The organism is Streptomyces sp. NPDC015242 (assembly GCF_043079125.1).
Lineage (GTDB): Bacteria > Actinomycetota > Actinomycetes > Streptomycetales > Streptomycetaceae > Streptomyces.
Genome location: NZ_JBIBUF010000007.1, coordinates 1 through 57,671, shown reverse-complemented (window position 1 = coordinate 57,671; position 57,671 = coordinate 1). Strand labels below are relative to the sequence as shown.

Sequence of the window (57,671 nt, the reverse complement as noted above, 5' to 3'; positions counted from 1 at the left end):
CGTGCGCCGGGCCACCGCGTCCCAGCCGAACTCGCCGACCGCGCGCTCCCGCCCGGCCTCACCCATCCTCCGGGCGGCCTGCGGATCGCCGAGCACGGCGTCCATGGCCCGGGCGAGCCCCGCCTCGAAGCCGTCGCCGGCCGGGACGAGCAGGCCGGTCCTGCCGTCGTCCACCACCTCCGGGATGCCGCCCACCGCCGAGGCCACCACGGGCGTGCCGCAGGCCATCGCCTCCAGATTCACGATGCCCAGCGGCTCGTACACCGACGGGCAGACGAACAGCGCGGCGTGCGTGAGGAGCTGGATGACCTCCGGGCGCGGCAGCATCCTCGGGATCCAGTGCACGCCGTCGCGGACCTCGCTCAGCTCCGCGAACAGCTCCCGGAACTCCCGGTCGATCTCCGGCGTGTCCGGGGCGCCCGCGCACAGCACCACCTGCGCGGCCGGGTCGATGTCCCGCACCGCGCGCAGCAGGTGCGGCACGCCCTTCTGGCGGGTGATGCGGCCGACGAACAGCACGTAGGGGCGCGAGCGGTCGATGCCGATCCGGTCCAGGGCGTCCGTGCCGTGGTCGGGCCGGTACAGGCTCGTGTCGATGCCGTTGTGCACGACGTGGACCTTCTCCGGGTCCAGCGCCGGGTAGCAGCCGAGGATGTCCTCGCGCATCGCCCCCGAGACGGCGATCACCGCGTCGGCGGACTCGATCGCGGTGCGCTCGGCCCAGCTGGACAGCTCGTAGCCGCCGCCGAGCTGCTCGGCCTTCCAGGGGCGCAGCGGCTCCAGGGAGTGCGCGGTCATCACGTGCGGGATGCCGTACAGCAGCTTGGCGAGGTGGCCGCCGAGGTTGGCGTACCAGGTGTGGGAGTGGACCAGCTCGCGGCCCTCCAGGGCGGCGGTCATCGCCAGGTCGACGGAGAACGTGCGCAGCGCGTCGTTGGCGCCGTCGAGCGCGGACCACGGGCGGTGGCGCAGCACGCCGTCGGCGCGGCCCTCGCCCCAGCAGTGCACGTCCAGGTCGACCAGGGGTCTGAGCTCCCGGGCCAGGAACTCCACGTGGACGCCGGCACCGCCGTACACGTCCGGCGGGTACTCCCGGGTCAGCAGTCCGACGCGCACCCGCAACTCCCTGCTCTCAACGGCCGTTCCCTTTCATGGTCACCCAGATGGGGCGCGTGGGGAAGAGCGGGGCGCCCTCGGGAAACAACAGTCGCCGCAGACGCCCCCGCCGGGCACCCGGTAGTACAGGCAGCAGCTGCGCCGCCGGAAGGCCGTGCCGGTGAGGGTGCCGGCGCCGCTGAGCTGCGGATGGGCGAGGAGGCGCGCGGCCAGGGAGCGGGCCCTGGCGGCGGCGCCGGGGCGGCCGTGGCGGCGGGCCCAGCGGTCCAGTTCCCGGGCGGCGCCCGCCAGCGCCGAGGCGGAGTTGCCCCGCAACAGGCCCGGTGCGAGGCGGTGGTGGACGCGCAGGGCCGACGCCAGCGGGACCAGGTGCCCGTCCAGGACGACCTCCGCGAGGTGCTCCGGCTCCGCGGGCAGCGGCCGCACGCCGGACAGCCAGAGGTCGTCGGGGGCACTGCCGTCGGGGTCCCAGCGCAGACGGCGGGCGTCCAGGTCGGGCAGGCTGCCGTACAGCACGGCGCAGCCGAGGGCGACCGACCACAGCCGGGCCGCGAGTGCCTGGTGCGCCACGGACGCGGCCACACGCGGCTCCGGGACGCCCAGGGCCCGGGCGACCTTGCGCACACGGAAAATCAGCGGATTTCCCCCTTCGTCCGCTGCCGCCTCCGCGTAGGCCTGTGCGAGAGTGGGAAGAGGCCCGGCCGCCGCGGGGTCCGTGCGCAGCACGAAGAAGCCGCCGAGCGGGCGGAGCGCCGCGAGGCCGGGGTCGAGGTCCACGAGGACCAGTAGTACCAAGGCCCTTAGGGGACGCGCCGGGGTGGCCCCCGACTCGAGCCGCCCACCCTGGGGATGACGAGGCTCCCCTCGTACTCCATCGGCAGTAGGACCCAATGAGTGCTCAGGGACGACGACGGGAAGACCCGGACACGGCAGGGTGTTTGTCATGAAGGCAGACCGATCGCCGCGCCGGGCCGAGCGCCCCCGCCAGACGCAGAGGAGCAGCCGATGAGCGCCCTCGCTCTGTCCGTCCTGCTCTCCCTCGTCTCCGCGGTCGCCTACGCGGGCGGGGCCATCGTGCAGGAGCGGGTGGCGGAGTCCTCGCCCGGCGAGGAGTACGCGCCGCTGCGCCGGCCCGGCTGGTGGGCCGCGGTCGCGCTCAACGGCCTGGGCGGTCTGCTGCACGTGGTGGCGCTGGCCTACGGCCCGCTGAGCCTGGTGCAGCCGCTGGGCGCGCTGACCATCGTGGTGGCGCTGCCCATGGCCGCGCTGTTCGTCGGCCGCCGGGCCGGTGCCACGGCCTGGCGCGGCGCCATCATGGCCACGGTGGGTCTCGCCGGACTGCTGTCCCTGGTCGCCGCGGCCGAAGCGCAGTCGCTGACCGGTGCCGAGCGGGTGGCCGTCGCCCTGGTCACCGCGGGTGCCGTCGTCGTGCTGATGATCGCCGCGCGGGCCGCGCACCGGCACCCGGCGGTGCGCAGCATGCTGCTGGCGACCGCCTCCGGTATCGCGTTCGGCATGTCCTCGGTGTTCACCAAGACGGTCGCCGTCGACTGGACCGGCGGCGTGTCCGCGGCCGACCTGCCCTCCCTGGCCGTGATCGGCGTCCTGGCCACGGCCGGCATGCTGCTGTCGCAGGCCGCCTACCGGGGCGCCGGGCTCACGGCGCCGCTGGCGACGCTGACGGTGGTGAACCCGGTCGTGGCGGCGGCGGTCGGCATCACGATGTTCGGTGAGACGTTCCGCTACGGCACCGCCGGCACCGTGCTCGCCCTGGGCTGTGGCGTGGTGGCGGCCGGCGGTCTGATCCTGCTGACCACCGAGCGGCTCGCGCAGGACCGGCCCGAGAGCGAGCGGGGCGCGCTGGGCAGCACCGGTACGGGACCGGTCCCGGTGGACACCGCGGGTCTCGGCCTCGGCCTCGGTACGGCGGTGCGCCCGGGCCTGCCGGAGCCGGTGGAGGGCGTGCGCGTCCCGGAGCCGGTGGACGGCGTGCTCGTGCCGGAACTCGTGGACGGTGCGCTCGTGCCGGACGTGCTCGTGCCGGACGTGCTCGTGCCGGACGTGCTCGTGCCGGACGTGCTCGTGCCGGCGGCGCGTGTCCTCCCGGACGGGCCGTACGAGAGCGGGGTGCCGTCGGTGCCCGACCACGACACCGACGGCGAACGCCCGCTCTCCTACCTGCCCTTCTACAACCTCCCGTACGTGCCGCTGCCGGCGCTGGACCGGCACCGGGTACGGATCAGATCCTGACGCCGCCGGCCCTCAGGTACGCCACTGGGTCGACGTCCGAGCCGAAACCGGGCCCCGTCCGCACCTCGAAGTGCAGATGCGGGCCCGAGCTGTTGCCGGTGGAGCCGGAACGGCCGATGCGCTGGCCGGCGCTCACCGTCTGCCCGTCCCGTACGGAGATCGCCGACAGGTGGGCGTACTGGCTGTAGCGGCCGTCGTCGTGGCGGACGACGACCTGGTAGCCGAAGGAGCCGCCCCACCCGGCGCTGACCACCCGGCCCGCGGCGACGGACTTCACGGACGTGCCGGTCGGCACGGGGAAGTCGATGCCGGTGTGGTAGCCCTTCGACCAGGACGAACCGGCCTTGCGGTAGGGCGTTCCGAGGGAGGCGCTGACAGGGGCGACCAGGCCCTGCCGGGTGGCCGTGGACCGGGCGGCCCGCTCCTTTCCGGCCTCCTGCGAGCGGTCCTTGGCGCGCTCTTTCGTGCGCCCCTCGGCACGCTCCTTCGGGCGGTCGTCGACGCGCTCCTTCGGGCGGTCCGCCGCCGGCTTCCTCGGCGCCGGCTTGTGCGCGGGACGCGTCTTCGTACCGCCCTCGCCACGCAGGGCCAGCCGCTGGCCGGGCACGATGAGGTCGGGGTCGCCCCCTATGGTCGAGCGGTTGGCCGCGTACAGGCCGCGCCAGCCGCCCCGGACCTCGCGGTCGGACGCGATGCCGGAGAGGGTGTCGCCGTGGACCACGGTGTACATCTCGGCGCTGCCCGCGCGGGACTGCGGTGTGGACTGCGGCCGGACCTCCTCGATGGAGGTCTTCTTCTTCGTCTCCCGCTGCTTCGTGCGCTCGGCCGCCGGGCGGATGTCCGGCTCGCCGCCGCCCCGGGTCAGCCCGGCCCGCACCGAGCACACCGGCCAGGCGCCCGGGCCCTGCCCGTCGAGCACCTTCTCGGCGACCGCGATCTGCTGGTCCTTGGTCGCCAGGTCCGCGCGGGACGCGTAGGCCCGGCCGCCGTAGGCCTCCCAGGTGGACTGGGTGAACTGCAGCCCGCCGTAGAAGCCGTTGCCGGTGTTGATGTTCCAGTCGTTGCTCGACTCGCAGGCGGCGACCTTGTTCCACGTGTCCACGTCCGCCGCCTGGGCGGTGCCGGCGCCCAGGAACGGGAGCGCCATGCCCGCGCCGCCCGCGGTGACGGTGAGTGAGGCGCGGTTGATCCTGTTCGGCTGATACCGGCGGTGCCGGCCGCGTACGGCCATCGAAAGCCCCCCTAGACATGCGTCAGGAGGGGCAAAAGTAAGCGCTGCGAACCGGCCAGAACAAGACGCGTATCGGCCGCCCGGGGGTTCAAGTGGCCGGTATGGGGCCCCTGTTGCGCGACGTGCGCCCCGGCGGTGCATCGCGTACGCCACGCGGTGCGCGGGTGCGGCGCGCGCGGGGACGCGTACCTCGGCTGAGTGCGAGAGGGGCTGCCGTGCGTATCGTCCTGCGCGACGCCGTCCGGCCCGCGCGTGCGGCCGAGGTGGCGGCACGCCAGGATGGTCGGCGGGGGTCACGCCGGCGGGTACCCGCCGGCGGCACCGGTACCGAGGTCTTTAGGAGCGAACCGAATGAGCAGTACAGCGCAGATCGGCGTCACGGGACTGGCCGTCATGGGCCGCAACCTCGCCCGTAACTTCGCCCGCAACGGCTACACGGTGGCGGTGCACAACCGGACGCCCTCGCGCACCCACGCGCTGGTCGAGGAGTTCGGCGGCGAGGGGGAGTTCATCGCGTGCGAGAGCGCGAAGGACTTCGTGGCCGCGCTGGAGCGGCCCCGCCGGCTGGTCGTGATGGTGAAGGCCGGTGACCCGACGGACGCGGTGATCCGGGAGTTCGCGCCGCTGCTGGAGCCCGGCGACATGATCATCGACGGTGGCAACGCGCACTTCGCGGACACCCGGCGCCGCGAGCGGGAGCTGCGCGAGCAGGGCATCCACTTCGTCGGCATGGGCGTCTCCGGCGGCGAGGAGGGCGCGCTGAACGGCCCGAGCATCATGCCGGGCGGCCCGAAGGAGTCCTACGACTCGCTCGGCCCGATGCTGGAGAAGATCTCGGCCAAGGCGGCCGACGGCACGCCGTGCGTGTCCCACGTCGGACCGGACGGTGCCGGGCACTTCGTGAAGATGGTGCACAACGGCATCGAGTACGCGGACATGCAGCTCATCGGCGAGGCGTACCAGCTGCTGCGGGACGTCGCCGGCTACTCCCCCGCCGAGATCGCCGACATCTTCCGTACCTGGAACCAGGGCCGCCTCGACTCCTACCTGATCGAGATCACGGCCGAGGTGCTGTCGCACGTGGACGCGGAGACGGGCAAGCCGTTCGTGGACGTCGTGGTCGACCAGGCCGAGCAGAAGGGCACCGGCCGCTGGACCGTGCAGATCGCCCTCGATCTGGGCGTGCCGGTGTCGGGTATCGCCGAGGCGGTGTTCGCGCGGTCGCTGTCGGGTCACGCGGCGCTGCGGGAGGCCTCGCGCGGGCTGGCCGGGCCCACGGCGAAGCCGCTCGGCGAGGCGGAGGCCCGGGCGTTCGCCGACCGGGTGGAGCAGGCGCTGTACGCGTCGAAGATCGTGTCGTACACGCAGGGCTTCCACGAGATCGACGCGGCGCGCGGGGAGTACGGCTGGGACATCGACCTCGGCGCGGTGTCCGCGCTCTGGCGCGGCGGGTGCATCATCCGGGCGGCGTTCCTCGACCGGATCCGCGCGGCCTACGACGCCCGGCCGGACCTGCCGAGCCTGCTGTCGGACGACACGTTCGCGCAGGAGATCGCCGATGCCCAGGACGACTGGCGCGAGGTGCTGGTCGCCGCGACCCGGCAGGGCGTGCCGACGCCCGGTTTCGCGGCGGCGCTCGCCTACTACGACGCGCTGCGCGCGGAGCGGCTGCCGGCGGCGCTGACGCAGGGGCAGCGGGACTTCTTCGGTGCGCACACCTACCGGCGGGTGGACCGCGAGGGGTCGTTCCACACGCTGTGGGGCGGGGACCGCTCGGAGGTCACGGCGTAGCGCTGCGCGCCGGGGGCGCGTGGGGCGGGGCCGGACGCCGGCCGCGTCGAGCGTTCCGAGTGCGGGCCGGCGGGGCCGGTGGACACCTTGCGTGGTGTCCACCGGCCCCGTTCTCCTGCCGTGGTCAGGAGAGCGGCGGTCCGGGCTCGGGGTTCGGTACGGGTTCCGGGCCCGGGGGGATCGGCGACGGATCGGGCGGCTGCGGATTCGGTACGGGGCCGGGCCCGGGCGGCGGGGGCGGGGTCGGGGCCGGCGGCGGCGTGGGCGACGGCGGCGGCGGGGTCGGCTCGGGGCCGGGCGGGGGCTGCGGGTTCGGCACCGGGTCGGGACCCGGCGGCTCGGGGGGTGTGGGATCCGGTCCCGGTGTCGGGGCCGGCGGCACGGGGTCGGGATACGGGTTCGTCATCAGGTCCTCCAGCCAGTGGGACGACTCCGGCTCTGGACTACTCCCCCGCCTACCCGGCACCCGCCTCCGCAGTCACTCCCGGGCGGGACGGAGAGGGGGCCAGGTGGGGGAGGTCCCGGCGTCGTCGGGCGTTCCGGCTCTCCGGCACGCGAAGCCGCCCCGGTGCGGGACCGGGGCGGCTCGAACCCTGGGTGCCGGGCGTGCGGTCGGTCAGAAGCGGCCGGGGTGGGCCCGCAGCCAGTCCTTCGCGGCGTTCAGCAGGGCTTCGCCCGCCGGCGGCGCCTCGTCGGGGTGGCGTTGGGCCCACTTGGCGACGTAGGGGCAGAGCGGAGCGACCGTCCTGCGCTCGCGGGCGGCGAGAGCGTAGAGCTCACGGGCCAGGGAGCCCGCGATGCCCTTGCCCTCGTGGGCCGGTTCGACGACGGTGTGGACGGGCACGAGGGCCTGCTCGGGGCTGTCGAGCACGAAGTACTCGATGTGGCCGAGGACTTCGCCGTCGGCCACGGCCTCCAGACGGCCCGCCTCCCGATCGTCACGGATCTCCCGGTCGTCACGGATCTCCGGGTCGCTCATGGACACGCTCCTCGCTTCCGTCCTCCGTCAGGCCCCGACGGCCTGCGGGCTGCGCTGCTGGTCCGAGCCCGGTACCGGCTCCGACGGATCCGCGCCCAGGGCCACGATCCGGTTGTCGCGGTCCACGTGCACGACCCGCGGCGCGTACTCCCGCGCCTCGGCGTCGGTCATCTGGGCGTAGCTGATGATGATCACGAGGTCGCCGGGGTGGACGAGATGAGCCGCGGCGCCGTTGATCCCGATCACGCCGGAGCCGCGCTCGCCCTCGATGACGTACGTCTCGAGGCGGGCTCCGTTGGTGACGTCCACGATGTGCACGAGTTCGCCGGGCAGCAGGTCGGCGGCGTCGAGCAGATCGGCGTCGATCGTCACGGATCCCACGTAGTGCAGGTCGGCCTGGGTGACGGTGGCTCGGTGGATCTTGGACTTGAACATGGTGCGCAGCATGGTGTGCTCCCGGAGATCGGCTCCCTGCCTGCTTCTGCAGGTCAAGGGCTGTCTCCGGAGACTACTACCACCGCTGCCGCTCGTCATCGGCCGATCCGCCGAACCGGAACTCCGTCGGCCGTGCCGACCGCTTCAGGGGACGCGCCGGCCGGGAACCGGTTCCCGGCCGGCGCGTCGCCGGCCGTGGTGTCAGCCGAGGTGCCGGGCGAAGAACCTCAGCGTGCTCTCCAGCTCGAACGCCGGGATCTCCCCGTGCCCGCCGGGGTTGGCGTGCATCGTCTTCTCGGCCGAGGCGAAGGCGTCGAACAGCGCCAGGCTCTGCGCCCGCGGCACCCGCTCGTCGTCCCACTGCACCAGGAACTCCACGGGGACGGTGATCCGCGTGGCGGCCTCGGCCGAGGCCTGCGCCCCGCCCAGGCCCAGCACCGCCGCGCGGACCCGCGGTTCGGCGGCGACGAACGGAACACCGAGTCCGCATCCCAGGGAGACGCCCCAGTACCCCACCGGGCCGGCACCGACGTGCCCGAGTCGCTGAACCGCGTCCAGGACCGCCCGCCACTCCGGCACGGTCTGCCGGGCCACGAGCGCCTGGAAGTCGGCGATCAGCGGCGCCAGGTCCTCACCGGCTGCCACGCGGGCCTGGTTCTCGGCCACGATCCGCTCGTACTCCTCGACCTTCGGCCGGTCGCCATGGGCGGGGATGTCGGCGGCCACGACCGCGAAACCGCATGCGGTCACGAAACGGCGCGCACGCTCCAGGACGTCGGGGGCCTTTTTGTGCTGACCGCCACCGTGTCCCATCAGGACGAGCGGACGTGTGGCGGCGGCGCCTTCCGGCGTCCACAGCACACCGGGGATCTCGCCGAGGGTGAAGAGCTGTTCGCGGACGCCGCCGGACGACGTCTCTGAGGTGAAGCGCATGCGATTCATGCCTTTCGGGATGCCTCTGCGGGCGCTCCTCAGGCCATGCGAGGGAGGGAGGCCCGACCTGTCACAGCGTTGATCGGTCTCACCTCCTCGGTTCGCAGCGGTGCACGGCGGCAGGACCGTACCACGGAGGACCGCCTGCGGATCGACCGTGCGGCCGCCGGGCCGAGGCGCTGCGCGGGCGGTGACGCCGGGCCGTCGGCCGGCGGTCCTGAGGGGGTAACTGCGGGAAAACCGCCGGTTCACCGGTCACAAGGCGAACAAATTGTGTAGCCATCGTGACTGAAAAGCGTGGGTATCCGTCAGGAACTCGATCAGCCGATCGGACACACCGCCTCCCCCGCCCCTCCCACGAGCCGTCCGGCCGGCGTCCCGGACCGCCCCCCGGACCCCGCACACGGGGCGTACGCGCCCCGCGACGAAGGGTGGACCCTCCCACCGCCGACATGCGCCGTGATCAGCGGCGTGCATGCGGCCGCCACGCCGCTCCGGGAACCCGTCCGGGCCGCCCGCCGCGGGAGCCGGCCGACGCCGGGAGGGTGCGCGAAGCGGCGTCCGGTCCATTCTTCGGCACCATCGCCCCCCGCCCGAACTCAAGCTGCAGAACAGGCCATTCCGCCTGGCTCCACCGTCGTTGACGCGTTTCACGCGAACTGTTAGAACGATCGGCGGAAAACGCGCGCTGCTCCGGCAGCCGCTGACGGGGGTGGGGGCACTTCTTGAGGACACTCGCACGGGGGATTCCGGACTCGAGAGCCGGAAACGAGCACGCCTGACAGGTCATACGTAAGAACGCCGGGATCGTCGACGCATGCCCGCAGGCATGCCGGTACATCACGCCCTGGCGTCTTCCCTATTCGCACACCAGCCGCGGAGTTGGCGCCTTTTCATGCCACCCGCCGGCTTAGCTTGCCCATCTCGGCCTACTGAACGGTGTGGAACGTGAAAGCATATCTGGCCATCCTGCGCATCGGTGACTACCGGTTGCTCTGGTCGGCTCTGGTGCTCAACCTGCTCGGCGACGGTGCCACTTACGCCGCGCTCGCCTGGATCACGGTGGAGGAGGCCGGCGCCGCCGGGCTGGGAATCCTGGGAGTCTGTCTCACGCTCCCGGTGATCGCCGGAGGGGCCGTCGTCGGCCCGCTTCTCGACCGGTTCTCCCGGCGCAAGCTGTTCATCTACGACTCGGTGTTCCGGGGCGTGGTCGTCGCGCTGATCCCGCTCCTCGCCGTCGCGGACTCCCTGCATGCCTGGCACCTGTACGTCGTGGCGCTGGTCTACGGCTTCCTCAAGATCATTCCGCTGGCCGGTACACCCGCCGTGCTGCCCGAACTGGTGCCGGCCGACAAGCTCCAGGCGGCCTCCGGCCTGGAAGCCACCGCCATGGGCGCCGCCAACGTCCTCGGCCCGGCCATCGGCGCGGGTCTGATCACCCTCGTCGGCGCCCCGAACGTCCTGCTCCTGGACGCCGCGACCTACCTGCTCTTCGCCTTCCTGATCAGCAGGATCAAGGCCCCGATGGGCCGTCCCGAGCCGGCGGAGACCACCGGTGACGCACCGCGGCGGCCCGGCTGGGCGCCCGTCTTCCGGCTCATCGTCCGCGACCGGTTCCTGCTGGTGCTGACGCTCTCGTTCGGCGCCTTCAACGTCTCCGCCGGCGCCCTGGTGGTCGCGCTGCCGTGGCTGGCGAAGTTCGAGTTCGACAGCGGGCCCGGGGTCCTCGGCCTCATGCTGGCCGTGATGGCGGCGGGCGAACTCATCGGCTCGCTGGTCTCCGGCGCCGTACAGACCTCCGAGAAGCAGATGCTCCGCATCGGTGTCTTCCAACTGCTGTCCGGCGCCGTCCTGTTCTTCCTCATCCCGACCGCGCTGCCCTGGATCCTGCTCGGGCTGGCGCTCAACGGCATCCTGTCGGCGCCCATGACCGTCCTCGGCGGCGTGGTGCGCATGACGCGGGTGCCCAACGAGATGCGGGGCCGCGCCATGACGCTGATGCGCACGGTGATGGCGGGCGCCCTGCCCGCCGGTTCCGCGCTGGGCGGTTTCCTGCTCACCGACAGCCACTACCACGGGCTGATCGTCTCCGTCGCCGCGCTCGCAGCCGCGCCCGGCATCCTCACCGTCGTCCTCTTCCGCCGCACCCCGTTCAGATTGGGGGTGACCGCGGCCGATGACCAGCAGACCAAGAACGACGCCGTCCCTTCCGGCTCCTGACGCCGGCGAACCCGTCCTGCTCGTCACCGACCACCCGCGCGCCCTCGACAGCGGCACGGCGCCCCTGCGCACCCTCACCGTCGACCTGCCGCCCCTGCCGCGCCACGGCACCGGCGGGGACGAGGAGAGCGCCCTGCTCCTCGCCGCGTACGCCGTACTGCTGCACCGGTACACCGGCCGCCGCAGGCTCCTCGTCGACAGCGACCGCGGAGCCCTGACGCTGACCGTGGACCCGGCCGGACCGGTCGCCGCGCTGCTGGCCGGGTGCGCCGCGCCGCGGCCCGCCGGGCCCCCGGCAGGCGCCCCGGTGCGGTACGCGGACCACACGGCACCCGGCACGCCGACGGGGGCCGGGGCCGCGACGGCGCCCGGCGAGGCGTGCGAGCTGCTCCTGACCCACGAGGGCGACCGGGCCCGCCTCGCGTACCGTTCCTCCCTGTTCGAACCGGCCACGATGGAACGTTTCGCCGAGCACCTGCTGCGCGTACGGGAGTTCCTCGCCCGCCGGCCCGACGCCACCGTCGGCGAGGCGGACCTCCTCTCGGAGGACGAGCTGGCGCTGATTTTCGGCACCCTCAACGACACGGCCGTCGACTGGCCGGACACGGCCACGGTCCACGGACTCTTCGCCGAGCAGGCCCGGCGCGCCCCGGAGGCCACCGCCGTCACCTGGGCCGACGGTCGCATGGACTACCGCGAGCTCGACCGCCGGTCGGCGGAGCTGGCGGCGGAGCTGCGCACCCGCGGGGTGCGCACCGGCGACCGGGTGGGACTGCGCGCGGCACACGGCCCGGAGCTGGTCGTCGCGGCGCTGGGCATCCTCCGCGCCGGAGCGGCCTACGTCGCGCTGGAGCCCGACCACCCGGCCGAGCGCACCGGCTGGCTGCTGGCCGACTCCTCGGTGCGGGTGCTGGTCAGCGGCCCCGGCCTCCCGGCGGCCCCGCCCTTCGACGGCACGGTCCTGACCGTGGACGTCCGGGACCACGAGCACGCCGCCGCGCCCCTCCCGGCCGCCACCCCCGGGCTCCAGGACACCGGGGCAGGGTCACCGGACGGCCCCGCGTCCGCCGGAGACCTGGCGTACATCTGCTACACCTCCGGCACCACGGGCACGCCGAAAGGCGTCCAGGTCACGCACCGCAACGTGGTCCGGCTGGTCAAAGGAACGGCATACGTACCGTTCGGGCCGGACACCAGAATGCTGCCCACCGGTTCGGTCGCCTTCGACGCGAGCACCTTCGAGATATGGGGACCGCTGCTGAATGGCGGAAGTCTCCACATGGCCGATCGGGACGTCATTCTCAACGCCCGGGAATTGGGCCGGGAATTGAGCACGCGGCGGATCACCACCATGTGGCTGACCTCCCCGCTTTTCAACCAGCTGGTGGAACAGGACGCGAAAGCCTTCCGCTCCCTGAGGGAACTCGTCGTCGGCGGTGACGCGCTTTCCTCCCCGCACGTGGCGAAAGCCCTCGACGCGTGCCCGGAACTGACCGTGGTGAACGGGTACGGGCCGACGGAGAACACCACGTTCTCCCTCACCCACCGCGTCACCCGCGACGACCTGGACGGCCGCCGCATTCCCATCGGCCGGCCGATCGCCAACTCCACCGCGTACGTCCTCGACGAGGCGGGCCGCCTGTGCCCCGTGGGCGTGCCGGGTGAACTGTGCCTGGGCGGTGCGGGCGTCACGCTCGGCTACCTGGGCCGGCCGGACCTCACCGCGGAGCGGTTCACCGAGGACCCCTTCGTCCCCGGCGGCCGGATGTACCGGAGCGGCGACCTGGCGCGGCTGCGGCCCGACGGAGTGATCGACTTCCTCGGGCGCCGCGACCACCAGGTCAAGATCCGCGGGTTCCGCATCGAACCCGCCGAGGTCGAGAAGGCCATGCTCGGCCACCCCCGGGTCGCCGAGGCCGTCGTGACGGCACGGCCCCTGCCGGGCCGCGGCGACCTGCGGCTGTGCGGCTACTACGCGGGCCCCCGGCCGCCCGGGCCGGAGGAACTGCGCGACCACCTCGCCCGCACCCTGCCCGGCCACATGGTCCCCACCCACCTGGTGCCCCTGGAGCGGCTGCCGCTCACCCACACCGGCAAGCTGGACCGGGGCCGGCTGCCGGACCCGGACGGCTCACCCCTGCTGGCCGCGACCCCGTACACCGCGCCGGCCGACGAGATCGAGCGCACCCTCGTCGAGCTCGCCGAGGCGGCACTCGGCCTGACCGGCATCGGCACCGGACACGACCTGCGCGACCTGGGCGCCGACTCGCTCACCGCCACCCTGATCGCCGCCGGGGCGCAGGAGCGACTGGGCCGCCACTGCCCGGCCGGCGCGGTCCTGCGCAGCGGTACACCCGCCCGTCTCGCCGCACTGCTGCGGGACTCCACCGCGACCGCCGCGGCACGGATCCCGGCCGCGCCCGACGCCGGCACCTACCCGGTGACCCCGCAGCAGCGGCAGGTCTACCTGGAGCAGATCAAGGACGAGCGGGCCGTGCACTACAACGTGCCCGTCACCCTCGACCTGCCCGCCGGGACCGACCCGGCGCGCCTCGCGGACGCCCTGCGGCGGCTCCCCGAGTACCACGAGGCGCTGCGCACCCGCTTCACCGTCGAGGGCGGCGAGGTCCGCCAGTGCGTCGAGGCCCGCACCGAACCCTCGGTCCGGGTGGTCGACGACCCGCGCGACGCCACCCCGCCCGGCGCGTTCGTCCGCCCCTTCGACCTGGCGCGGGCACCCCTGTGGCGCGCCGAGGTGCACCGGGCGGGCGAGGGCGTCCGGCTGCGGCTGGACCTGCACCACATCATCGTCGACGGCTTCTCCCTGACCCCGCTCCTGGAGGATCTGGCGCTGCTGTACGAGGGCGGCGAACCGACCCCGCCCGCCCGCCGGTACCGGGACTACGCGGTGTGGCTCCGGGGGCGCGACGCCACCGCGGCCCGCGAGGCGCAGGCCCCCCACTGGGAGGAGGTGTTCGCCGAACCGGTCGACCCGGCGGACCTGCCCACCGACCGCCCCCGCCCGCCGCTGCGCGCACTCGACGGCGACGTCCTCGTCTTCGGTCTCGGCCGTGAACGGACCGAGCGGATCCGCGCCGTGGCACGCGCGCACGACGTCACACCGTTCGCCGTGCTGGCGTCGGCGTACGCCCTGCTGCTGGCCGGGCTCAAGGGCACGGCCGACATCACGATCGGCACCCCGGTCTCCGGCCGCACCGTCCCCGGACTGCACCGCACCGTGGGCATGTTCGCCAACACCGTCGTGCTGCGCCTCGACGCCGACCCGGCCCTGCCGTACGACACCTTCCTGCGGCGTACCGGCGAGGCTGCCGAGCAGGCCTCCGCCCACCAGGACTTCCCGTTCGAGGAGGTCGTGGCCCGGACGGCACCCGGGCGGGACTACAGCCGCACCCCGCTGTTCGACGCGCTCCTCGCGCTGCACAGCGCCCGCTACCTCTCCGTCGAGTTCCGGGGCACCCGCGTACCGCTGCGCCTGGAACAGACCGGACAGGCCGTGTTCGACCTCAACATGCAGGTCCACGAGACCCCGGGCGGCCTGAGTGTCGCCTGGCAGTACGCCGCCGGCCTGCTGCACCGCGACACCGTCGAGGGCTGGCGCGACACCTTCACCTCGCTGCTCGACACGGCGACCACCGACCCGGCCACTTCACTGGGCGCACTCCTGCCCGCCCCCTCCGGCTTCGACCTCGACTTCGATCTCTGACTGCTCACGGCACCACGCACACGCACAGCCCGTCACGCACTCATTCGCAGCTCGATCCAGGAGACACCTATGCCGTCGCTCCACCCCGAGGCAGCACCCTCCGCGCAGGCCGCCCACTGGCGATCCCAGCTGGCCGCGCTCATGGAGACCTCCGGCTTCCTGTCCGACTTCCGCCCGCCGGCGGACCGGGACCGGGTGCCCACCGCCACCCACGCGGTACGTCTCGGACCCGAACTGACCGCCCGCCTCGACCGCGTCAGCCGCGACCGGCCGGAGCAACTGCACGTCGTCCTGACGGCCGCCCTGATCGCCCTCGTCGGCCGCTGCACCGGCCAGGAGGACGTCGTCGTCGCCCAGCCCACCCGGGGCGCCGCCGCCGGCCACGCCGGCGGGCCGCTCCTGCTGCGCACCGCTCCCACCGGGACCCTCCGCGAACTGCTCGCCCGGGTCGCCGCCGCCGTCAAGGAGGCCGAGCGCCACCAGGACTGCGACGTCGCCGCACTCGCCGCCGAACTGGGCCGCGCCGACGCCTTCGACACCGCCATCGAGCTGACCGGCTTCCACGACGCCGGGTACGCCACCCCCGCCGCCACCCGCTTCACCGTCTCCCGCGAGGACGACGGACTCGTCGTGACCGTCACCTACGACACCGACCGCCTCGCCGAGGACTCCGTCCACCGCATCGCGGGCCACTACGCCCTGCTGCTGGAGCTCACCACCGCGCAACCCGACCGGCAGGTCACCGACCTGACGCTGTGGACGGACGAGGACGCGGCGATCGTCGAGGCGAGCAACGCCACCGAGCGGCCCTTCGACCGCGACGCCACCCTGCACGGCCTGTTCACCGCGCAGGCCGCCCGCACCCCCGGGGCCCCCGCCCTCCTCACCGACGCCGGCACCGTGACGTACGGCGAACTCGACGCCCGCTCCGACCGGCTCGCGCACACCCTGCGCGGACGCGGCGTCGGACCCGGCACCGTCGTCGCCCTGGTCGCGGAGCGCTCGCCCGAGATGATGACGGGCCTGCTCGCCGTGCTGAAGGCGGGCGGCGCCTACCTGCCCGTCGACCCCTCCTACCCGCAGGCCCGCATCGACTTCCTCCTCGCCGACAGCGGGGCGCGCCTGGCGCTCACCCAGGCCCGGTTCGCCGCACTGCTCGGCGACACCCCGGCGCTCGACCTCGAGGACGCCGCCGCGTACGCCGACGCCGACGGCCCGGCCGGGCCCGCGGCCGGCGCCGGCGACGTCGCGTACGTCATCTACACCTCCGGCTCGACCGGCCGCCCCAAGGGTGTGCAGGTGGAGCACCGCAGCGCCGTCAACCGGCTGGCCTGGATGCAGAACGCCTACCCGCTCGGGGCCGGCGACGTCATCCTGCAGAAGACGTCCGTCTCCTTCGACGTCTCCGTCTGGGAGCTGTTCTGGTGGCCCCTCGCCGGCGCGGCCCTCGCCCTGCCCGCGCCCGGCGCCGAGAAGGACCCCGTCGAGCTGCTCGCCGCGCTCGACCGGCACTCCGTGACGACCCTGCACTTCGTGCCGTCGATGCTCAGCATGTTCCTCGGCCACCTCGACCGGTTCGGCGACGCCGGCCGGGCCCGGACCGTGCGGCAGGTCTTCGCCAGCGGCGAGGCCCTCACCCCCGCGCAGGCCGCGCAGTTCGCCGAACTGCTCCCCGAGGCGCGCCTGATCAACCTCTACGGTCCCACCGAGGCGACCGTCGACGTCACCCACCAGCCCGTCACCGGCCTCGACCGGGCGGACCGCCGCGCCCGGCTGCCCATCGGCCGGCCGATCGACAACATCCGCATGCACGTCCTCGACGACCAGGGCCGCCCCTGCCCCGTGGGCGTGCCGGGTGAACTCCACGTGGCGGGCGTGGGCCTGGCCCGCGGCTACCTCGACAGGCCGGAGCTGACCGCCGAGAGGTTCACCGGCGGCGCCGCGGTCGGCGAGGAGCGCCTCTACCGCACCGGCGACCGCGCCCGGTGGCTGCCCGACGGCACCCTCGACTACCTCGGGCGCGTCGACCTCCAGGTCAAGGTCCGCGGCTTCCGCGTCGAGCCGGGCGAGATCGAGGAACGGCTGCGGGCCCACCCGGACGTCCGGGACGCCGCGGTGGTCGCCGTCGACGACGGCCTGACCGCCTCGCTGCGGGGCTTCGTCGTCCCGGCCGGGGACGCCCCGGCCGAGAGCGCGCTCAAGGACCATCTGCGCGAGGCGCTGCCCGCCTACATGGTGCCCGGCCGCATCCTCGCCCTCGACGAACTGCCGCTGACCCCCAACGGCAAGCTGGACCGCGCCGCCCTGCGCAGCCCCGACGCCCTGCGTCCGAAGCCCGCCGGCCATGTCGCCCCGCGCACCGAGCACGAGAAGACCCTCGCGGAGATCTGGCGCGAGGTCCTCGGACGGGACCGGATCGGCGTGAACGACAACTTCTTCGCCCTCGGCGGGAACTCGATCCACTTCGTGCCGGTCCTCGCCAAGGCCCGTGAGGCGGGGCTGGAGTTCACCTTCCAGCAGCTCTTCAAGCACCAGACCATCGCCCGGCTGGCCCGCTGCATCGAGGACGCGCACGAGTCCGCGACCACCGAGGCGGACGTCGCGGCCCGCGGCGCGTTCCGGCCGTTCGAGCTGATCGGCGAGGCCGACCGGGCCCTGCTCCCGGACGACGCCGAGGACGCGTACCCGCTGTCCATGCTCCAGGCCGGGCTGATCTTCCAGACCGAGATCACCGGCGGTCTCGGCCAGTACCACGACGTGCTGAGCTATTCGATCACCGGCAGCTTCGACACCGAGGCCTTCACCGAGGCCGTACGCCTGCTCACGGCGCGCCACCCGATCCTGCGCACCACCTACCACCTCACCGGCTACAGCGAGTTCCTCCAGATCGTGCACCGGGAGGTCGACCCGCCGCTGACCGTCGCGGACCTGCGCCACCTCGACGCGGCCGGGCAGGAGGCCTGGCACCAGGAGTGGCTGGCGCAGGAGAAGGCCCGCCGCTTCGTGTGGGAGGAGGGCGGGCTGGTCACCCTGCACGTCCAGGTGCTCGGCGACGACCTGTTCCGCTACACCGTGAGCCAGCACAACTCGGCACTCGACGGCTGGTCCATCTCGCTGCTGCACACCCAGTTGTTCGAGCTGTACCACCAGCTGCGCGAAGGCCGGGACACCTCCCGCCCGCCCGTCGACAACCACCTGCGCAACTTCGTCGGCCTGGAGACCGAGGCGCTGCGCTCCCCGCAGTCACGGGACTTCTGGCTGAAGGTGCTCCAGGACCCGCACCCCGCCGACGTGCCGCCCCGGCCCGGTGCCGAGCCCACCGACGACTTCCGTGTCGTCCTGCGGGACGTGCCCCTGCCGAACGGGCTCACCCAGCGCATCGAGGCGACCGCCGACGCCCTGTCGGTGCCCTTCAAGGACGTGCTGCTCGCCGCCCACATGAAGGTCCTCGCCCTGGTGTCCGGACAGGACACCGTGATGACCGGCTACGAGCACAGCGGCCGGCCCGAGCTGCCGGGCGCGGAGACCACGCTCGGCCTGCACCTCAACACCGTGCCCTTCCAGGTCGACCTCGCCGGCGGGAGCTGGGCCGACCTGATCCGCCGCGTGTACCGCGCCGAGCTCGACCTGCTGCCGCACCGGCGCTACCCCATGGCCCGGATGAAGCAGGACCTCGCCACCCAGCGCGTCCTGTTCAGCACCACCTTCAACTTCACCCACTTCTACCTGCTGCAGAACCTCAAGAAGCTGCCGGAGTTCTCCATGCTGGACATGCGGGTCGACTCCGAGACGGAGTTCCCGTTCCGCACCGAGTTCTCCCGGCACTTCTTCGACGACGAGCTCCAGCTCTGCCTGCACTTCCACACCCACCTGTACGACGAGGCGCAGATCGACCGGATCGGCGGCTACTTCGTGCGGGTGCTGGAGCTGATGGCCGCCGAACCCGACGCGCCGCACGACGCCCACGCCCTGCTCGCGGACGAGGACCTGGCGCTGCTGGGCCGCACGCCCGGCCCCGCGACCCGGGCGGCGGACCCGGCCGCCGCCGGCGCCGGCAGCGCGTCCGAGGCCACCGTCGCCCGCATCCGGGACGCCTGGGCGAACGTCCTCGGCACCCCGCCCTCCGCCATCAGCCGCGACGGCGACTTCTTCGCCCTGGGCGGCAACTCCCTGTCGGCGCTGCGCGTGGTGCTGGAACTCGACGGACTGGTCACCCTCTCCGACCTCACCCGCATCTCCCGCCTCGGTGAGCTGGCCGCCCTGGTGGACGAGCGCTCCGCGCGCGAGGAGGGTGCCGGCCAGGAGGACGGCGAGCTGCTCCAGCGGCTGACCAGCGCCCCGGGCGAGGCCGCCCGCGGAGCGGTGATCTGCGTCCCGTACCCCTGCGGTCACCCGGTGAACTTCAAACCGCTCGCCGAGGCGATCGAGAAGCTCACGCCCGACCTGGCCGTGTACGGCGTCGAACAGCCGGGCCACAGCCCGGAGCGCCGGGGCGAGTTCACCGACGTCACCGAGACGGTGGTGCGCGTCGTCGACGAGATCGAGCAGCGCGCCGACCTGCCGCTGATCCTCTGGGGCCACTGCGGCGGCGCCGCCGTGACCGTCGAACTGGCCCGCGTCCTGGAGGAACGCGGCTTCGACCTCCGGCACGTCTTCATCGGGTCCAAGCTGCTGCCGCCCGTCTCCGACATGCGCGAGTCGATCGCCATGATCGACGGCTGGAGCGACGAGGAGATCATCACGTACATGGTCGAGGAGACCGGTTACAGCGAGCTGGACGGCCTCGACCACCGCTACATCTCCTTCCTCGGCGACTCGTTCCGCCACGACGTCTGCGGCGGCTACCGCTACTTCATCGGGCGCACCGAGGAGCCGTCCGGGCGGCGCATCGAAGCGCCGTTCACGGTCGTCGTCGCCGACGACGACCAGGGCCTCGCCCACGCCTCCGAGGCCCACCGCTCCTGGGAGCTGCTCGCCGAGGACGTGCGCTTCCAGCGGCTGGCGTCCGGCGGCCACTACTTCGTACGAGGAAACCCCGCCGGCACCGGCGAACTGATCGAGCGGGCGTGGGCCACCACGACCGAGATGGAGGGCTGACATGTCGCAGATACCCGTCCTGTGCTTCCCGTTCGCCGGCGCCGGCGCCTCGGTGTACCGCCGCTGCCAGGAGTACGGCAGCGACACCGTCCTCGTCACCCCCGTCCAGCTCCCGGGCCGTGAGGAGCGCTTCGGCGAGCCGCTGCACACCGACGTCGTCGCCGCCGTCGACGACCTGCTGCCGTCCGTGCTCGACCGGATCGCCGGCAGCCCCGCCGTCGCCCTGTTCGGCCACAGCCTGGGCGCCGTCCTCGCCTTCGAGATGGCCCACCGGCTGTGCGCCCTGGGCCGGCCCGAGGTGGTCAAGCTCATCGTCAGCGGCTCGCCCGGGCCCTGGACGCAGCGCCGGATCAGGGCCACCGGCCTCACCGACGAGGCGTTCCTGGCGCAGGTACGCGAGTTCGCCGGGTACACCCACCCGGCTCTGGAGCACCCCGACCTGCGCGAGATGCTCCTGCCGCCGCTCCGCGCCGACGTGGAGATGCACGAGAACTACCGGGCGCCCGCCGGCAAGCCCCTGCCCGTCCCGGTCGTCTCCGTGCGGGGCGACCACGACGAACTCGTCTCCCGCGAGGAGGCCCAGGAGTGGGAGGCGGCCACCACGGCCGCGTACCACCACGCCGAACTGCCCGGCGGGCACATGTACGTGGTGGAGTCGCCCGACGGCCTGATGCGCCTGCTCGACGCCGAGCTGGCCGGACTGGCGGTGCGACGGTGACCGCGCCCGCCCCGACGGCACACGACGTGCCGACCGCACCGGCCGGGCGCCCGCCCGGCCGGCTCGCCGGGAGGACCGCCCTGGTCACCGGCGCCGCACGCGGGATCGGCCGGGCGTGCGCGGTGGCGTACGCCCGGGCCGGTGCCGACCTGCTCCTCACCGACATCGGCCGCGACCTGCCCGGGGTGCCCTACCCGCTGGGCACGGCCGAGCAGCTGGCCCACACCGCGCTCCTCTGCCGCGAGCAGGGCGCCGGGTCCGTCGTCACCGTGCCCGCCGACGTCCGCGACACCGGGGACGTGCGTGCCGTGGTCGACGCGGCCCTCGACCGGTTCGGCAGGATCGACGTCCTGCTCAACAACGCCGGGATCGCCGCCCCCTCGGGCAAGACGGTGTACGACATCACGTCCGACGAGTGGGACCTGATGCTCGACGTCGACGTCTCCGGCGCCTGGCGGATGATCCGGGCCGTCGGCGGCGCCATGACCCGGCAGCGCTCGGGCAGCATCGTCAACGTCGCCTCGACCGCCGGCCTCGTCGGCTACCGCCATTTCGCCGGGTACGTCACCGCCAAGCACGCGCTGGTCGGCCTGACCAAGGCCGCCGCCCTGGACCTCGCGCCGTTCGGGGTCCGGGTGAACGCCCTGTGCCCCGGCTCGGTGCGCGACGACGAGGCGGTCGAGGGCCGGATGCTCAGCGAGATCGCCCGGTCCCTCGACGTCCCCGTCCAGGAGCACGAGCAGACCTTCGTGGCCGCCCAGCCGATGAACCGGCTCATCGAGCCGGACGACGTGGCGGGAGCCGCGCTCTGGCTCGCGTCCGACGAGTCCCGACAGGTGACCGGTTCGACGGTCACCGTGGACGGAGGGTTCACCAGCCGATGACCGACGACCACCTCCACGATCCCTCCGCCGCCGGGCGGCTGTGCCGCGCCGTCGCCCTGCGCGTCCACACCGGCGCCGACCCCGAACGGCTGGGCCGCGACCTGGCGCTGCTCACCGGCACCGCCGGAGCCCGCCTGTGGGTCGAGGACGTGCCCGACGGGGCGGAGTCCCCCGCCGCGGCCCACGCCCGGGAACGCGAGCTGACCCGCCCCACCGACCCGGCCACGGGACCCGGTCTGCGGGCGGTCCTGCTGCGGTACGCCGACGGGGGCGCCGACCTCGTCGTCGTCGCCCACCGGGCGGTGCCGGCGGACCCGTACCGACTGGCCCGCGCCCTGCTGGACCCGGCCGCCCGGCCCACCGGCCCGGTCACCGCGGCGCACGACACCGCCGAGCGGCTCGGCGAGCAGGTGGCCCGGCTCGGCCGGGCGCCGGCCCCCGACTGGGGCCTCGGCGAACCCGGCGCGGCCGGCGCGGGCAGCCGCTCCTTCACCCTGCCGGTCCACGGCGACGCCCCGGCGGCCGTCACCGCCGCGGCGGCACTCGGGCTGGTCCTGGCACGCTGCGCCGGCGGCCCCGACGTCGAACTGGGAACCGGCCCCGGGCACAGCATCACGTTCGCCGTCGACCCCACCGCCACGGTCGGGGAGTACCTGGAGCGGGTACGGCACGCCGACACGGTGCCGTCGCACACCCCCGCGGCCGGCCTGTACGTCACCGAGCCCGCCGAGGTGCTGACCGGCGAGGGGCTCAAGGCCGAGGTCATCGAGGACCGGCCGTTCCTCGCCCCGCTCCACCCGCTGTCGGTGCACGTGGCGGACGACGGCTCCGGCGTCCTGTCCGGTGTGTGCCACCACCGGCGCTCCGACTTCGGCGACTCCGCCGTCGAGTGGCTCACCGGCATGCTGGTCACCGCCCACCGGGCGCTGGTCACCGCACGGCCGGACACGCCGGTGGCGGACGTCCCGCTCTTCGACGACGAACAGCGGCGGCGCCTGGCCGTCCTGGGCGGACTGGGACACGAGCCCGCCGCGCCCGGGGCGGCCGGCGAACGCATCGAGAGGGCCGTGCGGTCCTGGGCCGAACGGACCCCGGACGCGACGGCCCTCACCTTCGAGGGCGAAAAGCTGACATACCGTCAACTGGACGAGCGGGCCGACCGGATCGCCGCCGCGCTGCGGGAGCTCGGCGTCACACCGGCGGACCGGGTGGGCGTCTGCCTGGAGCGCACGGCCGATCTGGTGGTGATCCTGCTCGGGGTGCTCAAGACGGGTGCGGCGTACGTCCCGATGGACCCCGCCTACCCGGCCGACCGCCTGGCGTACATGACCGAGGACGCGGAACTGTCCCTGGTCGTCACCGGCTCCGAGGCGTTTCCCGTCACGGAGGGCGTGCGGACGGTCCACCCCGGCTCCCTCGGCCCGGCGGACCCGGACGGGCGGGCGCCCGCGCCCGGGCCGCTGTCCGCCGACGCCGCCGCCTACGTGATCTACACCTCCGGTTCCACCGGCCGCCCCAAGGGCGTCGTCGTGCCGCACCGCAACGTGGCGGCGCTCATGGACGCCACCCGCGCGGACTTCGGCCTCGGCGGCCGGGACGTGTGGACCTTCTTCCACTCCAGCGCCTTCGACTTCTCCGTCTGGGAGATCTGGGGCTGCCTGACGACGGGTGGCCGGCTCGTCGTCGTGCCGTACTGGGCGTCCCGGGACCCCGAGCGGTTCGCCCGGCTGCTGGCGGAGGAACGGGTGACCGTCCTCAGCCAGACGCCCAGCGCGTTCGCCCAGCTGATGGAGGCCGACCGGGCCGAGCCGGTGACGGACTCGCTGCGCCTGGTCGTCTTCGGCGGTGAACCGCTGGACACCCGCCCGCTGCTGTCCTGGCTGGACCGGCACCCGGCGTCGCGGTGCCGGCTGGTCAACATGTTCGGCATCACCGAGACCACCGTGCACGTCACCGCGCAGACCGTCACCCGCCGTGAGGCGCTGACCGGTTCGCGGTCCGTCGGGCACCCGCTGCCCGGCTGGCACCTCTACGTCCTCGACCCCGAGGGCCGCGAGCTGCCCCCGGGCGTCGCCGGCGAGATCTACGTCGGCGGGGCCGGAGTGGCCGGCCAGTACCTGAACCGGCCCGAACTCACCGCGCAGCGCTTCGTCCCGGACCCGCACGCCCCCGGCCCCATGTACCGCAGCGGTGACCGGGGACGGCTCCTGCCCGACGGCAGGCTGGAGCACCTGGGACGCCTCGACAACCAGGTGAAGCTGCGCGGCTTCCGCATCGAGCTGGACGAGATCCGCGCCCGGCTGCTGGACGCGCCCGGCGTGGCGGCGGCCACCGTGGTCCTGCGGCAGAAGCCGGGCGACGCGGCCGGTGCGCGGCTGGACGCCTACGTGGTGCTGCGCGGCGGGGACTTGCCCGCGGGCACCGACGGCGCCGCGCCCGCCGCCGGCACCGAGGAGGTACGGCGCCACGCGGCACGGTTCCTGCCCGAGCACATGGTCCCGTCGACGGTCACCGCGCTGCCCGCCCTCCCGCTCACCCCCAACGGCAAGATCGACGCGTCCCGGCTGCCGGAGCCCCTCGCGGGCGTGCGGAGCACACCGGCCGCCGCCGACGAGGAGGCCGGCGACCTGGAGACCCGGCTGCGCGGCGTGTGGGAGAAGGTCTTCGGGTTCCGCGTCGGACCGGACGACGACTTCTTCACCCTCGGCGGCAACTCGCTGCTCGCCGTACGGCTGCTGGCCGCACTCCGCGAGGCCCGGATGCCCGTCTTCCCCCTGCCGCAGCTCTACCTGCACCGCACGGTACGCACCCTGGCCGCCCACCTCGACGGGGCGGAGGCACACGCATGAGGCCGACACTCGCCCTCGTCGGCGCCGGCTCGCAGATCTACCGGGAGTACCTGCTGCGCGCGGTCGCCGGGGAGTACGACGTCCACCTGCTCGCCGACCGCGCCCCTACCTGGGAGGAGCCGTACGTCACGGGGCACACCGTCCTGGACACCGCCGACCCGGCCGCGCTGGCGGCCGTCGCCCGGGGCCTGGGCTGCGCCGGGGTCATCACCTGGGACGACACCCGGGTCGTGCAGACCGCCGAACTGGCCCGGCTGCTCGGCCTGCCGGGCAGCCCGCCCGAGGCCGTGCTGCGGTGCCGCGACAAGCGCGCCACCCGCGAGGCGCTCCGTGCCGCGGGGGTGCCGCAGGCCGAGTCGGTGCCCGTCACCTCGCTCCCGCAGGCCCGCGCCGCCGCCGCGCGGGTGGGCTACCCGCTGGTGCTCAAACCCCGGGCGCTGAACGCCAGTACGGGCGTGGTGAAGGTGGAGTCCGCCCACCTGCTGGCCGGCCGGTTCCGGCTGGCCCGCGCGGCGACCGCGCCCGGCGCCGTGGAGGTGGCCCCCGGAGACGTCCTGGTGGAGGAGTACCTCGACGGCCCCGAGATCAGTGTGGACGCGGCCTGGTACGAGGGCCGGATGTCGCTGGCCTTCGTGGCCCGCAAGGACTGCGGCTACCCGCCGTACTTCGAGGAGGTCGGCCACCTGGTCGACGGCCGCGACCCGCTGATGGACGACCCGCGCGTGCGGGACGTCGTGGCCGGTGCGCACCGGGCCGTGGGCTTCACCACCGGCTGGACCCACACCGAACTGCGGCTGACCGCCGCCGGTCCCAAGGTCGTGGAGATCAACGCCCGGATCGGCGGCGACCGCATCCCGGACATCGGCCGGCTCGCCCTCGGTGTCGACGCCGCGCTCGTCGCCGCCCGCGTGGCCTGCGGCGAGGAGCCCGGCATCCGCCCCGACCGGCACCGTGTGGCGGCCGTCCGCTTCCACTACCCGGAGGCGGACTGCATCGCCCGCCACGTGTCGATCGACCGCGCGGCGCTGCCCCCCGGGGTGGACTCCGCCCTGGCTGTCGCCCTCCCGGGCCAGGAGCTGCGGCTGCCGCCGCACGGCCATGTCGCCGGCCGCTACGCCCTGGTCACCGTCGTCGGCGACACCCGCGAAGGGTGCCTGGCCGACCTCGACAAGGCCGCGCCCGCGATCGGTCTGGAGGTGCTGCGCCCGCTGTGACGCAGGGCGGCCACCGGGCTTGCCAGGTGGCCGCCTCAGCCGCGCGCGTGCGGGGAACGGAGGACGAGCAGCGTGATCTCGCTGGGGGCGAAGACGCGGAACGGCGGGCCCCAGAAGCCGGTGCCGCGGCTGGTGTAGAGGAGGGTGCGGGCGCCGTGGTGGCTGAGGCCGGCTAGGGCCGGCTGGTCGAGGCGGACCAGGTGGTGGAAGGGCCAGATCTGGCCGCCGTGGGTGTGGCCGGAGAGCTGGAGGTCGATGCCGGCGGCGGCCGCCCGGTCGACGAACGTGGGCTGGTGTGCCAGGAGCAGGACGGGCAGATCGGGGTCGGCGCCGTTCAGGGCTCCGGCGAGGTGGGCGCGGTGGCCCGCCAGGCCGGAGACCTCGGCGGTCACGTCGTCCACGCCGGCGACGACGAGGGTGTCACCGCCGCGTTCGAGCAGCAGGTGACGGTTGCGCAGCGGCTCCCAGCCCAGCTCGTCCATGAGGTCGACCCAGCCCTGGGCCTCGCTGTAGTACTCGTGGTTGCCGGTGACGTAGACGCGGGCGTGGGTGGCGCGCACCGTGCCGAGCGGGGTGGCCTGGGCGCGGCGGCGTTCGGCGGTGCCGTCCGCGATGTCGCCGGTGTGGCAGACCAGGTCCGCCTCCAGGGTGTTCACCGTCTCGCACACCCGCGCCGACCAGCGGGCGCGGTCGAGGGGGCCGTAGTGGGTGTCGGTGATGAGGACGACGCGCAGGCCGTCGAGCCCGGCACCCAGCCGGGGCAGTCGCACGTCGAGCCGGCGGACGCGGGGCACGCGGCGGGCTTCGGCGTACCCCCAGGCGAGGAGTACGGCGGTGACGCCGAGGACGGTCCAGGTGACGATACGGGCGCGGTCTGGGCCGTCGCCGGCGCCGGCCACGGTCAGGGCGAGCCGCAGCAGCACCCCGAGCAGCACGGACCAGGTGAACAGGATCCAGCTGACGCCCAGCAGTGTGTCGCCGAGGATCGCCGCCCGGTCCTGCTGGCGCCGGCCGTGGCCGCGTGCCATCGCCAGGGGCATCACGACCAGGCCGAGGACGGACGCGGCGGTGCCGGCCAGTGCGACGGGCAGTGGCCAGTGCTGGCCGGTGTACAGGAGCACCCAGCAGGGCACGGCCCACAGCAGGAAGGGTGCGGCCAGGGGCAGGTAGCGCATCAGGCGCTGCACGCGGCTGGGCCGCGGTGCTCGCGCCTCACCCCCGGCGGGCCGGGCGCTGCTGGTGTCGGTCACGCTTCCCCTCCCTGACCGGGCTGCCGTCCCGCGCACTGTATCCGGTCGCCCACGGGCGGCCCGGACCGGCGTTCACGGGAGCGGTCCCGTGCGGGCCCGGGCGTTGGCATCATGGGGCCCGACGGAGATCCACCCGTTCCGTGTCGCGTGGGGGGCGATGAACAGTGTCACGTCAGAACCCGGCGGACGAACATCTGCAGGCCCTGCACCGGCAGGGCTGGGAGGCCGCGTGTTCCCTGCACCGGCACCTGCGCGCCGGAGGGGAGCTGGCCCCGGTCGCCACCCCGGGCGTGCTGCTGGAGGCGGGTGAGGTCGCGTACGGCGACGTCGCGGCGCACTACGCGCGCTTCTACGCCATGAACGTGAGCTACGACCAGCGCTCGGGCTTCTACTTCGGCTCGCCGCTGTTCGTCGCCGCGGGGCTGGTCGGGGACGCCGTCGCCAACAGCAGCGCCCGCAGCCGGGCGCAAGCGATGGCGCAGGCGCAGTGGCGCAACTTCTCCCCCTGCCGCGCGATCCTCACCGACCGCCGCATGCTGCTGCACGTCGCCGCCGAGAACCGCTGGGTGTCGCTGCGGCACCACGAGATCATCAGCTTCCTGCCGGTGATCGACCAGTGGGCGCTGTTCACCGACTACCAGCAGTGGGAGCCGATGCGGCTGGCCGGGCCGACCGTGCCGTGGCTGACCGCCGCGACGATCTCCGTGCTCAACCGGGGCCGCGCCGAGTACCAGCGGCTCCCGCCGCTGCCGTTGCCGGACTGAGGCCCGGCCGCGGGGGCACGGTCACTCGCTGCGCCGCAGTGTCCCGGAGTCCGCCACGCTCGTCACCTTGTAGCGCAGGCTGCCGTCGCCTGAGGGGGTCAGGACGATGTCGACCTCGTCGACGCAGTTCAGCGGGCTGCTCTCCTCAGTGATCTCCTCCCGGACCTGCACCGAACGCCCCGTGTCCATGGTGAGGATCCAGCGGCCGCTGCACGCCAGCGACGGGTACTCGACGGTGGCCACCTGGTCGCCGAGCTCGCCGCCTTTGTAGTCCACCGTGATCGAGTAGAGGTCGTCGTCCGCCTCACGCACGTTGCCGGTCCATCTCCCCTCGTAGTCGGCGGAGGTGGCCTTGGGGGAACGCGTGGCGGGGGACGTTCCCGGCGCCCCGGAGCCGGTCCTCTCACCGTCGCCCGTGAGGCCGGGCAGTTTCACGGCCAGGACGACGGCGAGCACGGCGGCGACGGCCGACGCGACCAGCACGACGGGGCCGACCCTGCTCCTGCGGCGTCCGCCCGGCGGGAAGGCGCCGGGTACCGGTGGCATCGGCGGCGCGGTCACCGTCCTGTGCGGTGCCGGCGCGGGCGTCGGGGCCGGGGTGTGCGCCGGGGGCCCCGGTACCGGCGCCGGGGTGCCCGGCGGCGGGGGCGGGACCTGTCCGCCGTGCGCGGTCGGCAGGGCGTGCACGGCGGACCCGGCCCGGCCCGTGGACGGATGGTCGACCTGGGTCGGCGGGGGCGGCTCCTCCAGGTCGAGGAGGCCGGAGGCCTGCCGGCCGAGCTCCGCCATCAGCGCGCCGGGCAGCCACGCGGCCGGGTCGCCTCCCGCGCCGGCCGCCTCCGCCCTCGCCGCGATCTCGGGCAGGGGGATGCGGTCCTCGGGCCGCTTGGCGAGGCACCGCGCCACGAACGCGGCCAATGACTCGGACATACCGGACAGGTCCGGGTCGTTCTCGGTCACCCGCAGCATGATCGCGTGGGCGCCGCTGTCCGGGCTCCCGAAGGCCTGCCGGCCGGTGGCGGCGAACACCAGCACCAGACCGAGGCTGAACACGTCGCTGAGCCCGGTGATCTCACCGCCCAGGATCTGCTCGGGCGACATGAACCCCGGGGAGCCGACCATCGCGCCGGTGCGGGTCAGCACGCTCGCGTCCGCGGCGCGCGCGACACCGAAGTCGATCACCCGCGGGCCGTTGACGGTGAGCATGACGTTCGACGGTTTGAGGTCGCGGTGCACCAGCCCGCAGGCGTGGATGCTCCGCAGCGCCCGTGCCAGGCCGGCGGCCAGGTGCCACACCGACGGCTCCGGCAGCGGCCCGCAGACCTCGGTCACCGCCTGGTGCAGCGTGGGGCCGGCGACGTACCCGGTGGCCACCCAGGGGGTGTCCGCCTCGGTGTCGGCGTCCAGGACCGGCGCCGTCCAGTCCCCGCCCACCCGCCGCGCCGCGGCCACCTCCGCGCGGAACCGGCGGCGGAACTCCGGGTCATGGGCCAGCTGCGCGTGGACCAGCTTCACGGCGACGGTGCGCCCACGCGGTGACCGCCCGAGGAACACCTGTCCCATGCCCCCGGCCCCCAGCCGCCTGAGCAGCCGGTAGTCCCCGACCTGTGCCGGATCGCCGGGCCGCAAGTTCTCCATGACCGCTCCGTCCCCCTGGTTGCCTGGCCGCGTGCTCGGCCGCGTCGCGGCGCACCGAGGGACGTCGGCCCCGGTGCCGGGCGCGGGACGGCACGACGGCCCGCCCATTACAGCGCACCGGTCGCGTCGGCGGGGCGTCGCCGCCGGATCGCGCCGCGATCGGGCGACCGGCGGCCGGCGTGTGGTAGCGCCGGTCCGGGCCCGGCGTCGCGCGGGGCGGCGCCTCACGACCGCCAGGCGTAGCGGCGTTCCGGGCGTCCCGCGGCGCCGTAGCGCAGGGAGACCTCGGCGCTGCCGGTGCTGTGGAAGTACTCCAGGTAGCGGCGGGCGCTCACGCGGGACACGCCGGTCAGCGCGGCGCACTCGGTGGCGGAGAGCGTGCCGTCCGCCTCGCGCAGGGCGCGTTCGACGAGTCCGGCGGTCTCCACGCTCATGCCCTTGGGCAGGGTGGGGGCCGCCGCCGGGGCGAACGCGCCCGCCAGGACGCGGTCCACGTCGGCCTGGCCGCGTACGACGGTGGTCAGCAGCCGGCCGCGCTGGTCCGCGTAGCGTTCCAGGCGGGTGCGCAGGTCCTGGAAGTCGAAGGGTTTGAGGAGGTAGTCGACCACACCGCGGCGGACCGCGCCGCGGACGGTGTCGGCCTCCTGCGCGGCGCTGATCACCATGACGTCGCAGTCGTGGCCGGCGCTGCGCAGCCGGGGGATCACGTCGAGGCCGAAGATGTCGGGCAGGTACAGGTCGAGGAGGATGAGGTCGGGGCGCAGTTCGTCCGCGGCCTCGATCGCCTGGCCGCCCGTGTGGGCGACGCCGACGACGCGGAACGGCTCGACGCGGTCGACGAAGGCGCGGTGGACCCGGGCCACCATGAAGTCGTCGTCGACCACGAGGACGCCGATCGTGTCCGTCCCTGCCTGCTCCGTCCCGGCCGGTGCCGGATCGCGTGCCGGGTTCTGGGCTGGGGTCATGCGTCCGCTCCTTCCGCCACCGTGCCGGTGAGGTGGCTGACGGTCATGCGTGCGGTGAACACGGCCCCGTCCGGGGTGTTGGACACCGAGATCTCTCCCCCGTGCCGTTCGCAGACCAGCTTGGTCAGGGCCAGTCCGATGCCGCGCTCGCCCTCCCGGGCGGCCTTGGTGGTGAAGCCGTGGGAGAAGACCTCGCGGGCCAGTTCGGGAGCCACTCCGGGGCCGGAGTCGCGGACCGCGATCTCCACGCTGGAGGCGTCCTGCCGCAGCGCCACCTCCACCCGGGCGTCGTCGCCCTGCGCGGCGGCGTCGACGGCGTTGTCGACCAGGTTGCCGACGACGGTGGCCACGTCGGCGGCGTCCTCCGGTGCCAGCCGTTCCAGCGCGGTGTCGTCGGAGATCCGCAGACTGACCTTCCGCTCGGCCGCGAGGGACGCCTTCGCCATGAGCAGCGCGGCCACCGCCGTGTCACGGACCCGGCGGCTGAGGGTCACGTCGAGGGACTGGCGGCGCTGGTTCAACGCGCGGATGTAGCGCACGACTTCGTCCTGCTCCCCGATCTGGATGAGCCCGGAGATCGTGTGCAGCTGGTTGGCGAACTCGTGGGCCTGGGCGCGCAGCAGCTCCGAGGAGCTGCGGAAGGAGCCGATCTCCCGCTCCAGCCGGGCGAGTTCGGTCCGGTCGCGCAGGGTGGTGACCGAGCCGAGGTGCCGGCCGTCCTTGGTGACGGTCATGCGGTTCATCACCAGGACCCGCCCGTGGCGCACGACCACCTCGTCCCGGGTGCCGGCGGCGGTCCCGGCCAGTACGTCGCGCAGCCGTCCGTCGATGCCCAGCCCGTCCAGGCTCTGCCCGACGCAGTCTTCGGGCAGGTCGAGCAGGCGGCGGCCCATGTCGTTGACCAGGGTGAGCCGGTGCTGCGGGTCCAGGGCGACCACGCCCTCGGCGATCCCGTACAGCATGGCCTCCCGGTGCTCGGCGAGCCCGGCGATCTCGCGCGGCTCCAGGCCGAGGGTCTGCCGCTTCACCCGCCGGGCGAGCAGCCAGGAGCCGGCCACGCCGAGGCCGCTGGCGATGCCGAGGTAGGCGAGCAGGGAGGAGGAGGCGCCGCCGAGCCGCTGCCCCACCGTCGGGGCTGCCTCGCCGATCATCACCGTGCCGAGGACGCGGCCGAGGTTCTCCTCGGTCGCGCCGAGGACGGGGACCTGGGCGGCCAGCTCACGGCTGCCGTCGAGGGTCAGCTGCCCGGACCAGCCCCGGCCCCGCCGGGTGCCCGGTCCGAGCGGCATGCGCTCGCCGACCACGGTGGGGTCGGTCGAGCTGACGATCCGCCCGGCGGCGTCGGCCACCGTCACCGAGGTCACTCCGGACTGCGCCTGGGTGGAGAGCACCAGCGGGGCGAGCGACTCCCCGGGGTCGGGGCGCGCCAGCCGGCTGCGCACCAGCGGGTTGGCGGCCAGCTGTTCGGCGAGGGCGCTCACCCGGCGTCCCTCGACGCGGTTGAAGGTGGCCTGCGACTGGGCGAGGGAGACCGCGGCGACCGCCAGCAGCACCACCACGACGATGGCGAGCTGGAGGACCAGCATCTCGCCCGCGAGCGAGTGGCGACGGAAGGTGGCGACCACGGTGGACTCAATCTGCGATGCCGACACAAGGGGGGCGGCTCATGTGCCGAGTCGCACCATCATGACGTCCACCTGCGCGAACCGGAAGGGAGGTGCCGCGCGCGATGAGGTCAGGAGGTGCCCGGCCGGGTGCCGATGCCCGACAACTCCCGGATGGTGCCGCCGAGTTTCGCGCGGAGCGGTTCCAGCATGTCGGGTTCGGCGCTGACCACCCAGCGCATGCCGACCAGGTACCTGCCCCCGTACACGCGGGCCGACTCCAGCCAGGTCTCCTTGAGCCGTTCCTCCGGGAAGGTGGTGATGAGGAAGTCGCCCTTCGGGGTGTGGCACACGCCCTCGCGCAGTTCGTCCGCCTCGGTGCGGATCTTCGCCGTGCAGCCGACCAGGCCGGCGATCACCTCCACCTTCGCCGGCGCGACGACCCCGGCGGCGGGTGCCCCGGACGCGCCGGGCTTCGCGGCCGCCGTGCCGTCGCCGCCCCCGCCGCCGCAGGCCGTGGCGAGGGTCAGCACGGCGAGGACCCCGGCCGCGGCGACGGCGCGCAGGCGCCGGGCGCGGGACGGGGTCCGGTGGGTGGGTCGTACGGTCGGTGGCTGCTGGGACACGTCGCCTCTCCGGGTGCGGCTGTCGGCTGCGTACTCGAAGGAGGTACGGGCCGGCCCCGGGCGGCGTTCACGCGGTCACGCGGCCTCCTCCACCGTTTCCGCCGCGCCGCGCGCCCCGTCGAACTGCGTGCGGTACAACCGCGCGTACCGCCCGCCCGCCGCCAGGAGTTCCTCGTGGGTGCCGCGTTCCACGATCCGGCCGGCCTCGACGACGAGGATCCGGTCGGCCGCCCGGACGGTGGAGAGCCGGTGGGCGATGACGACCGCCGTGCGGCCTTCGAGCGCTTCGGCGAGGGCTTCCTGGACGGCGGCCTCGGAGGTGTTGTCGAGGTGGGCGGTGGCCTCGTCGAGGATGACGACGCGCTGGCGGGCCAGCAGCAGCCGGGCGATCGTCATCCGCTGGCGTTCGCCGCCGGAGAGCCGGTAGCCGCGTTCGCCCACGACGGTGTCGAGGCCGTCGGGCAGGGAGCGTACGAGGGTGTCCAGGCGTGCCCGGCGCAGGGCGTCCCACAGTTCCTCGCCGGTGGCCCCCGGGCGGGCGATCAGGAGGTTGGCGCGGACGGTGTCGTGGAAGAGGTGCCCGTCCTGGGTGACCATGCCGACGGTCTCCCGCAGGGAGCGGGCCGTGAGGTCGCGGACGTCGACCCCGCCGACGCGCACGCTGCCCGCGTCGGTGTCGTACAGGCGTGGCAGCATCTGCGCGATCGTCGACTTGCCTGCGCCGGAGGAGCCGACGAGCGCCACGGTCTGTCCCGGTTCGGCGCGGAAGGAGACGCCGTGCAGGACCTCGTCGCCGCCGCGCCCGTCCAGTGCGGCGACCTCCTCCAGGGACGCCAGGGAGACCTTGCCGGCGGACGGGTAGCCGAAGCGGACGTCGTCGAACTCGACCGCCACGGGCCCGTCGGGCACCGGGCGCGCCTGGGGCCGCTCCTCGATGAGCGGCCGCAGGTCGAGCACCTCGAAGACCCGCTCGAAGCTGACCAGGGCGCTCATCACCTCGACCCGCGCCCCGGCGAGCGCGGTCAGCGGGGCGTACAGCCGGGTCAGCAGCAGGGCCAGGGAGACGACCGCGCCGGGTTCGAGGGTGCCGCGCAGGGCGAACCATCCGCCGAGGCCGTGGACGAGGGCGAGGGCGAGGGCGGAGACCAGGGTGAGGGCGGTGATGAACGCCGCCTGGGTGGTGGCCGTGCGGATGCCGATGTCGGCGACCCTGCGGGCCCGTTCGGCGAACTCCCGCGACTCCTCCTCGGGCCGTCCGAAGAGTTTGACGAGGGTGGCGCCGGGCGCGGAGAAGCGCTCGGTCATGCGGGCGCCCATGGCCGCGTCGAGCGTCGCCGCCTCGCGCTGCATGCGGGCCATGCGGCTGCCCATGCGCCGGGCCGGGATCACGAACACGGGCAGCAGCGCCAGTGCCACCAGGGTGATCTGCCAGGACAGGGTGAGCATCACGGCGAGGGTGAGCAGCAGGGTGACGAGGTTGCCGACCACGCCGGAGAGGGTGGTGCTGAAGGCGCGTTGGGCTCCGATGACGTCGTTGTTGAGCCGGGAGACGAGAGCGCCTGTACGAGTGCGTGTGAAGAACGCGACCGGCATGCGCTGCACATGGTCGAAGACGGCGGTGCGCAGATCGAGGATGAGGTGCTCGCCCAGGGTCGCCGAGAGACGGCGGCCGAGGATCCCCAGTGCCGCCTCCGCGACCGCGATCACCGCGATGAGCAGGGCCAGCCGGACGACGGTGCCCTCGTCGCCGTGCGCGACGATGACGCCCACGACCCGCCCGGCGAGCACGGGTGCCGCCACGGCGAGCAGCGCGGTGCCCACGCCGAGCGCGACGAACAGGGCGATGCGGCGCCGGTGCGGGCGGGCGAACCGGCCGATGCGGCGCAGGGTGGCCAGGGCGAACGGGCGGTGTTCCTCCTGGGCGTTGAGGACGCTGTGCAGCTGTGTCCACGCCGTGGTCTCCATGCTCATGGACGAAAACGTAGGACCTCAAGCATTCTTGAGGTCAAGCAGCTCGCGTCCCGTCCCCGGCATCCCGCACAATCGGCCCGATCCCCCTCGTCCCCGACTGTCCGCGCAAAGGCCCCGATGACGCTTCCCACACAGCCGCTCCCCGCAGGCAATCCCCAGGTCCCGCTCCCGCAACCCGCCGTTGGCACGGCCTGGGAAGCCTCGGCGGACGTGACAGCGGTACAACTCCCCGAACTCCGCCCGGGACGGCTCCCCCGTCGCGTCCCGGCCCGCCGCCTGCGGCAGATCCTGTGCCTGCTCCCGCTCCTGCTGGTGACCGTGGTCGCCGTCCGGCACCGCTCCGTGCTGGCCGAGGGCTTCGCCCACCTGGGCACCGCCGAGTGGCCGTGGCTGCTGGCCGCGGCCGGCGCCACCTGCCTGACGTGGGTCGCCGCCTCCTGCACCCGGCAGGGCGCGGTCGTCGAGCGGCTGCCCCGACGGCGGTTGCTGGCCACGCAGTTCGCGGCGGGCGCGGCCAACCACCTGCTGCCGACCGGGCTGGGCGCGAGCGCGGTCAACCTGCGGTTCATGACGGTGTGCGGGCTGCCGCTCACCCGCTCCTCGGCCGCTCTCGCGCTGTACCTGCTGGCGGAGAGCGTCGGCCGGGTGGCCCTGCTGGCCGCCCTGTTCCTCGCGTTCCCCGGCGCGCTGCGGCTCGGCGCCCTGGTCCCGGAGACGGCGTTCGGCCCGCTGCTGGCCGCGGTCGCCGCGGTGCTGCTGATCGCGGTGGCCGTGCTCGGCCTGGTCCGGCGGCTGCGCACGGCCCTGCTGTCGTTCCTGCGCACCGCGCTCGGCGAGGCGCGCGAGGTGCACACGCGGCCGGCACGGGCGCTGGCCCTGTGGGGCGGCGCGCTGGCCTTCCCCGCGTTGCAGGCGACCGTTCTGGTGCTGGTGGCGCGGGCGCTGGGTCTCGACGTGCCGGCGGCGCACCTGGCGGTGGCGTATCTGGCGGCGACGTGCGCGGTGGCGCTGGTGCCGACGCCCGGCGGGATCGGCTCGGTGGAGGCGGCGCTGGTGGTGGCGCTGGTCGCGGCGGGTGGGCCGGCCGCGGTGGCCACGGCGGTGGTGCTGGCCTTCCGGGTGGTCACGGTCTGGCTGCCGCTGGTGCCGGGCGCGCTCACGCTGGCGGCGCTGGTGCGGCTGAAGGTGATCTGACCCGGAGGTGTCCGCGGCGGGGCCCGTTCCGCCTCCGGCGCGGGACGGCACGGGTCGTACCCGCACCTGTGGGAGAGGCCACATGACAGTACGTCATGTGCGCCGATTCACGCTCCGCTCACCCCCGTCCGCGGTACGAACCCCCGTACGGGATGCGGCAGGATGAACGGTCGGACCGGCCGCGGGTCAGGGTGGCCGGGCACCGACGGAGATTCCGTACACGAGCAGGGGACGACGTGACGACACTTCACATCCGGCCGCCGGCGACGACAGCCTTCGCCGCGCTTCTCCTCCCCGGGGGTGACCGGTGAACCGGGCGCTCACGGTGGACGATCTGCTCTTCGCCGGCATCGCCCTGGCCTCGGGCCTGCTGGCGGCGTTCGCGCTGCGGATCCTGCTGCGCTGGCTGGGCGGGCACGCCGACCGCACCCGCTGGAGCGGGGACGACGTCATCGTGCACGCGCTGCGGGCCGTGGTGCCGTGGGCCGCGGTCGTGGGTGGCGCGGCGGGCGCGGCGGCGGTGCTGCCGCTGACGCGGACGGTGCAGCACCACACCAACCAGGTGCTCACGGTGCTGCTCATCTTCGTCGCGACGGTGTCGGCGGCGCGGGTGGTGGCCGGGCTGGTGCGGTCGGTGACCCAGTCCCGCTCCGGGGTCGCCGGATCGGCCACGATCTTCGTCAACATCACCCGGATCCTGGTCCTGGCGATCGGTTTCCTGGTGGTGCTGCAGACGCTGGGGATCTCCATAGCCCCGCTGCTCACCGCCCTCGGCGTCGGCGGCCTGGCGGTCGCGCTGGCGCTGCAGGACACCCTCGCCAACCTCTTCGCGGGCATCCACATCCTCGCCTCCAAGACCGTCCAGCCGGGCGACTACATCCGGCTCAGCAGCGGTGAGGAGGGCTACGTCGAGGACATCAACTGGCGGCAGACGACGATCCGCAACCTGTCGAACAACCTGGTGGTGATCCCCAACGGCCAGCTCGCCAAGGCGAACATGACCAACTTCATGCGCCCCGAGGAGCAGCTGACCATCCTGCTCCAGGTGGGGGTGGCCTACGACAGCGACCTGGAGCACGTGGAGCGGGTCACCAACGAGGTGATCGCCGAGACGATGCGGGACGTCGAGGGGGCCGTGCCCGACCACGAGCCGATCATCCGCTTCCACACCTTCGGCGACTCCCGCATCGGCTTCACCGTCATCCTGGGCGTGGGCGAGTTCAGCGACCAGTACCGGATCAAGCACGAGTTCATCAAGCGCCTGCACAAGCGCTACCGCGCCGAGGGCATCCGCATCCCCGCCCCGGCCCGGACGGTGACCCTGCAGCAGGGCGCTGCCGTCATCCCGCAGCAGCGCAGCGGCGGGCTCGAACCCGGCGAGGTGCCGTCGGTCCGCTTCGACTGAGCGCGCGGTGTCGCCGGCCGTGATCCGCGCCACCGCGGTGGTGACGGCCGGCGACACCTCGTGCCCGGCTCGTCACGGCCGGTCGGCCGGTTGCCCGAAACCCGTCGCCGACCCCTGTCGAGCCGAGGTCGATCACGAGATATCTTGATGTCGAGCAATGTTGCAGACGTGGAGCGGAGCACCCGGTGACTGACTCGACCATCATCTATACGCACACTGACGAGGCCCCCGCCCTGGCGACGTATTCCTTCCTGCCGGTGGTCCGGGCGTACGCCTCGCAGGCGGGTGTCCCGGTGGAGACCCGCGACATCTCGCTGGCCGGGCGCATCATCGCCGTGTTCCCGGAGTACCTCACCGAGGACCAGCGCATCCCGGACGCCCTCGCGGAGCTGGGCGAGCTGGCCAAGACGCCCGCCGCCAACATCATCAAGCTGCCGAACATCTCGGCGTCGATCCCGCAGCTCAAGGCGGCCGTCGCCGAGCTGCAGGGCCAGGGCTACGCGCTGCCGGACTACCCGGACGACCCGAAGACCGACGAGGAGCGCGAGATCCGCGCCCGCTACGACAAGGTCAAGGGTTCCGCCGTGAACCCGGTCCTGCGTGAGGGCAACTCGGACCGCCGCGCCCCCGCCTCCGTGAAGAACTACGCCAAGTCCCACCCGCACCGCATGGGCGCCTGGTCCGCCGAGTCCCGGACGAGCGTGGCGACCATGGGCGAGAACGACTTCCGCTCCACCGAGAAGTCCGTGGTGATCGCCGAGGACGGCGCGCTGCGCATCGAGCTCGTCGGCGACGACGGCACCACCACCGTGCTGCGCGAGTCCGTACCCGTGCAGCGGGGCGAGGTCGTCGACGCCTCCGTGATGCGCGTCGCCGCGCTGCGCGAGTTCCTCACCGCGCAGGTCGCCGAGGCCAAGGCCCAGGGCGTGCTGTTCTCCGTGCACCTGAAGGCCACGATGATGAAGGTCTCCGACCCGATCGTCTTCGGCCACGTGGTGCGCGCCTTCTTCCCGAAGACCTTCGCCCGGTACGGCGACCAGCTCGCCGCGGCCGGCCTGACCCCGAACGACGGTCTGGGCGGCATCTGGAAGGGCCTGGACGCCCTGCCCGAGGGCGCCGAGATCAAGGCCTCCTTCGACGCCGAGCTCGCCGAGGGCCCGGAGCTGGCGATGGTCGACTCCGACAAGGGCATCACCAATCTGCACGTCCCGTCGGACGTCATCATCGACGCCTCGATGCCGGCGATGATCCGCACCTCCGGCCACATGTGGGGCCCGGACGGCCAGGAGCACGACGCCCTCGCGGTCATCCCCGACTCCTCCTACGCGGGCGTCTACCAGGCCGTGATCGAGGACTGCAAGGCCAACGGCGCCTTCGACCCGTCCACGATGGGCTCGGTGCCGAACGTCGGCCTCATGGCGCAGAAGGCCGAGGAGTACGGCAGCCACGACAAGACCTTCGAGATCGCCACCACGGGCACGGTCCGCCTGGTCGACGGCAACGGCACCGCGCTGATCGAGCAGGCCGTCTCGGCCGGTGACATCTTCCGCGCCTGCCAGACCAAGGACGCGCCGATCAAGGACTGGGTGAAGCTGGCCGTCACGCGCGCCCGCGCCACCGGCGACCCGGCCGTGTTCTGGCTGGACGAGACCCGCGCCCACGACGCCAACCTGATCGCCAAGGTCAAGACCTACCTGGCGGAGCACGACACCGAGGGCCTGGACATCCGCATCCTGTCCCCCGTCGAGGCGACGAAGCTGTCGGTGGAGCGCATCCGCCGCGGCGAGAACACCATCTCCGTCACCGGCAACGTGCTGCGCGACTACCTGACCGACCTGTTCCCGATCCTGGAGCTGGGCACCAGCGCCAAGATGCTGTCGGTCGTCCCGCTGATGGCGGGCGGCGGCCTGTTCGAGACGGGCGCGGGCGGCTCCGCCCCGAAGCACGTGCAGCAGCTGGTCAAGGAGAACTACCTGCGCTGGGACTCCCTCGGTGAGTTCTTCGCGCTGGTGCCGTCCTTCGAGCAGTACGCCAAGGTGACGGGCAACGCCCGCGCCCAGGTGCTGGCCGACACCCTGGACCGGGCCACGGCGACCTTCCTCAACGAGGACAAGTCCCCGACCCGCCGCGTCGGCGGCATCGACAACCGCGGCAGCCACTTCTACCTGTCCCTGTACTGGGCGCAGGAGCTGGCGCGGCAGACGGACGACGCTGACCTGGCGAAGGCGTTCGCCCCGCTCGCCGAGACGCTCGCCGCCAACGAGCAGAAGATCGTCGACGAGCTGGGCGCCGTGCAGGGCAAGCCGGTCGACATCGGCGGCTACTACCAGCCGGACCCGGCGAAGGCCGCTGAGGCCATGCGCCCGTCCGCCACGTGGAACGAGGCCCTGGCGTCCCTGAGCTGACGTCCCGCCCCTGCACGCGGACTCCGCCCCGGCCGGCACTGCCCGGCCGGGGCGGAGGCGTCCCCGGCCGGCCGCGTCTCACCAGTCGCGGGTGGCGATCAGTTCCTCCACGTCGGCGTCCGCGAAGCCGTAGGCCCGGGCGACGAACCAGAAGTCCTCCGCTATCGCCTCCCGCGCCACCGTCTCGATCTCGCTGCCGGCCTCCTCGAAGGCGCTCTGGAGGTCGTTGAACTCCTCGGTGGCGGCCTGGGTCAGCGGGTACAGCGCCGGCAGGCCGGCGGGCCGCTCGGTCTCGATGCGCGCGCACAGCCGCAGCAGGATCTCCCGGCCGCGGTCCAGGACGTGGCCGGGGTAGTAGTCGTCGGCGTAGAGGGCCTTCAGGAACGGGTGCGTGGCCACTTCGTGGTTGCGGAGGGACATGCTGCGATCATGCACCAGGCCACTGACAACCGCCCCGGAGCCGCCCCATGACCCCTGCCGCACCGTCCTTCGGGCTGCTGCCCGGCGACGACCGCTCCCCGGTGATCCTGCACGTGCCGCACTCCGCCCGCGGCATACCGGACGACGTCCGGGCGGGCATCGTGCTCGACGACGAGGCGCTCGCGCGGGAGCTGGACCACATCACCGACGCGCACACGGCCCGGATCGCCGAGGTGGCGGCCGGGCGGGCCGGGGTCACGCCCTGGCGATTCGTGAACCGGCTGTCGCGGCTGGTCGTCGACCCGGAGCGGTTCCCTGACGAGCGCGAGGAGATGCGGGCCGTCGGGATGGGCGCGGTGTACACGCGGACCACGCACGGCGCGGTGCTGCGGCCCGCGGACACCGATCCGCGGCCACTGGTCGAGCGGTACTTCGAGCCGTACGCGGCGGCGATGACGCGGGCCGTGGCCGATCGCCTCGCGGCCACCGGGCGGGCCGTGATCATCGACGTGCACTCCTATCCGAGCCGGCGGCTGCCCTACGAGCTGCACGGGGACGGGGTCCGGCCGCCGGTCTGCCTGGGCACGGACGCGTTCCACACGTCTTCCGGACTGCTGGGTGCCGCCCGGGAGGCGTTCGGGCGGACGGAGCTGGACAGCCCGTTCAGCGGGGCGTACGTGCCGCTGGAGTTCCACCGGCGCGAGCCGCGGGTCGAGGCGCTGATGGTGGAGATCCGCCGGGACACCTACATGACCGAGCCGGGCGGCCCCGCCGGACCCGGTCTGGAGCGGCTCGCCGGGGCGCTCGCCGGCGTCGTCGACGCGGTGTCGCGCTGAGGCGCGGGCGTCACCGGCTGGAGCACTCCGGCGCGACAAGCGGACGGGGACGCGGCGAGGGTGGGTGCATGACGGAGGAGATCACCACGCTGACCGGTCAGGCCCCGCCCCCGGTACGGGACTGGCCCGCCCTCGACCTGGACGGGACGGACTTCGATCCGGTCCTCGCCGAGCTGATGCGCCAGGGACCGCTGACCCGCATCCGGCTGCCGTTCGGCGAGGGCTGGGCGTGGCTGGCCACCCGCCACGAGGACGTCAAGCTGATCACCAACGACCCCCGCTTCAGCCGCGCCGAGGTGACGAAGCGTCAAGTGACGCGGATGGCGCCGCACTTCAAGCCGCGGCCCGGTTCGCTGGCCTTCGCCGACCAGCCCGACCACAACCGGCTGCGCAAGGCCGTCGCCGGGGCCTTCACCGTCAGCGCCATGAAGCGGCTGCGGCCCCGTGCGCAGGAGATGCTCGACGCGCTGGTGGAGGGCGTGGTGCGGGACGGGCCCCCCGCCGACCTGGTCGAACGGGTCCTGGAACCCTTCCCGATCGGCCTGGTGAGTGAGGTCATGGGGGTGCCGGCGGCCGACCGGGAACGGGTGCACGCCTGGACCCGGCAGATCATCTCCACCTCCGGCGGCGCCGAGGCGGCGGAGCGGGCGAAGAGCAGCCTGTACGGGTGGATCACGGAGACGATCCGCTCCCGCGCGGACAGCACCGGCGAGGACGTGTACTCCCTGCTGGGCGCCGCCGTGGCGCGCGGCGACCTGGGCGAGACGGAGGCGATCGGTCTCGCCGGGCCGCTGCAGATCGGCGGTGAGGCCGTCACCCACAACTGCGGGCAGATGCTGTATCTGCTGCTCACCCGGCCGGAGTTGATGCGCGCCTGGCGGGAGCGGCCCGAGGCCCGCGACGCCCTCCTGGACGAACTGCTGCGCTACGTCCCGCACCGCAGCTCCGTCGGCCTGGCGCGGATCGCCCTGGAGGACGTCGACCTGGGCGGGCACCGCATCCGCGCCGGCGAACCCGTGTACGTCTCCTACCTCGCCGCCAACCGCGACCCGGACGTCTTCCCCGAGCCGGACCGGATCGACCCGGGCCGAGCCCCGAACCCGCACCTCGCCTTCGGCAACGGACCCCACTACTGCACCGGGGCGGTCCTGGCCCGCCTCCAGACCGAGCTGCTGCTCACCACGCTGCTGGAGCGCCTGCCGGAGCTGCGCCTCGCCGTCCCCGCCGACCAGGTCGCCTGGCGGCGCAGGACCATGATCCGGGGCCCGCGCACCCTGCCCTGCACGTGGTGAGGCACACGGCTCGGCGCGGGATTCACTAGGCGCGCAGCCACTCCGTGACGACCACGGCCCCGCCTGTGCGCAGCCGCAGCGCGAACGGGCCGGACGGAGGCGCGTGCGCGGTGAAGCGCCCCAGGTCGTCCGCCGTGAGCGGGACACCCGGGCGGGGGCCGCCCAGGACCTCGATGCGGGCCGGCTGCGGTGGCAGCACCTGTCCCAGCAGCCCGTCCGGGGTCACCTCGACGTCCACCGTCACCTCACCCGCCCGGAACGTCAGCATCCGGGGGGCGGCGGGGGCGCCCCGCACCGGGAGGGCGTCGACCAGCGAGTCGAAGGCCAGCTCGGCGACCTCCGCGTCCAGGTCGTGCAACGCGTAGGCGTCGACGGCCAGTTGCTGGAGCTCCGCGGGAACCGGGTCGAGGACGGCGGCGGCCCGCCGCAGCTCCTCCTCCAGCAACCCGTCGTCGAACTCGCCGTCGTCGAAGTCCTCGGCGCCGAAGAGGTCCTCGTCGTCGTCCCCGCCGTGCACACCGTCCCTGCCGCTCACATCGCCCCCCGCGCCTCTAGCCGGGCCCGCAGCCGGCGCAGACAGCGCTGCCGCAGCGGCCCGATGCTGCCCACCGCGATCCCGAGCGCGGCGGAGACCTCCTGGTAACTGGGCGGCGGTGTGGCCATCAGCAGCCGCAGCAACTGCCTGCAGCGCTCGCCCAGTTCCTCGAACTCCTGCCACAGGCGCCGCACCCGCTCGCTCTGCGCGGCGGCCTCCTCGGAGTCGAGCAGCGACTGTTCCGGCGTGCCGTCCTCGCTGACCCGGTCCAGCAGCCGCGGATCGTCGGTCAGGGTCAGCCGCTGCGCGCTCCTGATCACCTTCAGGCACTCGTGGCGCGCGGTGCTCGCCAGCCAGGCGCCCGCCTTGTCCGGCTCACGCAGCCGCCCGAGGTGCTGGGCGAAACGGAACCAGGCGGTCTGGTACACCTCGTGGGCGTCCGCGTCGGACAGCCGGTGGGCCCGCACCACGGACCACACCAGGGGGCTCAGCCCTTCCACGAGCGCCTTCCAGGCCGCCGCGTCGCCGTCGGCCGCGGCCTGGACGAGCGCGCCGGCATCAGTACGGTCCACGGCAGCCCCACCCCTCGTGTACGGCACGTCATCGTACGCCGAGAAGGGGGCGGCTCCGGCCCTCACAGGCCCGGAGCGCGGTGCACGACCGGCACCGGGCGCCAGGTGGGCGGACGCAGGGCCGGGACGGACACCCCGCGCACCTCCGCCGGCCCCGCCTCGGACGCCAGGAGCCGGCGCCGGGCGGCGCGCGGGTCGGTCTCCTTGTGCGCCGTCATGTGGGCGGCGACCAGGCCCGCGGTCACGGGGGTGGCGAAGGAGGTGCCGCTCCACTGCGCGTACCCCTCGAACATCACCTGGTCCGGCTTGGCGGCGTCGCCGTCGTCGCTCAGCACGCCGCTGTGGCGCGGGTGCCGGCAGGTGCAGTCGTAGCCGGAGCCGTAGCGGCAGGCGTCGTAGGTGGAGTGCTGGTACACGTACGGGACGGGTGTGTCGAAGCCGGTGAGGGCGCTGGTGAGGCGCTCGCCGGGGGCGTAGACCTGCACCCAGGGGCCGTGGTTGGTGAAGCAGGCTCCGCCCTCGCCGTCGCTGCGCAGCGCGCCGACCGACAGGACCGAGTCCTGCCAGCCGGGCAGGTCGGCGTAGGCGGCGGGCCAGAAGGGGCTGGAGCTGGCGTTGTTGCCGGCGGCGGCGACCAGCAGGGTGCGCTGCGCGCGCAGTTCCCGCATGAAGTTCTCCACGCCGAGCAGCCCGTCGGTGCGGCCGTTGGAGGTGCCGGCGGAGAGGCTGAGGATGTCGGGCCAGCCGTCGGCGTCGACGGCTTCGAAGAGCTTCTCCCCGAACTCCGACTCCAGAATGGCGCCCGCGTCGTTCAGGGTGCCGCGGACGGTGATGTCGGTGTTGGGCGCGACGGCGGCGACGAGCCCGGCGATGAACGTGCCGTGGCCGACGTACTGCTGGAGGACACCCTGCTCGTCGCACTCCTGGACCTGGGCGTCGCCGTGCGTGTGCGCGAGCAGCCCGCAGGAGCGGTAGTCGTGGGTGAGCCCGGTGTCGACGACGAGGACGCCGACGGCGGTGCCCGGGTCGTGGGCCGTGCCGGCGGGGGCCGGGTTGGGTGGCTCGCTGCGCGGGGCGGGGACCGGTTCGTCACCGGGGCAGGCGTTGACGGCGATGTGCACGACGTGGTTGCGGGCGACCATCCGGTGCCCGGCCCGTGCCTCGCGCTCGCGCACGGACCGCAGCGCCCGCATCACGGTGCGGTCGGTTCCCCGGTTCCCCTCGCCGGGGTCGCCGACCCGGATCCGGGTGACGCCGCTGCGGTTGGCGGCCGGGCCCGCCCGGCGGACCTGCTCCTGGTCGAGGTCGGGTGCCGCCGTGAAGTGGGCCCGCACGGTGTCCTCGACGATCTGCGCCTCCTCGCCGTCGCGGACGAGGATCACGCCCTTCTCGTACATGAACTCGGCCGAGTCGTCGGGTCCCGTCGCCAGGGGGACGCCGGGCATCGAGCGCTGGATCTGCTCGAACTGCTCGTGGAATCGCTGAGGTGCCATGGCGTGTCCTCCCGTTGGTGCGACGGCGTCGGCCGGTGCGCGAAGCGGTCGCCGGCTCTCCTCGGCAAGAGTCGCCCGGCGGGCGTTTGATACAGCGCCGCACCTGTGGGGTGCCGTTCGGTGGCACTACCATCCGAGGCGTGACAGCGGGAAGCGACGCGGTGCAGGAACTGCTGCCGATGGTGTTCGCCGACCCGGGCGAGGCTCTCACGAGGGCCCGGGCGCTGCTGGACGACGGCCCCGCGCCGCTGCACGCCTCCGTGGCCCACCAGGTGATCGGCATCTGGCAGCGGGACTTCGGCGATCTGCGCCTCGCGCTGCACCACCTGCGCAGGGCGCGGGAGTTCGCGGCGCGGGCCGAGTCGGCCGACCGGGAGGCGGACGTGCTGGCCACCACGGGCGTGGCGCTGGTGCACGCGGGCCGCACCCGGGAGGGCCTCGCCGCGTTCGAGCGGGGCGTGGCCCGCGGTGGCGGGCTGACCCGGGCGCGGGTGCTGTACCGGCGGGCGTACGTGTGGTGGGTGCTCGGCCACCATCGCGAGGCGCTGGAGGACGTACGCCGTGCCGTGCCCGTGCTGCGGCAGGCCGAGGACGTCATCTGGACGGCACGGGCGCTGACCCTGCGGGCGACGGTGCATCTGGCGCTCGGGGCGGTGGAGCGGGCCGAGGCGGACTTCACCGCGGCCGAGGCGCTGTGGGAGACCACCGGCCAGGAGCACGACAAGGCCGACGCGGTGGAGAGCCGGGGTCTGGCGGCGTTCCGCTCCGGGGACGTACCGGTGGCGCTGCGCCTGCTGGACGAGGCGGAGGAGCGGTACGCGCGGCTGGGCACACCGACGTTCATGCTGAACATCCGGCGCTGCGAGGTGCTGATGGCGGCCGGGCTGGCGCCCGAGGCGCTGGCCGAGGCGGACACCGCGATCGGCAAGCTCGACGGGATCGGCGGTCAGTCCACGCGCAAGGCGGAGCTGCTGCTGGCCGCGGCGCGGGCCGCGCGGCTGGCCGGGGACCCGCACACCGCGATCGCCCGGGCCGCCCTCGCGGTACGCCTGTTCGCGGGGCAGCGGCGCACCTGGTGGGAGACGCACGCCCGGCTGGTGCTGGCCGAGGCGCGGCACGCGGCCGGGCGCGGTTCGGGGCGGCTGGTCGCCGACGCCGCGGCGGTGGCCGCGAAGCTGGCGTCGTTCGGTGCCCCGGCCGCGCCGGAGGCGTCGCTGCTCGCGGGCCGGATCGCGCTGGACCTGGGCTGGACGCAGGACGCGGAGCGGCACCTGGCCGTCGCGGCGCGCAGCCGGCGCAGCGGTCCGCCGCTGGCGCGGCTGACGGGCTGGTCGGCGCAGGCGCTGCGGGCCCGCGCCGCCGGGTCGGCCCGGGGTGTGCTGGAGGCCTGCCGGCGGGGTCTGGACGTGCTCGACGGCCACCGGATGACCCTGGGCGCCTCGGAGTTGCGGGCCCGGGCCACCGAACAGGGCGCGGAATTGGCGGCGTTGGCGCAGCAGGCGAGTCTGGTCGCGGGCGGGCCACGGCGGTTGCTGGTGTGGAGCGAGCGCTGGCGGGCCACCGTGCTGGCCACGCCGCCGACCCGGCCGCCCGCCGACCCGGATCTGCTCAGCGGCATGACGGCCTTCCGGGAGATCGCCGCACGGGCGGAGGCGGCGCGGATGGAGGGCCGGCCGGTCGTGGCGCTGGAGCGGGAGCAGCGGCGGCTGGAGCGGGAGATCCGCTCCCGCACCCTCCACATGCGGGGCGAGGCGCCCGGCGGCGGGGACCGGTTCGACGCCGGGCGGCTGCTGGCGCACCTGGGGGATGACACCCTGCTGGTGGAACTGGCCGTGCTGGACGGGCGGGTGCACGTGCTGCTGTGCGGGCGGGGGCGGGTGCGCCGGTTCGAGGCGGGGCTGCTCGCGGAGGCGGAGCGGGAGGCCGAGCACGTGCAGGCCGGGCTGCGGCGGCTGGCGCATCCGGGTGCGGACGCGCGGCTGCCGGTGGTGGAGGCCGCCGGACGGCGCCTGGAGGAGCTGCTGCTGGGGCCGGCCGCGGGGCGGCTGGGCGGCGGGCCGGTGGTGATCGTGCCGCCGGGGCGGCTGCACCGGGTGCCGTGGGCGCTGCTGCCGTCGCTGCGCGAGCGGGTGCTCTCCGTGTCGCCGTCGGCGGGCAGTTGGCTGCGCGCCCGCCAGACGGTGCCGCCGCCGGACGGCCGGCATGTGCTGGTGCGCGGCCCGGGCCTGGCGACGGGCGGGGCGGAGGTGTCCGAGCTGGCCGGCCGGTATCCGGGCGCGACCGTCCTGGAGGAGGCGCGGGCGCGTGTGCCGCGGGTGCTGCGGGAGCTGGACGGGGCGGCGCTGGCGCACATCGCGGCGCACGGCACGTTCCGGGCGGACAGCCCGTTGTTCTCCTCGTTGCGGATGGCGGACGGGCCGATCGTGGTGCACGACTTCGAGCGGCTGGACCGGAGCCCGTACCGGATCATCCTGTCCTGCTGCGACACGGCCCGCTTCGCGACCGTGGGCGCCGACGAACTGCTCGGCCTGGTCACCGCGTTGCTGCCGCTCGGCACGGCCGGGGTGGTGGCGTGCAGCGCGCCCGTCAACGACGCCGCGGTGGTGCCGCTGATGCTGGCCCTGCACAAGGGCCTCGGCGCGGGCCTGTCCCTGGCGGAGGCCCTGCGCGACGCCCGCGCCGCCCTGCCGGGCGACGCCCTGCACCAGGCGACGGGGTGGGCCTTCTCGGCGTTCGGGGCGGCGTGAGGCGGCTGCGACGGCAGCGTGAGGCGGCTGCGGTGGGCTGTGACGGCAGACTGCGTCGCCCGCGGTGGGCTGCGACGGCAGACTGCGTCACCCGCGGTGGGCTGTCACGGCGGCTTGCGGCGGCTCTGCAGCTGCGGTTCTGGAGCGGCTTGCGGCACGCCGGGGGGCGGCTGCGCCTCACGGCGGGTGTGGCTCTGCGGCTGCGGCCAGGGGGCAGCTGCCGCGCCTTGCGGCTCTGGACGGCCGCGGCGGCGGATGCGACTGCGGCGGCGGGTGCGGCTGCGGTGCGGGGCAGGCGATCCGGCCGGGGGCACGGCACCTCGGCCTCCGCCGCACACGCAGTTGCCTCAATCCGGCCCCGCCGAGCACACCGTCACCCCCGCCCGACCCCGCCGGAGGCAACAGGCGGCCCGGCCCGTCCCCTGTTCGGGTCGGGCCGCCGGTCCGGGGGCTTGCGGGGCCGGTCCGCTGCCGGTCCGGCCACGTCGGCCGCGCCGGTGGGTCAGGCCGGCTGAGCCGCCGCGGCGTCCGTCAGCCACGGGAGGGCCCCGCGGTCGCCGGCGCCGAGCCGTGTGTAGGCGCCGTACAGGTGGTTGCCGACGGTGCGGATCGACAAGGTGAGGCGGTCGGCGATCTGCCGGTTGCTCAGGCCCGCCGCGGCGAGCGTGACGATCTGCCGCTGCCGGGCGGTGAGTTCACCGAGGGCCAGCCCGGACAGCGCGGGCGTGCGCGCGCCCTGGCAGCGCCCGGCCAGGGCCACGGCCCGGGCACGGGAGTGCCGGGCGGCGCGCGGGTCGCGGTGGGCTGCCACGGCCTGGGCGTGCGCCTCCGCGGCGAACAGCGTGAAGCCCCGCCGCTCCAGCTCCCCGGCCACCTCGTCGAGGGCCCGGGCGTCGGCGCGGGTGAGCGCGTCGGCGTGCCGGGCGAACACACCGCTCAGCCGGTCGATGACCTCCTCGGGCGCGCCGAGCCGGACGGCGTCGTACGGGTCGGCGAGGTCCGTCAGGGCGGTGCCGACACGGTCGTCCCGGCCGCCCGACAGGGCGACGGCCCGGTCGAGTTCGCACCGGCAGGGCGCGTTCCCGGGGTCGGCCCGCAGGCCTTCCCTCGCCCAGGCCGCGGCCTCCTTCACCTCGCCGCGCAGCCGGGCGAAGCGGGCACGTACGGCGGCGTACCCGGCGGGCAGGGGACCGCCCTCGGCGACCAGCCACTCCCCCACCGGCGTGGGCATCGCCCGTACGTCGTCCTGGTCGATCCGGCGGGTCAGCGCCGCGCGTTCGGCGTCGAGGGCCCGGGCCGGCTCCTGCGGTGTCCTGGCCAGCCGGCGGGCCCGCAGCCGGCCCGCCGCGGCGCGGAGCACCGGGCCGTACAGGGGGTGGGCGAGGCGCACGGAGCCCGTGTCGTCGACGTGGATCAGGCCGTCGGACTCCAGGACCTCGCAGGCCGAGAGGTCCAGCCCGGCCGGGTCCGCCGGCAGCGGTTCGGCGAAGGCGAGGCGGTCGAGGGTCTCGCGCTCGCGCGGGCAGGCGCGGCCGAGGACGTGGGCGGCGCGTTCGTGGACGGCCGGGGTCAGCGGCACCGGTCCCCGCCAGGCCCGCTCCCCGGTTCCCGGTACGGGCGTCAGCCGTGGGCGGACCGCGGCCAGCAGGTCGCGCAGCAGCCTGAGGTCGCCCCGGGCCAGTCCCAGCAGCCGCCGGGCGGTGAGCGGGTCGAGGGGTCCGGCTGCCTCCGTGAGCAGCCGGGCGGTCCGCTCCTCGGGCAGCCGTTCCAGGGGGAGGCGCGGCAGCAGTTCGCCGGTCCACAGCCGGCGGACGGCGCCGGGCACGGGGGTGCCGTCGGTGATCACCACCAGCAGGCGGACGCGGCCGTCCACGGCGAGCTGGTGGACCAGGGCGGCGGAGGCGTCGTCGAGCAGCTGCGCGTCGTCGACCAGGAGCGTGCGCACGCCGGACAGGAGTTGCACGGCGCGATGCAGGGTGACCGGTTCGGGCAGCAGATGCGCGAAGGCACCGAAGGGGATGGCGCGGCTCTCGGGCGTGCCGGCGGCGCGGGCGCAGTCGGTGTCGCGGACCGCCTCGGTGGCGAGCCGGGTCTTGCCGCAGCCCGCCGGACCGGTCACCACGATGCCGCGGCGGGCTCCGGCCAGGGACCTGCGCAGCAGCTCCAGTTCGTCCTCCCGCCCGGCGAACGGCCAGGGCAGCTCCAGCGTCGTCGCGTCCCTCTCGTAAGTCGTCACACCGTCATGAGCGCGGCTACTCACGTTTGATACAGGGCGACTTGAGTAGCCGCCGACTCAGGCGCCCGGCAGGGGCGGCACGGCAGGCTGTGGCCCATGACCGCACGCTACTGCTCGCTGGCCCAGGCGCCGGCGCCCGCCTTCGCACCGGGGCTGGCCGCCGAGCGGCTGGGCGCGCTGGTGAGCGGGCGGCGGATGTGGGTCAACGGCACGGTCCTGCACTACTGGTTCTTCGACGGCGGCAGTGACGCGTCGGTCATCCCCGTGCCGGGGACGGGGATGACGCGGCGGGTGCCGTGGTCCGGCGCCGAGGAGCAGCGGGACGTGGTGCGCGCGGGTTTCCGCCAGTGGCAGGACCTCGGCATCGGGATCTCCTTCGCGGAGGTCGAGGACCGCTCGGAGGCCGAGCTGCGCATCGGCTTCCAGGCCGGCGACGGCTCGTGGTCGGCGGTGGGCCGGGACGCGCTGCTGGCGGGCGGGCACGAGCGCACCATGAACTTCGGCTGGGACCTGACCGCGCCCGGGGAGCGCGCGACGGCCCTGCACGAGATCGGGCACGCGCTGGGCATGGTGCACGAGCACCAGAGCCCGTTCGCCGGCATCCACTGGGACGACGAGGCCGTGTACGCCGAGCTGGCCGGCCCGCCGAACCACTGGAGCCGGGAGCGCACGCACCGCAACATCCTGGTCAAGCTCGGCCCGGACGAGGCCAACGGCTGCGTCTGGGACCCGCAGTCGATCATGGAGTTCCCGTTCCCGCCGGGGCTGGTCCTGGAGCCGGAGCGGTACCGCGCGGGCATCGAACCGCCGGGCACCCTGTCGGCCGCCGACAAGGAGTTCGCCCTGCGCTGGTATCCGCCGGCGGAGCGGGAGCCGGCCGCTCTGGTGCCGTTCCGCTCGGTGCCGCTGGGGCTGGACCCGGGCGAGCAGGCCGACTTCGTCGTGGATCCGCCGGAGACCCGCACGTACACGCTGGGCACCTTCGGCGACTGCGACGCCGTCGTGGTGGTCTTCGAGGAGCGGGACGGGGAGCCGCGCTATCTCGCGGGCCGGGACGACGGGGGGACCGCGCACAACGCCACGATCGGCGTCCGGCTCGTGAAGGGCCGCCGCTATGTCGTCCGGGTACGCCTGTACTCCGCGTGGGGTGCGGGCGGGACGGCGGTGATGTGCTGGTGACGGCACGCGTCCGCCGCACGGACACCTGAGCCACAGTCCGGCACCGGGGGAACGGTCGGGGACGTCGCCCATGGGGGTGGGTGACGTCCCCGACCGCGCCACGCGGTCGAAGGCCGGGCGATCAGTCCCGGTGGGCCGTGTGCCGGCCCGCGTCCACGGCCGCGTACAGGTCGCGCCAGGCGGCCGCCAGCCGTTCGGTGCTCTCGGCCTCCAGCTTCCGCGCCACCTCGTCGCCGTCGACGCCGAGACCCTCCAGCCGGGCCCACACCTCGGCGGCCGCGCGGTGACGGCCCATCAAAGTGTCGCCGTTCAGGACGAGACGGCGGGCGGCCGCCTCCAGGGTGGGCCGGGTCATCGAGGTGATCGTGCCCCAGGTGACGAGCCGTTCCACGTACCGGGTGGGGGACGGCGACGGGCCGGTCGCGGTCGTGGCCGTCCACATCAGCCGCTGCGGATGGGCTCCCGCGGCGGCCAGGGGCCGCCAGCCGGCCCCGCCGAACCAGTCGTCGTACAGCTGGTACAAGTGCCGGGCGCGGGCCACGGCGGCCTCGCCGCGCAGCGCCAGGGCGTCCGGGGTGCCGAGTTCCGCCAGCCGGGCGTCCACCTCGGCGTCGAGCAGGGCCACGGGCAGGGACACGACCGAGGAGAGCGCCGCGAGCCGGCGGCCGTCGGCCAGGGCGCGCTGGAGGCCCTCCACGTAGGCGTCGAGGGCCTCGCGGTAGCGCGCCGGCGAGAAGACCCCGGTGACGTGGACGGGGAAGCCCTCGCCGACGCACTCCCTGATCGCGGCGATCCCCTCGCCGGTCGCCGGCAGCTTGATCATCGCGTTCGGCCGGTTCACCGCGCGCAGCGCCTGCTCCGCCTCCGCCACGGCCGAGTCGGCGTCGCGCGTGAGACGCGGGTCCAGGTCCATCGACACCATGCCATCCAGTCCCCGCGTGGCCTGGTACACCGGGCGGAGTTCGTCGCAGGCGCCGCGGACGTCGTGGGCCACCACCGCGCGCACCGCGTCCGCGGCGCAGATGTCGTCGGAGGCCAGGCACGCCAGCTGTGCCCGGTAGGCCTCGTGGGTCTCGACGGCCGCGGCCAGCACGGCCGGGTCCGAGGTGGCGCCGCGGACTCCCGTGCGGGCGATGAGACGGGCCAGGCATCCGGAGGTGAGGTGGCCCCGGTGGAATCCGTCCAGCCAGGGCGAGACGCCCTCCGCGACCAGTTCGTCCAGCTCCAGCCCGCCCGGTCGCCTCAGCCGGTCCGACATGGCGCGTCGTCACTCCTCGTCGCATAAGTCGCCAGTTCAAGCGTCACCGTCAGGTTATTCGCATGCACCCGAGATGAACTACGGGTGACGTGGCACATTGGCGCAAAGTGGTTCCGACATCGACTTGATGAAGTAGCGGCTATTTGACGAAGTTGACCGATCGCCATTGGGCCCGCCTTCGCTTTCGATACAGGATCGGGAGCGAACAGCCGGTCCGAGGTCCGGCACGGCCACTCCGTCTGCCGAGGGGGCACCGCGTGCACGAACCACATCGCCGCCTTCGACGGTTCCCGCGCGGGACCGCTCCGCACTCTGCCCGCCGATCGTCGCCGGAGGGCTCACCACCTGGGCGAACGACCGGTTTTTCGGTTGTCCGCCCGGCCCTGCCGCGCCAGGGGCGACGGCCGGACGGCGGCACGGCCGCCGGCCGGGCCGGGCCGCGCCCCCGGCCCGTGACGGTCGGTGCCGGATTCAGCGCCGCGCACCGGCGCCGGATGAACCGGAAAGCGGCACTTCTCGCCCGGTAACGCTTTTGCGGAGCAGGCGCCATTGTGTGCCGCCGCCGCCGGGTCCCCCGCAAAGCGAGCAATTCCCGCCGTGGCGTTCCGCGGCGTATCACGCCACCGGAGCTATCACCTGAGCTATTACGTGCGCCGGGCAATGCGGCAAGGGCCGCGCTCCGGCGCGCGGACGGGCACCACCCGCACGGAGCCGCGGCGGCGCCGCTCGTGCGGTTCGTCCGATGACCGGCGGCCCGGGGCCCGCCGCGGTACCACCCGGCCCCGCCGGCCTCCGTCCGAGACCCGCACGGCCGCGCAGTCACGGGGTTTCCCCTGCCCCGGCGATGGCGCGCCGCAGTCATGCCCTTCGCCAAAGGAGACACCAGTGGACGACGCTCTGCTCGACATCCAGGACAAACCGGCCAGGCAGCAGCCCGAGTGGGGTGATGCGTCACGGGTGCGGCAGGTCGCGGACACCCTGGCCCGCCGCCCGGCCCTCGTCGACGCCCGGGACGTCGACACGCTGCGCGCGCTGCTGGCCCGGGTCGCCTCCGGGGAGGCCCTGGTCGTCCAGTCCGGCGACTGCGCCGAGGATCCGGCCGAGTGCACGCCCGGTTACGTCGCCCGCAAGACCGCCGTGCTGGACCTGCTGGCCGGCGCGCTGAAGATGATCACGCACAAGCCGGTGATCCGGGTGGGCCGTATCGCGGGGCAGTTCGGCAAGCCGCGCTCCAGCCCCACCGAAGTCGTGGGCGGTGTGGAACTGCCGTCCTACCGGGGCCACATGGTCAACGGCCCGGAGCCCGACCCGGAGAGCCGGCGCCCGGAGCCCCGGCGCATCCTGGCCTGCTACCGGGCGGCGGGCGAGATCATGACCCACCTCGGCTGGCGGGACTCCGGGCGGCACGCCATCGAGCCGCCGGTGTGGACCAGCCACGAGGCGCTGATCCTCGACTACGAACTGCCCATGGTCCGCCGCGACGAGCAGGGCCGGCTCGTCCTCACCTCCACGCACTGGCCCTGGATCGGCGAGCGCACCCGTCAGCTCGACGGCGCCCACGTCGCCCTGCTGTCCCGCGTCGCCAACCCGGTCGCCTGCAAGATCGGGCCGAAGGTGACCACGGACGAACTGCTCGGTCTGTGCGAACGGCTCGACCCGGACCGGGAGAAGGGCCGCCTGACCCTGATCGCCCGCATGGGCGCGTCGACGGTCGCCGAGCGGCTGCCGAAGCTCGTGGCCGCGGCCCGTGAGGCCGGGCATCCGGTGATCTGGCTGACCGACGCCATGCACGGCAACACCGTCACCCTGCCGGGCGGCCTGAAGACCCGCTTCCTGGAGACCATCGAGCGGGAGATCCAGGAGTTCCAGGAGGCCGTGCGCTCCGAGGGCGGGATCATCGGCGGGCTGCACCTGGAGACCACCCCGGACGACGTCACCGAGTGCGTCCCGAACGACACCTGCGTCGAGCACGTCGCGGACAAGTACACGTCCTACTGCGATCCGCGCCTCAACCCCAGCCAGGCCGTCGCCGTGGCCTCGGCCTGGCTCGGCTGACAGCACGGGCATCCACCCCGCACGGCACGGGGCACGTTGGGCGAACACGCAGACGAGGAGGTCTGGAAGATGGACGGAAAGGTCGCACTGGTCACCGGGGCGGCGGGCGGCATCGGTGAGGCGGTGGCCCGCACGCTCGGCGAGCGCGGCGCGGTGGTCGCGGCCGTGGACCGGGACGCCGACGGGCTGCGCGGGGTGGTGGACAAGCTGCGCGCGGACGGCCTGGAGGCGCTGGCGCTGCCCGCCGACGTCACCAGCACCGCGGAGGTCGACGCCGTGGTGCGGGAGGCCGAGGAGCGTCTCGGCCCGCTGGAGTACCTGGTCAACGGTGCCGGTGTGCTGCGGCTGGGCACCGTGCGTGACCTGACCGACGAGGACTGGGCGACGACGTTCGCCGTCAACGCCACCGGGGTGTTCCTGATGTCGCGGGCCGTCGTCACCCGCATGCTGCCGCGGCGGCGCGGAGCGATCGTCACCGTGGCGTCCAACGCCGCGGCCACCCCGCGCGTGCAGATGGCCGCCTACGGCGCGTCCAAGGCGGCGGCGACCATGTTCACCAAGAGCCTGGGCCTGGAGGTCGCCCGGGACGGCATCCGCTGCAACGTCGTGGCACCGGGCTCCACCAGCACCCCGATGCTCACGTCGATGTGGCACGACGAGTCCGGCCCGAAGCACACGGTGGAGGGCCGGCTGGACGCCTTCCGGGTGGGCATCCCGCTGGGCAAGCTGGCCCGCCCCTCGGACGTGGCCGGCGCGGTCGCCTTCCTGCTGTCCGACGAGGCCTCCCACATCACCCTGCACGAACTCACCGTCGACGGCGGCGCCGCGCTCGGCGCCTGAGCCCCCTCCCCCGTGACCCGAGGCGACCAGGAGAACAAGCCCATGGCAGGCATACCCGAGATCACCCCGTACCCGATGCCGACGGCCGGCGACCTGCCCGGCAACGTCGCCCGGTGGTCCGTCGACCCGGACCGCGCGGTGCTGCTGGTGCACGACATGCAGCGCTACTTCCTGCGCCCCCTGCCCGAAGCGCTGCGCGAGGAACTGGTCCGCAACGCGCGCCTGGTGCGCGAGCACTGCGCCGGGCTCGGCATGCCGGTCGCCTACACGGCGCAGCCCGGCGGCATGACCGACGAACAGCGGGGCCTGCTCAAGGACTTCTGGGGTCCGGGCATGCGCACCGCCCCCGCCGACCGGCAGGTCGTCGACGAACTGGCCCCGGCCGACGGCGACTGGCAGCTCACCAAGTGGCGTTACAGCGCCTTCTTCCGCTCCGACCTGCTGGAGCGGATGCGCGCCGCGGGCCGGGACCAGCTGGTGCTGTGCGGCGTGTACGCCCACGTCGGCGTGCTGATGACCGCCGTCGAGGCGTTCACCCACGACATCCAGCCGTTCCTGGTGGCCGACGCGACGGCCGACTTCTCCGAGTACCACCACCGGCTGGCCCTGGAGTACGCGGCGCAGCGCTGCGCCGTCGTCGTCACCACCAAGGAGGTCCTGGCATGACCGGCACCGCGAGCGGCGACCTGCTCGGCCGGATCCTGGGCGACCGGCCCCCGGCCGCCTACGCCCTGCTGCACCGCCCCGGGGCGACGGGGCCGGGCGTGCTGGACGTCGTCACCGGTGAGACCACCGAGCCGCGCACCCTGGCCGAACTGCCCTTGCCCGACGCCCCGCGGCCGGCCGGCGGTCCCCGCCACGAGGTCCTGGCGCTCGTGCCCTACCGGCAGATCGCCGAGCGCGGCTACGACTGCCCCGACGACGGCACCCCGCTGGTCGCGATGACCGTCACCGGCCAGGCGACCGTGCCCGTCGCCGAGGTGCTGACCAGGATCCCCGACCTGCCCGTGGAACTGTCCGGCGGCCGCTTCGACACCCCGGACGAGGAGTACGCCGAGACCGTCCGCCGGGTCGTCCGGGACGAGATCGGCACCGGCGAGGGCGCCAACTTCGTCGTCAAGCGCACCTACACCGCCGACATCACCGGCTACACCCCCCGGCACGCCCTGGCGGTCTTCCGGCGGCTGCTGCAGCGCGAGAGCGGCGCCCACTGGACGTTCCTGGTGCACACCGGCTCCCGCACGCTCGTCGGCGCCTCCCCCGAGCGGCACATCAGCCTGCACGCGGGCACGGCGGTGATGAACCCGATCAGCGGCACCTACCGCTACCCCGCCACGGGCCCGACCCTGCCGCAGGTGCTCGACTTCCTCGCCGACCGCAAGGAGGCCGACGAGCTGTACATGGTCGTGGACGAGGAACTGAAGATGATGGCCCGGATCTGCGAGTCGGGCGGCCGGGTGGTCGGGCCCTACCTCAAGGAGATGGCCCGCCTCGCCCACACCGAGTACTTCATCGAGGGGCACAGCACCCGCGACCCGCGCGACATCCTGCGCGAGACGCTCTTCGCCCCGACCGTCACCGGCAGCCCGCTGGAGAACGCCTGCCGGGTCATCAGCCGGTACGAGCCCGAGGGCCGGGGCTACTACAGCGGCGTCGTCGCCCTGATCGGCCGCGACGAGCACGGGGGCCATGCCCTGGACTCCTCCATCCTGATCCGCACCGCCGACATCGATGCCACCGGACGGCTGCGGATCGGGGTCGGCGCCACGCTCGTGCGGCACTCCGACCCCGCGAGCGAGGTCGCCGAGACCGCGGCGAAGGCGGCGGGCCTGCTCTCGGCCATCGAGAGCGACGGGCCCTCCCGCTTCGCCGACCACCCGCGGGTCCGGTCGGCGCTGGAACAGCGCAACGCCACCCTCGCCGGCTTCTGGCTGGCCGGCGACGGCCCGGCGCGGCGACCGGATCCGGCGCTGAACGGCCGGCGGGTCCTGGTCGTCGACGCCGAGGACACCTTCACCTCGATGCTCGACCACCAACTGCGCTCGCTGGGGCTGCGGGTGACGGTCCGCCGCTTCGACGAGCCGTACTCCCTCGACGGATACGACCTCGTCGTCATGGGGCCCGGTCCGGGCGACCCGCGCGATGCCGAACACCCCAAGATCGCCCATCTGCGGGCCACGGTGCGCACCCTGCTGGACGAGCGGCGCCCGTTCCTCGCCGTCTGCCTCAGCCACCAGACGCTGTGCACCCTGCTCGGCTTCCCGCTGGTGCGCCGCGCGGTCCCCAACCAGGGCGTGCAGCGGGAGATCGACCTGTTCGGCACGCGGGAACGGGTGGGCTTCTACAACACGTTCGCCGCCCGCGCCGAGGAGGACAAGGCCGAGTGCGAGGGCGTGGGCGTGGTGGAGGTCAGCCGCGATCCCGGCACCGGTGAGGTGCACGCCCTGCGCGGCCCGCACTTCGCCTCGATGCAGTTCCACGCCGAGTCGGTGCTCACCCAGGACGGCGTGCGCGTCATCGGCGACCTGATCAAGGAGGTCCTCCCCGGCATGGACGGGGCCCTCCCCGGCGCGAGGGGAAAGGAGCGCGGCACCGTTGAGCAGGTTGCGCTGGCTGACCGCGGGTGAGTCCCACGGTCCCGCACTCGTGGCGACGCTGGAGGGTCTTCCCGCCGGCGTGCCGATCACCACGGACATGGTGGCGGACCATCTCGCGAGGCGGCGGCTGGGCTATGGCCGCGGTGCCCGGATGAAGTTCGAGCGGGACGAGGTCACCTTCCTGGGTGGTGTGCGGCACGGTCTGACTCTGGGTTCCCCGGTGGCGATCATGGTGGGCAACACCGAGTGGCCTAAGTGGGAGCAGGTCATGGCGGCCGATCCGGTGGACCCGGAGGTGCTGGCGGGGCTGGCGCGCAATGCGCCGCTGACTCGTCCGCGCCCCGGTCA

40 protein-coding genes (1 of these 40 running past the window's edge) are annotated in these 57,671 nt (G+C 74.1%); 22 read left to right on the top strand and 18 right to left on the bottom strand.

Going from position 1 to position 57,671, the window contains the following annotated elements; all coding sequences use genetic code 11:
- Positions 1-1,116: the 5' portion of a glycogen synthase gene (gene glgA / locus ACF07N_RS23100; protein ID WP_383332505.1), read on the bottom strand. 36 nt of this gene lie to the left of the window's left edge; 1,116 of the gene's 1,152 nt are visible here — the first part of the coding sequence; the start codon lies at positions 1,114-1,116; the stop codon falls past the left edge of the window.
- A gap of 39 nt (positions 1,117-1,155) precedes the next feature.
- Positions 1,156-1,911, bottom strand: a complete 756-nt coding sequence (locus ACF07N_RS23095) for a (2Fe-2S)-binding protein (protein WP_392115969.1) — start codon at positions 1,909-1,911, stop codon at positions 1,156-1,158.
- Positions 1,912-2,121: 210 nt separating this feature from the next.
- Between ACF07N_RS23095 and ACF07N_RS23090 the strand changes: the two genes are divergently transcribed.
- Entirely contained in the window at positions 2,122-3,366 is a 1,245-nt protein-coding gene (locus ACF07N_RS23090; RefSeq protein ID WP_392115966.1) for a DMT family transporter, read from the top strand.
- On the opposite strand, the gene ACF07N_RS23085 is transcribed toward ACF07N_RS23090, so the two are convergent.
- On the bottom strand, positions 3,356-4,597 hold the full coding sequence (locus ACF07N_RS23085; RefSeq protein ID WP_392115963.1) for a transglycosylase family protein: 1,242 nt from the start codon (positions 4,595-4,597) through the stop codon (positions 3,356-3,358). The genes ACF07N_RS23090 and ACF07N_RS23085 overlap by 11 nt on opposite strands.
- A 351-nt stretch (positions 4,598-4,948) precedes the next feature.
- Between ACF07N_RS23085 and gndA the strand changes: the two genes are divergently transcribed.
- Positions 4,949-6,388, top strand: a complete 1,440-nt coding sequence (gene gndA / locus ACF07N_RS23080) for an NADP-dependent phosphogluconate dehydrogenase (protein WP_392115960.1) — start codon at positions 4,949-4,951, stop codon at positions 6,386-6,388.
- Positions 6,389-7,004: 616 nt separating this feature from the next.
- Here gndA and ACF07N_RS23075 read toward each other — a convergent pair.
- The 3 genes from ACF07N_RS23075 to ACF07N_RS23065 form a co-directional block, all read right to left on the bottom strand.
- Positions 7,005-7,367, bottom strand: coding sequence for a GNAT family N-acetyltransferase (locus tag ACF07N_RS23075; RefSeq protein ID WP_392115957.1), 363 nt, complete (start codon positions 7,365-7,367; stop codon positions 7,005-7,007).
- 27 nt (positions 7,368-7,394) lie between these two features.
- A complete protein-coding gene (panD, locus tag ACF07N_RS23070; protein WP_383332517.1) occupies positions 7,395-7,814 on the bottom strand; it encodes an aspartate 1-decarboxylase in 420 nt (139 codons plus the stop codon).
- Between the two features lie 189 nt (positions 7,815-8,003).
- Positions 8,004-8,735, bottom strand: coding sequence for a dienelactone hydrolase family protein (locus ACF07N_RS23065; protein WP_392115954.1), 732 nt, complete (start codon positions 8,733-8,735; stop codon positions 8,004-8,006).
- 948 nt (positions 8,736-9,683) lie between these two features.
- Here ACF07N_RS23065 and ACF07N_RS23060 point away from each other — a divergent pair.
- The 7 genes from ACF07N_RS23060 to ACF07N_RS23030 all read left to right on the top strand — a co-directional run bounded on the left by ACF07N_RS23060 (position 9,684) and on the right by ACF07N_RS23030 (position 25,441).
- Entirely contained in the window at positions 9,684-10,955 is a 1,272-nt protein-coding gene (locus tag ACF07N_RS23060; protein ID WP_392115951.1) for an MFS transporter, read from the top strand.
- Positions 10,912-14,679: an amino acid adenylation domain-containing protein gene (locus tag ACF07N_RS23055; protein ID WP_392115948.1), complete on the top strand. Its 3,768-nt coding sequence runs from the start codon at positions 10,912-10,914 to the stop codon at positions 14,677-14,679. Before ACF07N_RS23060 ends, ACF07N_RS23055 begins: the two co-directional genes overlap by 44 nt.
- Positions 14,680-14,748: 69 nt before the next feature.
- Positions 14,749-19,776: an amino acid adenylation domain-containing protein gene (locus ACF07N_RS23050; RefSeq protein ID WP_392115945.1), complete on the top strand. Its 5,028-nt coding sequence runs from the start codon at positions 14,749-14,751 to the stop codon at positions 19,774-19,776.
- A 1-nt stretch (position 19,777) separates the two neighbouring features.
- A complete protein-coding gene (locus ACF07N_RS23045; RefSeq protein WP_383332527.1) occupies positions 19,778-20,494 on the top strand; it encodes a thioesterase II family protein in 717 nt (238 codons plus the stop codon).
- Between the two features lie 26 nt (positions 20,495-20,520).
- Positions 20,521-21,378, top strand: coding sequence for an SDR family oxidoreductase (locus ACF07N_RS23040; protein WP_383332586.1), 858 nt, complete (start codon positions 20,521-20,523; stop codon positions 21,376-21,378).
- Positions 21,375-24,227 (top strand): amino acid adenylation domain-containing protein, encoded by a 2,853-nt coding sequence (locus ACF07N_RS23035; RefSeq protein ID WP_392115941.1) that lies wholly within the window; start codon positions 21,375-21,377, stop codon positions 24,225-24,227. Before ACF07N_RS23040 ends, ACF07N_RS23035 begins: the two co-directional genes overlap by 4 nt.
- Complete coding sequence (locus ACF07N_RS23030) at positions 24,224-25,441, top strand: acetyl-CoA carboxylase biotin carboxylase subunit family protein (RefSeq protein WP_383586034.1); 1,218 nt, start codon at positions 24,224-24,226, stop codon at positions 25,439-25,441. Before ACF07N_RS23035 ends, ACF07N_RS23030 begins: the two co-directional genes overlap by 4 nt.
- Before the next feature lie 35 nt (positions 25,442-25,476).
- On the opposite strand, the gene ACF07N_RS23025 is transcribed toward ACF07N_RS23030, so the two are convergent.
- Positions 25,477-26,691, bottom strand: coding sequence for a metallophosphoesterase (locus ACF07N_RS23025; RefSeq protein WP_392115937.1), 1,215 nt, complete (start codon positions 26,689-26,691; stop codon positions 25,477-25,479).
- Between the two features lie 164 nt (positions 26,692-26,855).
- Here ACF07N_RS23025 and ACF07N_RS23020 point away from each other — a divergent pair, with 164 nt between their 5' ends.
- Positions 26,856-27,455, top strand: a complete 600-nt coding sequence (locus ACF07N_RS23020) for a hypothetical protein (RefSeq protein ID WP_392115934.1) — start codon at positions 26,856-26,858, stop codon at positions 27,453-27,455.
- A 21-nt stretch (positions 27,456-27,476) separates the two neighbouring features.
- Here ACF07N_RS23020 and ACF07N_RS23015 read toward each other — a convergent pair whose 3' ends face one another.
- The 5 genes from ACF07N_RS23015 to ACF07N_RS22995 all read right to left on the bottom strand — a co-directional run bounded on the left by ACF07N_RS23015 (position 27,477) and on the right by ACF07N_RS22995 (position 34,253).
- Positions 27,477-29,093, bottom strand: coding sequence for a serine/threonine-protein kinase (locus tag ACF07N_RS23015; protein ID WP_392115931.1), 1,617 nt, complete (start codon positions 29,091-29,093; stop codon positions 27,477-27,479).
- A 224-nt stretch (positions 29,094-29,317) separates the two neighbouring features.
- Entirely contained in the window at positions 29,318-30,058 is a 741-nt protein-coding gene (locus ACF07N_RS23010; protein ID WP_392115928.1) for a response regulator, read from the bottom strand.
- Positions 30,055-31,683: an ATP-binding protein gene (locus ACF07N_RS23005; RefSeq protein ID WP_383586048.1), complete on the bottom strand. Its 1,629-nt coding sequence runs from the start codon at positions 31,681-31,683 to the stop codon at positions 30,055-30,057. Before ACF07N_RS23005 ends, ACF07N_RS23010 begins: the two co-directional genes overlap by 4 nt.
- Before the next feature lie 110 nt (positions 31,684-31,793).
- Positions 31,794-32,288: a hypothetical protein gene (locus ACF07N_RS23000; RefSeq protein WP_392115925.1), complete on the bottom strand. Its 495-nt coding sequence runs from the start codon at positions 32,286-32,288 to the stop codon at positions 31,794-31,796.
- A 75-nt stretch (positions 32,289-32,363) separates the two neighbouring features.
- A complete protein-coding gene (locus ACF07N_RS22995) occupies positions 32,364-34,253 on the bottom strand; it encodes an ABC transporter ATP-binding protein (RefSeq protein ID WP_392117015.1) in 1,890 nt (629 codons plus the stop codon).
- Between the two features lie 216 nt (positions 34,254-34,469).
- On the opposite strand from ACF07N_RS22995, the gene ACF07N_RS22990 reads away from it, so the two are divergent.
- From ACF07N_RS22990 to ACF07N_RS22980, 3 genes are all read left to right on the top strand, one after another.
- Positions 34,470-35,453 carry a YbhN family protein gene (locus ACF07N_RS22990; RefSeq protein ID WP_383332543.1) on the top strand — a complete coding sequence of 328 codons (984 nt, stop codon included), beginning with the start codon at positions 34,470-34,472 and terminating at the stop codon, positions 35,451-35,453.
- Positions 35,454-35,760: 307 nt separating this feature from the next.
- The gene (locus tag ACF07N_RS22985; protein WP_383332545.1) at positions 35,761-36,858 is read left to right on the top strand and encodes a mechanosensitive ion channel family protein; all 1,098 of its coding nucleotides are present in this window, start codon (positions 35,761-35,763) and stop codon (positions 36,856-36,858) included.
- Positions 36,859-37,043: 185 nt separating this feature from the next.
- Positions 37,044-39,263: an NADP-dependent isocitrate dehydrogenase gene (locus tag ACF07N_RS22980; RefSeq protein WP_392115921.1), complete on the top strand. Its 2,220-nt coding sequence runs from the start codon at positions 37,044-37,046 to the stop codon at positions 39,261-39,263.
- A gap of 78 nt (positions 39,264-39,341) precedes the next feature.
- On the opposite strand, the gene ACF07N_RS22975 is transcribed toward ACF07N_RS22980, so the two are convergent.
- A complete protein-coding gene (locus tag ACF07N_RS22975; protein ID WP_392115919.1) occupies positions 39,342-39,683 on the bottom strand; it encodes a DUF5713 family protein in 342 nt (113 codons plus the stop codon).
- A gap of 47 nt (positions 39,684-39,730) precedes the next feature.
- Here ACF07N_RS22975 and ACF07N_RS22970 point away from each other — a divergent pair, with 47 nt between their 5' ends.
- Entirely contained in the window at positions 39,731-40,519 is a 789-nt protein-coding gene (locus ACF07N_RS22970; protein WP_392115916.1) for an N-formylglutamate amidohydrolase, read from the top strand.
- Positions 40,520-40,587: 68 nt separating this feature from the next.
- The gene (locus ACF07N_RS22965) at positions 40,588-41,811 is read left to right on the top strand and encodes a cytochrome P450 (RefSeq protein ID WP_392115913.1); all 1,224 of its coding nucleotides are present in this window, start codon (positions 40,588-40,590) and stop codon (positions 41,809-41,811) included.
- Positions 41,812-41,836: 25 nt separating this feature from the next.
- On the opposite strand, the gene ACF07N_RS22960 is transcribed toward ACF07N_RS22965, so the two are convergent.
- The 3 genes from ACF07N_RS22960 to ACF07N_RS22950 all read right to left on the bottom strand — a co-directional run bounded on the left by ACF07N_RS22960 (position 41,837) and on the right by ACF07N_RS22950 (position 44,411).
- Complete coding sequence (locus tag ACF07N_RS22960) at positions 41,837-42,328, bottom strand: hypothetical protein (RefSeq protein WP_383332592.1); 492 nt, start codon at positions 42,326-42,328, stop codon at positions 41,837-41,839.
- A gap of 14 nt (positions 42,329-42,342) precedes the next feature.
- Positions 42,343-42,918 carry an RNA polymerase sigma factor gene (locus tag ACF07N_RS22955; protein WP_383332555.1) on the bottom strand — a complete coding sequence of 192 codons (576 nt, stop codon included), beginning with the start codon at positions 42,916-42,918 and terminating at the stop codon, positions 42,343-42,345.
- A 62-nt stretch (positions 42,919-42,980) separates the two neighbouring features.
- Positions 42,981-44,411, bottom strand: coding sequence for a S8/S53 family peptidase (locus ACF07N_RS22950; protein ID WP_392115910.1), 1,431 nt, complete (start codon positions 44,409-44,411; stop codon positions 42,981-42,983).
- 140 nt (positions 44,412-44,551) lie between these two features.
- On the opposite strand from ACF07N_RS22950, the gene ACF07N_RS22945 reads away from it, so the two are divergent.
- Positions 44,552-47,158: a CHAT domain-containing protein gene (locus ACF07N_RS22945; RefSeq protein ID WP_392115907.1), complete on the top strand. Its 2,607-nt coding sequence runs from the start codon at positions 44,552-44,554 to the stop codon at positions 47,156-47,158.
- Positions 47,159-47,660: 502 nt separating this feature from the next.
- Here ACF07N_RS22945 and ACF07N_RS22940 read toward each other — a convergent pair.
- Positions 47,661-49,394, bottom strand: coding sequence for a LuxR C-terminal-related transcriptional regulator (locus tag ACF07N_RS22940; RefSeq protein ID WP_392115904.1), 1,734 nt, complete (start codon positions 49,392-49,394; stop codon positions 47,661-47,663).
- 96 nt (positions 49,395-49,490) lie between these two features.
- Between ACF07N_RS22940 and ACF07N_RS22935 the strand changes: the two genes are divergently transcribed.
- Positions 49,491-50,573, top strand: a complete 1,083-nt coding sequence (locus ACF07N_RS22935) for a M12 family metallopeptidase (protein ID WP_392115901.1) — start codon at positions 49,491-49,493, stop codon at positions 50,571-50,573.
- 121 nt (positions 50,574-50,694) lie between these two features.
- Here ACF07N_RS22935 and tal read toward each other — a convergent pair whose 3' ends face one another.
- Positions 50,695-51,831 carry a transaldolase gene (tal, locus tag ACF07N_RS22930; protein WP_392115898.1) on the bottom strand — a complete coding sequence of 379 codons (1,137 nt, stop codon included), beginning with the start codon at positions 51,829-51,831 and terminating at the stop codon, positions 50,695-50,697.
- A gap of 885 nt (positions 51,832-52,716) precedes the next feature.
- Between tal and ACF07N_RS22925 the strand changes: the two genes are divergently transcribed.
- The 5 genes from ACF07N_RS22925 to ACF07N_RS22905 all read left to right on the top strand — a co-directional run.
- Positions 52,717-53,886 (top strand): 3-deoxy-7-phosphoheptulonate synthase, encoded by a 1,170-nt coding sequence (locus ACF07N_RS22925; protein ID WP_383332565.1) that lies wholly within the window; start codon positions 52,717-52,719, stop codon positions 53,884-53,886.
- 69 nt (positions 53,887-53,955) lie between these two features.
- Positions 53,956-54,726, top strand: coding sequence for a 2,3-dihydro-2,3-dihydroxybenzoate dehydrogenase (locus ACF07N_RS22920; RefSeq protein WP_383332567.1), 771 nt, complete (start codon positions 53,956-53,958; stop codon positions 54,724-54,726).
- Between the two features lie 42 nt (positions 54,727-54,768).
- Entirely contained in the window at positions 54,769-55,392 is a 624-nt protein-coding gene (locus ACF07N_RS22915; RefSeq protein ID WP_383332569.1) for an isochorismatase family protein, read from the top strand.
- The gene (locus ACF07N_RS22910) at positions 55,389-57,353 is read left to right on the top strand and encodes an anthranilate synthase family protein (RefSeq protein WP_392115893.1); all 1,965 of its coding nucleotides are present in this window, start codon (positions 55,389-55,391) and stop codon (positions 57,351-57,353) included. The genes ACF07N_RS22915 and ACF07N_RS22910 overlap by 4 nt, the downstream gene beginning before the upstream one ends.
- On the top strand, positions 57,322-57,671 hold a 350-nt coding region (locus ACF07N_RS22905), incomplete at its 3' end, for a chorismate synthase (protein WP_392115890.1). The genes ACF07N_RS22910 and ACF07N_RS22905, both read left to right, overlap by 32 nt.

Coding starts and splice junctions, on each gene's coding strand:
- ACF07N_RS23090 (WP_392115966.1), top strand. CDS start 2,122: ATGAGCGCCCTCGCTCTGTCCGTCCTGCTCTCCCTCGTCTCCGCGGTC.
- ACF07N_RS23085 (WP_392115963.1), bottom strand. CDS start 4,597: ATGGCCGTACGCGGCCGGCACCGCCGGTATCAGCCGAACAGGATCAAC.
- gndA (WP_392115960.1), top strand. CDS start 4,949: ATGAGCAGTACAGCGCAGATCGGCGTCACGGGACTGGCCGTCATGGGC.
- ACF07N_RS23075 (WP_392115957.1), bottom strand. CDS start 7,367: ATGAGCGACCCGGAGATCCGTGACGACCGGGAGATCCGTGACGATCGG.
- panD (WP_383332517.1), bottom strand. CDS start 7,814: ATGCTGCGCACCATGTTCAAGTCCAAGATCCACCGAGCCACCGTCACC.
- ACF07N_RS23065 (WP_392115954.1), bottom strand. CDS start 8,735: ATGCGCTTCACCTCAGAGACGTCGTCCGGCGGCGTCCGCGAACAGCTC.
- ACF07N_RS23055 (WP_392115948.1), top strand. CDS start 10,912: ATGACCAGCAGACCAAGAACGACGCCGTCCCTTCCGGCTCCTGACGCC.
- ACF07N_RS23050 (WP_392115945.1), top strand. CDS start 14,749: ATGCCGTCGCTCCACCCCGAGGCAGCACCCTCCGCGCAGGCCGCCCAC.
- ACF07N_RS23045 (WP_383332527.1), top strand. CDS start 19,778: ATGTCGCAGATACCCGTCCTGTGCTTCCCGTTCGCCGGCGCCGGCGCC.
- ACF07N_RS23035 (WP_392115941.1), top strand. CDS start 21,375: ATGACCGACGACCACCTCCACGATCCCTCCGCCGCCGGGCGGCTGTGC.
- ACF07N_RS23030 (WP_383586034.1), top strand. CDS start 24,224: ATGAGGCCGACACTCGCCCTCGTCGGCGCCGGCTCGCAGATCTACCGG.
- ACF07N_RS23015 (WP_392115931.1), bottom strand. CDS start 29,093: ATGGAGAACTTGCGGCCCGGCGATCCGGCACAGGTCGGGGACTACCGG.
- ACF07N_RS23010 (WP_392115928.1), bottom strand. CDS start 30,058: ATGACCCCAGCCCAGAACCCGGCACGCGATCCGGCACCGGCCGGGACG.
- ACF07N_RS22995 (WP_392117015.1), bottom strand. CDS start 34,253: ATGGAGACCACGGCGTGGACACAGCTGCACAGCGTCCTCAACGCCCAG.
- ACF07N_RS22975 (WP_392115919.1), bottom strand. CDS start 39,683: ATGTCCCTCCGCAACCACGAAGTGGCCACGCACCCGTTCCTGAAGGCC.
- ACF07N_RS22970 (WP_392115916.1), top strand. CDS start 39,731: ATGACCCCTGCCGCACCGTCCTTCGGGCTGCTGCCCGGCGACGACCGC.
- ACF07N_RS22965 (WP_392115913.1), top strand. CDS start 40,588: ATGACGGAGGAGATCACCACGCTGACCGGTCAGGCCCCGCCCCCGGTA.
- ACF07N_RS22950 (WP_392115910.1), bottom strand. CDS start 44,411: ATGGCACCTCAGCGATTCCACGAGCAGTTCGAGCAGATCCAGCGCTCG.
- ACF07N_RS22935 (WP_392115901.1), top strand. CDS start 49,491: ATGACCGCACGCTACTGCTCGCTGGCCCAGGCGCCGGCGCCCGCCTTC.
- tal (WP_392115898.1), bottom strand. CDS start 51,831: ATGTCGGACCGGCTGAGGCGACCGGGCGGGCTGGAGCTGGACGAACTG.
- ACF07N_RS22920 (WP_383332567.1), top strand. CDS start 53,956: ATGGACGGAAAGGTCGCACTGGTCACCGGGGCGGCGGGCGGCATCGGT.
- ACF07N_RS22915 (WP_383332569.1), top strand. CDS start 54,769: ATGGCAGGCATACCCGAGATCACCCCGTACCCGATGCCGACGGCCGGC.
- ACF07N_RS22910 (WP_392115893.1), top strand. CDS start 55,389: ATGACCGGCACCGCGAGCGGCGACCTGCTCGGCCGGATCCTGGGCGAC.